The 53,848-nt window shown below is 35.5% G+C and carries 31 protein-coding genes; 23 read left to right on the plus strand and 8 right to left on the minus strand.

Annotated features, from left to right (window positions below):
• The 3 genes from J0M08_07975 to J0M08_07985 form a co-directional block, all read left to right on the plus strand.
• Window positions 1-2,075 (plus strand): hypothetical protein (locus J0M08_07975; protein MBN8702987.1); only part of this gene is annotated, 2,075 nt, incomplete at its 5' end.
• The gene (locus J0M08_07980) at window positions 2,076-2,366 is read left to right on the plus strand and encodes a hypothetical protein (GenBank protein ID MBN8702988.1); all 291 of its coding nucleotides are present in this window, start codon (window positions 2,076-2,078) and stop codon (window positions 2,364-2,366) included.
• Between the two features lie 166 nt (window positions 2,367-2,532).
• Entirely contained in the window at window positions 2,533-2,937 is a 405-nt protein-coding gene (locus J0M08_07985) for a hypothetical protein (protein MBN8702989.1), read from the plus strand.
• Window positions 2,938-3,178: 241 nt separating this feature from the next.
• Here the strand turns inward: J0M08_07985 and J0M08_07990 are convergent, their stop codons facing one another.
• Complete coding sequence (locus J0M08_07990; GenBank protein MBN8702990.1) at window positions 3,179-4,546, minus strand: hypothetical protein; 1,368 nt, start codon at window positions 4,544-4,546, stop codon at window positions 3,179-3,181.
• A 595-nt stretch (window positions 4,547-5,141) separates the two neighbouring features.
• Entirely contained in the window at window positions 5,142-5,681 is a 540-nt protein-coding gene (locus J0M08_07995; GenBank protein MBN8702991.1) for a hypothetical protein, read from the minus strand.
• A 218-nt stretch (window positions 5,682-5,899) separates the two neighbouring features.
• Here J0M08_07995 and J0M08_08000 point away from each other — a divergent pair, with 218 nt between their 5' ends.
• Both J0M08_08000 and J0M08_08005 read left to right on the plus strand, forming a co-directional pair.
• The gene (locus J0M08_08000) at window positions 5,900-7,096 is read left to right on the plus strand and encodes a hypothetical protein (GenBank protein MBN8702992.1); all 1,197 of its coding nucleotides are present in this window, start codon (window positions 5,900-5,902) and stop codon (window positions 7,094-7,096) included.
• A gap of 186 nt (window positions 7,097-7,282) precedes the next feature.
• Complete coding sequence (locus J0M08_08005) at window positions 7,283-7,912, plus strand: hypothetical protein (GenBank protein MBN8702993.1); 630 nt, start codon at window positions 7,283-7,285, stop codon at window positions 7,910-7,912.
• 77 nt (window positions 7,913-7,989) lie between these two features.
• Here J0M08_08005 and J0M08_08010 read toward each other — a convergent pair whose 3' ends face one another.
• Window positions 7,990-8,892 (minus strand): exopolyphosphatase, encoded by a 903-nt coding sequence (locus J0M08_08010; GenBank protein MBN8702994.1) that lies wholly within the window; start codon window positions 8,890-8,892, stop codon window positions 7,990-7,992.
• Complete coding sequence (ppk1, locus tag J0M08_08015; GenBank protein ID MBN8702995.1) at window positions 8,873-10,975, minus strand: polyphosphate kinase 1; 2,103 nt, start codon at window positions 10,973-10,975, stop codon at window positions 8,873-8,875. Before ppk1 ends, J0M08_08010 begins: the two co-directional genes overlap by 20 nt.
• A gap of 82 nt (window positions 10,976-11,057) precedes the next feature.
• Here ppk1 and J0M08_08020 point away from each other — a divergent pair, with 82 nt between their 5' ends.
• Complete coding sequence (locus J0M08_08020; GenBank protein MBN8702996.1) at window positions 11,058-11,642, plus strand: pseudouridine synthase; 585 nt, start codon at window positions 11,058-11,060, stop codon at window positions 11,640-11,642.
• A 36-nt stretch (window positions 11,643-11,678) separates the two neighbouring features.
• Here the strand turns inward: J0M08_08020 and J0M08_08025 are convergent, their stop codons facing one another.
• Complete coding sequence (locus J0M08_08025) at window positions 11,679-12,350, minus strand: hypothetical protein (GenBank protein MBN8702997.1); 672 nt, start codon at window positions 12,348-12,350, stop codon at window positions 11,679-11,681.
• 77 nt (window positions 12,351-12,427) lie between these two features.
• On the minus strand, window positions 12,428-12,676 hold the full coding sequence (locus tag J0M08_08030) for a hypothetical protein (protein MBN8702998.1): 249 nt from the start codon (window positions 12,674-12,676) through the stop codon (window positions 12,428-12,430).
• A 168-nt stretch (window positions 12,677-12,844) separates the two neighbouring features.
• Between J0M08_08030 and J0M08_08035 the strand changes: the two genes are divergently transcribed.
• The 13 genes from J0M08_08035 (at window position 12,845) to J0M08_08095 (ending at window position 43,708) form a co-directional block, all read left to right on the plus strand.
• A complete protein-coding gene (locus J0M08_08035; protein ID MBN8702999.1) occupies window positions 12,845-13,945 on the plus strand; it encodes a Nif3-like dinuclear metal center hexameric protein in 1,101 nt (366 codons plus the stop codon).
• 1 nt (window position 13,946) lies between these two features.
• Window positions 13,947-14,726, plus strand: a complete 780-nt coding sequence (locus tag J0M08_08040; GenBank protein MBN8703000.1) for a hypothetical protein — start codon at window positions 13,947-13,949, stop codon at window positions 14,724-14,726.
• A gap of 227 nt (window positions 14,727-14,953) precedes the next feature.
• A complete protein-coding gene (locus tag J0M08_08045; protein ID MBN8703001.1) occupies window positions 14,954-19,009 on the plus strand; it encodes a gliding motility-associated C-terminal domain-containing protein in 4,056 nt (1,351 codons plus the stop codon).
• Between the two features lie 75 nt (window positions 19,010-19,084).
• Complete coding sequence (locus tag J0M08_08050) at window positions 19,085-20,638, plus strand: glycine--tRNA ligase (GenBank protein MBN8703002.1); 1,554 nt, start codon at window positions 19,085-19,087, stop codon at window positions 20,636-20,638.
• 30 nt (window positions 20,639-20,668) lie between these two features.
• Window positions 20,669-21,865, plus strand: coding sequence for a hypothetical protein (locus J0M08_08055; GenBank protein ID MBN8703003.1), 1,197 nt, complete (start codon window positions 20,669-20,671; stop codon window positions 21,863-21,865).
• A 108-nt stretch (window positions 21,866-21,973) separates the two neighbouring features.
• Window positions 21,974-28,129: a hypothetical protein gene (locus J0M08_08060; protein MBN8703004.1), complete on the plus strand. Its 6,156-nt coding sequence runs from the start codon at window positions 21,974-21,976 to the stop codon at window positions 28,127-28,129.
• A gap of 81 nt (window positions 28,130-28,210) precedes the next feature.
• Window positions 28,211-28,594, plus strand: a complete 384-nt coding sequence (locus tag J0M08_08065; GenBank protein ID MBN8703005.1) for a hypothetical protein — start codon at window positions 28,211-28,213, stop codon at window positions 28,592-28,594.
• Between the two features lie 46 nt (window positions 28,595-28,640).
• Window positions 28,641-29,687, plus strand: a complete 1,047-nt coding sequence (locus J0M08_08070; GenBank protein MBN8703006.1) for an extracellular solute-binding protein — start codon at window positions 28,641-28,643, stop codon at window positions 29,685-29,687.
• Between the two features lie 67 nt (window positions 29,688-29,754).
• Window positions 29,755-31,371 (plus strand): iron ABC transporter permease, encoded by a 1,617-nt coding sequence (locus tag J0M08_08075; protein ID MBN8703007.1) that lies wholly within the window; start codon window positions 29,755-29,757, stop codon window positions 31,369-31,371.
• Window positions 31,368-32,396 (plus strand): ABC transporter ATP-binding protein, encoded by a 1,029-nt coding sequence (locus tag J0M08_08080; protein MBN8703008.1) that lies wholly within the window; start codon window positions 31,368-31,370, stop codon window positions 32,394-32,396. The genes J0M08_08075 and J0M08_08080 overlap by 4 nt, the downstream gene beginning before the upstream one ends.
• A 173-nt stretch (window positions 32,397-32,569) precedes the next feature.
• Window positions 32,570-40,228 carry a gliding motility-associated C-terminal domain-containing protein gene (locus J0M08_08085; GenBank protein ID MBN8703009.1) on the plus strand — a complete coding sequence of 2,553 codons (7,659 nt, stop codon included), beginning with the start codon at window positions 32,570-32,572 and terminating at the stop codon, window positions 40,226-40,228.
• Window positions 40,229-40,247: 19 nt separating this feature from the next.
• Complete coding sequence (locus J0M08_08090; GenBank protein MBN8703010.1) at window positions 40,248-41,180, plus strand: type IX secretion system membrane protein PorP/SprF; 933 nt, start codon at window positions 40,248-40,250, stop codon at window positions 41,178-41,180.
• Window positions 41,181-41,203: 23 nt separating this feature from the next.
• Window positions 41,204-43,708 (plus strand): OmpA family protein, encoded by a 2,505-nt coding sequence (locus J0M08_08095; GenBank protein MBN8703011.1) that lies wholly within the window; start codon window positions 41,204-41,206, stop codon window positions 43,706-43,708.
• A 36-nt stretch (window positions 43,709-43,744) separates the two neighbouring features.
• Here the strand turns inward: J0M08_08095 and J0M08_08100 are convergent, their stop codons facing one another.
• A complete protein-coding gene (locus J0M08_08100) occupies window positions 43,745-44,269 on the minus strand; it encodes a hypothetical protein (protein ID MBN8703012.1) in 525 nt (174 codons plus the stop codon).
• Window positions 44,270-44,357: 88 nt separating this feature from the next.
• Here J0M08_08100 and J0M08_08105 point away from each other — a divergent pair, with 88 nt between their 5' ends.
• Window positions 44,358-45,389: a dipeptide epimerase gene (locus J0M08_08105; protein MBN8703013.1), complete on the plus strand. Its 1,032-nt coding sequence runs from the start codon at window positions 44,358-44,360 to the stop codon at window positions 45,387-45,389.
• A gap of 343 nt (window positions 45,390-45,732) precedes the next feature.
• Here J0M08_08105 and J0M08_08110 read toward each other — a convergent pair whose 3' ends face one another.
• Window positions 45,733-46,941, minus strand: coding sequence for an RsmB/NOP family class I SAM-dependent RNA methyltransferase (locus J0M08_08110; GenBank protein ID MBN8703014.1), 1,209 nt, complete (start codon window positions 46,939-46,941; stop codon window positions 45,733-45,735).
• Between the two features lie 60 nt (window positions 46,942-47,001).
• Here J0M08_08110 and J0M08_08115 point away from each other — a divergent pair, with 60 nt between their 5' ends.
• The 3 genes from J0M08_08115 to J0M08_08125 all read left to right on the plus strand — a co-directional run bounded on the left by J0M08_08115 (window position 47,002) and on the right by J0M08_08125 (window position 53,595).
• On the plus strand, window positions 47,002-48,366 hold the full coding sequence (locus J0M08_08115; GenBank protein MBN8703015.1) for a sodium:solute symporter family protein: 1,365 nt from the start codon (window positions 47,002-47,004) through the stop codon (window positions 48,364-48,366).
• Window positions 48,367-48,519: 153 nt separating this feature from the next.
• Window positions 48,520-50,154, plus strand: a complete 1,635-nt coding sequence (locus J0M08_08120; GenBank protein ID MBN8703016.1) for a T9SS type A sorting domain-containing protein — start codon at window positions 48,520-48,522, stop codon at window positions 50,152-50,154.
• 147 nt (window positions 50,155-50,301) lie between these two features.
• Window positions 50,302-53,595, plus strand: coding sequence for a PKD domain-containing protein (locus tag J0M08_08125; protein MBN8703017.1), 3,294 nt, complete (start codon window positions 50,302-50,304; stop codon window positions 53,593-53,595).
• The last annotated feature ends 253 nt before the right edge of the window (window positions 53,596-53,848 follow it).

Genomic DNA, 53,848 nt, shown 5'->3' on the forward strand with positions numbered 1-53,848 from the left:
GATTTGTTTCTCAAACTGCCGATGTGAAAACTCTGGCACACGAATTAGCGCATGGAGCCTTTGGTTTGGAGCATCCGTTCCCGCAAATAACACAAGGCTCTTCGGGGTTGCTCATGGACTACGCTTCCGGAGAAGAGTTGACGAGGATGGAGTGGGATGGAGCGCATACTGCACTTCCTATGTTTATTTGGAATGATTCAGAAGAGGATGGCAGTTTGATGAGCCCAATTTGTGTACAAGATAGTTTAGTAAAATACCATGTGCTTGCCCCTAATGGTTGGGCATTTAAACTTCCAACAAAAAGTAGTATTAAAAAATATTCTACTTGCTTTCAAGGTGCAATAGAAGAGTTTGAGGTAAATGGTGTAAACTATAAAGCCGATTACGATGGTGGTTGTAATGCGTTTAACCAAAATGCAAGCGATGATTTTTATGGATATAAAAACAGCTCAGGCACACAGCTGTCTGGAATTAACTATGTTCAAGCAGCTCCAAGTGTATTTGCATTTATAAAAGAAAATAACACAAGTACCAATGTGTTTAAAATAAAGAATTACCAAGCTCCATATAATGCAAATAACAAATTGATAGATGTCAACTCTGCAACTAGTTATTTAAACTCTTATTTATCTGCTGCAAAGGTAGAGTGTAAGTTTAGCGCATCTTACAATTCTGCTTCACTTACTAACGATCCGCAGGTAAATGCAATTAAGGGTTTGTTTAATAGCCTCAATCCCAATGCAGCTGTTTATGTGTTGATTGGTAATACCATCGTAGAGCGAGATTCAGCTACTAATCAGCCTAAATATAAGAGCATATCGCAAAGCAAGGTAAATCAGCTTAAGCAAAAAATAACAAATAAAAATTTTACGCAGCCTTACGCTGTTTTCTTTGAAAAGACAACAAGCGGTTTTCAAGTTATTGTTCGATACAATGCTGCAACACCTATTAAACCTGGATATGGCACTCCGCAACAAGTACTACAGCAATCGGAGCAAATAGTAGAGCAGCGATTAAATACCTATTTACAAAACAAAAATGATCTTACTAAAAAGGAGGGGGTTTCTTCAGGGGCTTCTTTGCCCGATGGTAGTTCTATTTCTACTAGGAATGAAAGCATACTGGAAAAGGCAATTCATTTAGTTGATTTAGGAAAAGAGTTTTTGGGAGATGCTAAAATACCCGAGAAATGTTGGGATAAGAACAACGCTAATTACAGCAATTTCTTTTTACACACAGGAGCCTTGCCGAGTGGCATTGGCGATGGCATCATAGAAGAGGCAAAAGATATTCCGGTATTAGTTGCTTATGGATGCGACTTAGCGCTCAACCCACAAACTCGGCAGGAAGTAGCGAGCGCCTTTGCCAATTTTACGTTTGATACATTGCTCAACGGGCTTACCAATGCAGGAAAATCATGGGTAGGTACCTATGCCCAAGCTAATTCACAGTCATGGCACCAAGGCGGAAAAGATGCGGTTATGGTGCTTTCCATGGTTAGCGGTATGGGTGCGGTAAAACAATCTTTAGATGCCGCAGCTTCGGGTGTTTCTAAGAAAATGGATGAAGTGACTAAGGTGGTGAGGAAGAAGGCGGTTGGATTAAAAATGCTTGGGACTAAAATTGATAATTTTGTCACAGTTATTTCGAAAGATGAAACCTTACCCAATTGGATAAAAACATCATTTAAAGATGCTGAATACATGACTGTTCAAATAAATCAAAAAGTAACACTTTATAGAGATTTTGGAGGAGCTGCAAAAATGGATGGTAGTTTTTCAACAACAATAAATAATGCAACTAGAGACGAGCTTGCTCTTGATGTAAATTTTAATAATAGCATGCGCTTCAAATCGACAATTGAAGTTCCAATAGGAGTGTCTTTAAATATTGGAAAGGTAGGCCCTTATCCTCCTGGGTCTCCAAACGCATTACCCGGAGGTGCAGATCAGATATTGTTGCCAGATAATTATTCTCATTCTTGGATAAAAGAAGTATTAGATACACAGACAGGACAATTATATACAGTTGCTCAATTCAAGCAAGCATTTCCAAATCTTATTAAAAATCCGTAAATGATGAACACTCAGTTTGTTTTAAAAGAAATTGAAGAAATTATACAAACAGTAAAAGATCATGCTTCAAAAAACTTAAATCACGTTACTGATTGTGATTTTTTTTTAAACAAATATTCTTACTTCAAAAAATCGATTGCTGATAATAATTTAAAGGAAATTAACGAATTTATTTATTGGAATAAATGGTATGCTCCGCGAATAGTTTATGATGGAATTGGGAATAAGAAACTCATTGGCTTAATTGAAAAGCTTAATTCAATGTTTGATGGGAAAGAAAGGACTATCTGAAAGCTTTATTAGCTAGTAGAATTGGCAGTAAATGTAACAATAAAACTTAGCTGCCTAAGGCGGCTATACAACCACCGGAGGTGCTAAACAAACTTTCTTGCTAGACGATAGTAAATGGACAATTACTTTAGAGCCTAATTCATTAATCCCTCCAAAATAAAAACGAATGAAAATAAATGAAAGAATACGAGAAATCGAAAATATCGAAGTTGGATTTGATATTTCGTTAGCTGAGAAAAAATTGAATATGCTTGATTCGCTATTATCTGAAATTGAAAATTCATATTTTTCAGATATTTGTAAAATCTCTAGAGAAGAAATAATATCGGTACTTCAACATTGCTATGGAATATCCTATGAAATAGGAAATACAAAACAGAGTCTATTAAATTCGAATAAAGAAATTGAAATTTCTAAAAGAACTTTATCAATAGCAAGATTATTGTTTGGTAAGTCAAAAGAATTGCTGCCTTATTTATCATTAAACCTTGTCAACTCCATTTCTAATAAAGAATTGCATAATTCGATAAGTATGGAAATATCAGAAATTAAAAATCAAACTTTGAAATAAAATTCCCCGTGCGCGCTAAGCTGAAATCAAATATGTGAGTTATGGCTTTGTGTGTAACCTTATTAAAAATTGGTCTTGCATCTTTGAAACTTAGCTGACTTCCTAATTCCTGTTCTCTAACAAGATCTTCTGCATTTATTGATAAAATTTGTTGAAGTCTATTATTTATTGACTCAACAATATTTTTTTTTGCTCAGCTGTCGCCCTTTATTTAATTTAATATAGTATTTAAGTCCAAAAGCTAGTTAAGTTTTAAATCAAGTTCCCATTTATCTACACCAATTAATTGGAGGATTAAAATTCCGCTTATACGATATAATAGTTTATTTGCTTGTTCCAATTCATCATAATTAATGATTTTAGTACTACCATGTATTAATGAGTTTCTAATTCCAACTAATTTCTTTAAATCGATTGAGCAATTGGTTATATCAATTTTGTTTTTTAATAAAAATTCTTCAAGAGGTCGTTTCATCGGTCTATATTTCAAATCGTTTCTTAAAGAATTTAATTTCGCTTTAAATTCTTCTTTTTCTTCTTGAGAAACGATTTCGATAAGTATATCAATGGCTTCGTCACATTTTGTGTTTTTTATTCTTTTTGAGCTTATGAACGAAAATTTCGAATTGATTTCGTCATCCATTGCTTTTAAGTATTCAATAATGCTATAATAAATAAGAAATTTTGAGGAATCATATACATTTTTTGCATGTAAAAATCTACTAACTACAATTGTCAGTTTATTATAATTGTCCAATGAAGATCTTTGCCAATTGGAATTCATAAGTTCATGAAAATCCCCGTAGTTTTTAAACCCCCATAAATTACCATTTGGAGGTAGAAAGTCCTTTCTTGATATTTTTTTTATTTCAATTGTACCTGCCTCTAAATGGATTCTTGAAAAAGTATAATTTATAGATGAATGGAAATAAAATGAAGCAATGCTGCTAATTAAACTAGCATATTTTATAGCCTCAATTTCAGTTACTTTTTCTTTATAAATGAACTGAATTTTGGGCTCTTTAATAATCTTAGCCTCACGATTATCATCATTAAAACAAAAATTAAACTCTGGACGAAAGCTTGCTTTTTCGATATTATAATATGCTTCCATTCCATTCATTCGGCTGATAGAAAATTTATCGTCTGTGCCAAATAAAGGAGCATAATACTTCTTTACCAATTCAAATCCTGAATCATTCAGGTAAAATTCACCTGTATTTATACTCTCTTGAGAAGGAAGCCAGTAAAGCTTAACGATGTCAATTTTAATACTTATGTATTCATAATTTCCTTCAAACTGTTTTGATCCTACTTTAAAACCTATTAATGCTGAATCAGAAATGTCAATTTTTTGGAGGTTCGGATTATTTCTACTATTTACTTTTATTTCTAAAAAAGAACCAAATTTTCTCCAATTTATTCCCTCAAGCCATTTACAAAGTTTATTTCCAAAATAAGTTTTAGGTTCAAAGAGTATTCGCAATTCAATTTCATTTTCTTTTGTGTATAGATGTACATGGTGAGAAGCCTTTACTTTTTCAGAATGTTCATAAAATTTATCGAAATCGATATCAGGGAAGGAAAGTTCAAAACAAAGATAATCCATCTATTCTCCTAGTTTTTAATATTAGTACAATTTTGAAATTCTTTATAAAGAATTCCCTCATAGCCCTTATCATTAATAGAGTTATTTGTTTCACTCATTTTTCATGGGTTTGCGTTTATTAGACTTCTCCTTTGAAAAAAGATCCGTAGTATATTTTTCGTAGAGTTCAAATAAAAATTCCATTCGTTTGTCTTTGCTTAATGCTCTATCTTTTATTTCGTTCCAGCTTAATGCCATTGCAGTTTGTACTATGTTTAACAACTAAAAATAGGGAAAAGATTGTAGCTTTTTCGAGATGTTAAAATCTTTATGGGGTTTGGGAATGCTTGTAGAGAGACTAATTCCGTAAGCTAATTTAGTAGTTGTTTGTGTTTAGAAAAGATTAAGTCTAATGTTCTCCAGTATACACTATGCAGAAGTCCTGAATTTGTTTGCTACATCTTAGTGTTTAACTGTTAAGCAGAGCTTAACATAATAAAATGGGCACTAAGAAAATCTTAGTGCCTACTGGGGACAACTAATTTATTCTTATCTAAGAACAGCAGCTTAACCTAAATTTAGTGCAATGAGGAAACAGGTCACTTTTTATATTGGATTATTTAATCGTTTTTGAATGTTTTGTATTATATAAATACACTGCTTGGGTTATATTGTTTGATTGCTTATACTTTGCTAATATTTCAGGATCATCTTTTAATAGTTTTTTTAAAGTTATAGAACTAGAACCAACACCAATAAAATCTCCTACTGAAGTTAATGAAACGTATAATTTAGTATTAGGAACAAATGCTGTTATTTCAGGATATGCCTCTCCTCTGGCTCCAATTTTCGTCATAATATTACCCCAAAGACACATATCCCCAGACATCAACATTTTCAGAGGGCCGTCTTTGGGATGTATGCGAATAATCCGACCACCACCATCCCAAAAAGCATATAGCTCGTTTGTCTTAAAATTTACAGATTCACCTTTATGTTTAAAGGTAATAACGTCTTTGGCAGAAGAAAATAGTTCATACCCAGATATCAAAGAGTCTTTGATAAAAGCTTCCTTCGTAAAATAAATTCCATTTTTTTGAGCCAAACATTCTAAACTCAATAAAATTAACATATTTACATAACCCATTTTTCTCATAACACCAAATAATAAAATTTACTAAAATTAGAAAAAAAGACCCACTTTTAAAGGGAATTCAGATTTTACACAAAGAAGATAGATGTTCGAAATTTATTCCAAGCTGAACTTTGTGAAAATACAAGAGTTGTAGATTAACCTTTTTGCTATAAAACGGTAACATTCAATTGTGCGCATGGAGATATTTTTTATTTTTAGGCACATAAACCAACATAATCATGAAAAATTTATTTTTTGCGACTATAATTCTAATTATACTGAATCCTCTAAAGGCGCATTCTCAAAGCGTAAAAACCAAGCACCAAAGTTTTAGGTATGAGATTTTGCCTCCCGTGGTTTTGCCCAAAAATTATACAACTTATAAGGTGGAAACAATAAACGAATCCTCCGATGGAATTCCGTTAAACCCTAAATTTATTTATGTAAAAGAAGAGTATTTAACCGGGTTGAAAAACACCACAATGGTGGCGTTTAAAACGGGCGTTATTGCTGGAGGGAGTATTATTAGTAAAACCAATGAGCAAAAAGTAGAAGACAATACAACAGCCTCTTTGCAAATAAGTATTCTATTTAATAATTTGGAGATAGTCGATAAAAAAGATTTTTCAAATCAAGCTATAAATCCTCAAACAGCAACAACTCAAGGGTATTTTACTTATAAATTATTTTTCAAATTCCCTTATCGAATTAGAATAAAAGATGTAGATGCAAACAAATATATTTTGGACACTTTGATTAATACTCAAAAAAGCACCTTGTTTCCATGTGACTACAGATACGATGGATATGGCAACAAAACGAACTTCCCTGGCTACACCAATAAACCCGACTTAGATATAGACTATAATAAAAACGGAAAGGACTTATATGCAAATTCTAAAATGATACTTGCACAAACTTGCATGAATGAAGTTAAAGAGATATTGAAAAACAAATATGGCTATGACTGGAGATTACAAACTGTACACATAAGTCGAGTAAAATCTAAAAGCCCCAAATTTGATGTGTGCGATACAATTTCCGGAATCATGGATAAATTGTTTGATTCGATTTCTTATAATACCAAAAACGAAAAACACTTAAACTGGCACACAGTTTTCGTGAAAAATGAAATAAATAAGGTAGCTCCTATCTGGGAGAAAATGATTTCTAGTAATTATTATTTAGAAGAATTTAAAGACCCCCTGGTAAGAGATGAATTTATTTATAAAACTAAAAGAAATTTAATTGTTGCCTATTTATTTCAAGATGATTTTGAAAAAGCGCTTAAGCTTTATTATGAAGTAGAGCCATTAACTGCAGTTAAGTTTTTAGGCGGAACAACTCCTGATGAGCATATGAAAACATTGCTTGAAGTTATACTCAGAGAAAAGTCGATGTATTCGCTGCACAAAAAAGCATATAGCTATCAGTAAATAGTTTTTTGCATTTAGTATTTAGATAGCTGTGTGTATCACACCACACTAGCCGTAACTTTATTCTTGTACATTTCCTACAACTAATGAATTAAAGGGTTTGGTGGAAGTAAAAGGTCGTCATTTTTTAAAATGTTAGAATAAGTTTAGGGTAAATAGTATATTTATTTACTAAAATAAGCTAAGATGAAAAAAATACTTCCTTTACTATTTATTGTGTTCTTTACTGCGAACTCTTTTGCTCAAGATAATGCTATACAAGTAGGAGAAAAGGTGGCCGTAACGTTTTTTGATTTCGATTTTGCCTTAGGTTTTTGGGGCGAAAAATCACGCACAGTAAAAATTGGTTCTGAAGAAAAGAAAACGGTTGAAGTTATCATGCGAAATATGGAAGAAAGTTTTAACAAGCGATACAATGTAACTTTAGAGCCTGCTAAATTAAATTATAGTGGAGATGAAGGTGTATGGACGGTAAAATGTTTTCCTAAAATTAAAACCAAAAATGCCATTGAATTAGGTTATGATAAAATAATTGAAATAAATGCATATATGCACGCTTCTGCAGCTATTGGGATAGGAGTGGGTCCTGTATCCGTAAGCGAACCAAAACCTGTAATGTTCTTAAAAGTGAAAATTAAAGACAAAACCGGCAAAACAATTTGGAGTAAAACCGCAAGAATAAAAGACGATGAAAGACAAACCAGTATTGCGGTTGGTGGTTTTAATGCAAATGGCGGTTTTACAGGAGAATCAATCATCGATTTATATAATGCAACCCTAGAAAAGGTTTTTCTTAAGGTTGATAAGAAAAAGTAGCGCTGCCTACAATTTCAAAATATTCAGGAGCTTATAAAGCTACACGCGCTTTCTTCTATTATAGTAAGTTGTAACACTTACACCACACTAGCCGTAACTTTATCCTTGTGCTTTTCATATAGCTGGTGTATCAAACCGTCAGAAAGTCCTATTTGCGGCACAATCATGTTTTCTATGTTGGCGGCTTTCATAACAGCTAATACAATGCGCGTGGCAGGAACAATTACATCGGCTCGGTCGGGGTTCATTTCAAAAACCTTCATGCGCTCTTCGTAGCTGTAATTAGATAACAAATCGTACAAATATTTTACCTTGCTGTAAGGTACCGATTTACCCGGTTTACGATTGGTCATTTTAAACAACTTATTTATGTTGCCCCCCGAACCTATTGCTGTAAGAGGTTTGTAGCTTTTGGTGTTAGCTTTAATCCAGTCTTTGAAAAAATTCCAGTATTGTTTATCTACCTGGTTGTGCAGCAGCCGAATAGTGCCAATATTAAAGGATTGCGAGAGCACTACTTTGTTTTTCGAAAAAAGAGTAAGCTCCGTGCTTCCTCCGCCAATATCAATGTATAAGTACGATTGATTTTTGTCTAAATGTTCCTCCACGTGGTTGGAGTAAATAATGTTTGCCTCGGTTTTTCCATCTACAATTTCGATAGTTAGACCAATTTCTTTTTTTATATACTCTATTATTTCCGGTCCGTTGCTGGCATCGCGCATGGCCGATGTGGCGCAGGCTCGGTAGTCGACAGCACCGTGTATGTCCATTAAATTTTTAAAGGCTTGCATGGCCTTAAAAAAAAGCTCTTGCTTGCGCGGACTTATTCTGCCTAACAAAAACGAATCTTCGCCCAAACGAATAGGTACACGTATTAGGTCAGCTTTTTTAAAAGCTGGCTCGTTGTTGTTGTTTAAGTAAACGTGACACAGTAACAAACGCATTGCGTTTGAACCAATATCAATTGCGGCTAGTTTCAACTAATAAACTTTTTGCTAAGTTAATAGCAAAGTTATTCTTAAAAAATAAATATATATCATCTTGCGCTCTTATTTTGGTTTTTTGTGTAGATGATTTATACACATTGGTTTGCTTTTGATCTATGGTGCGCGCTTTGGTATTGTCTTTCCACTGAATGTCCATAAGCGATTTGATTATGGTTTGAATATGTTTGTCGTAAATTGGAATAGCCACCTCCGAGCGGTAATCTAAATTGCGGTTCATCCAATCGGCCGATGAAATATAAATTTTTTCATCGCCACCGTTACAAAAAATAAATACTCGTGCGTGTTCCAGGTATTTATCCACAATACTTATACATTCTATTTTGTCGCTCATGCCGGCAATTTGCGTTACTAAGGAACAAACACCACGTACAATTATTTTCATTTTAACCCCGGCCGCATTTGCTTCGTATAGTTTAGAAATAATTTCGGCATCAACCAAACTGTTTAATTTAATGCTTATGTAAGCTTCCTTGCCTTCTCGTGCATGATCAATTTCTGTTTGAATCATACGCATAAATTTTTTGCGCATGGTAAATGGTGCTACCAGCAAATGCTTGTAGGTTCCTACTTTTAGGTTGTCGCTGTAAAATTCAAACAGCTTTTCTACTTCGTCTGTAATTCTTTTGTCGGCTGTTAGTAAGCTAAAGTCGCTGTATATTTTTGCCGAATCTTCGTTGAAATTTCCGGTGCCAACGTGCGCATACACAACTTTTTTGTTGTTCTCTTTTCTAACAATACTGAAAAGCTTGGAATGTACTTTTAAATGCGGCACGCCAAATATTACCGTAGCGCCCTCTTCTTGCAGTTTGTTAGCCCAGTAAATGTTGTTTTCTTCATCAAACCGTGCTTGCAACTCTACTACAATTGTAACCTGTTTGCCGTTCTTTAAGGCGTTTATGAGCGCATTAATAATGTTAGAGTTTTTTGCGGCTCTGTACAGCGTAATTTTAATGCTTTCTACTTTTGGGTCGATAGATGCTTCACGTAAAAAATCGATAATATGTTGGTAGGATTGATACGGAAATGTAAGCAGTATATCTTTTTCTCGCACCGTTTTAAAAACACTTTTGTGTATGTCTAAAAACGGGTGACTTAGGGGATGCGGGATTGTGTATTTTAAATCTTTTCTGCCTAAGTCAGGAAAATTCATAAAATCTTTAAAGTTGTGGTAACGACCACCCGGTATTAAATTTTCCTCGTTTAACGGCTTTAATCTTTTGGTAAGATACGTAAGCATGTCCTTGCTAATTTCGCAATCGTACGTTAATCGTACCGGCTGACCTCTTTTTCTTTTCTTAACACTTTTCGAAATTTTTTCTACAAAACTTTTTGATACATCCTGGTCTATATCCAATTCTGCATCTCTTGTAAGCTTTATGGTGTGCGCCTCTATGGAGTCGTAGTCGAATATCGAGTAGATATCATCCAAACAAAATCGAATAACATCGTCAATTAAAATAATGTACTTTTTGTTTTTTGCAGATGGTAAAACCAAAAAACGATTTGCGCCAGTTGTTGGAATTTCTATAAGTGAATGTTTGCTTTTTTTGTCTTTGCCAAATTTGGTAAGCCGCACCAACAGATATATTGTATTGTCTTTTAAATAAGGAAAGTCCGGAGCGCTGTCCAACATAATAGGAAATAACGATGGAAGGACATTGTCCAAGAAATGCGCTTTTACAAAATTTTGGTGTTCGGTATTTAACTGTTTTTCGTTTATGATGTAAATATTATTGCGCTCTAAATCCTTTAAAATTTGAGTGTAAATTTTGTCTGATTTGTTTTGTTGGATGATGACTATTTTTTGAATTTTTTCCAACAAATCTTTTGGGTCTTGCCCTAGTTGCTCCTTAGCCTTTTTGCCGGCTTTGGTCATTCTTTTAATGGTGGCTACGCGCACCCTGAAAAACTCGTCTCTGTTATTCGAAAAAATTCCCAAAAATTTGATTCTTTCTATTAGCGGAACCGCTGTGTCTGCTGCTTCTTGCAATACACGGTCGTTGAAAGACAACCAACTAATATCTCTGTTAATTAATGTTGCTGTTTTAACACCCATATACTTTTATTGTTTGTAATAACAAAGCAAACAAGTTATACAAACAATGTTAATTTAATGTAATCTTTGTGCAAAATTTTGAATTGTGACGCACCACCACTACTTAATTTATAAACCTTATGGTTATTTGAGCCAATTTGTGTGTGAGCATAAGAATAAAAAACTATTAGGCGAGTTGTTTGATTTTCCGCTAGGAATAATGGCCATTGGTCGTTTAGACGAAGATAGCGAAGGGTTGTTGTTGCTAACTACCGATGGAAGAATAAGCGAACTGATAAGAAGCAGAAATATAGAAAAGCAGTATTATGTTCAATTGGATGGAATTGTAACAACCCACGCAATAGAAAAGCTAAGGCAAGGAGTTGATATAAGTATTCAGGGAGAAAAATATACAACACTTCCTTGTAATGCATCTATTTTAACTGAGACCCCTTTGTTTCCGGAGCGAAGCAAAAAAATACGTAGCGAAAGGCACGGCCCCACCACCTGGATTTCTATTGTTTTAACAGAAGGCAAGTACAGACAAATTCGCAAAATGACTGCTGCGGTTGGTTTTCCAACGTTACGCCTTATTCGAGTAAGAATAGGTGCTGTTTATTTAAACAATCTAAAGCCGGGAGAGGTAGTGGAGTTGAACAACTTAGCTGAGCAAGTTATTGCCTCTTAGATGTCCGCTGAGGCTGAAATTCAAACTAAAACGGGGTTATTTCTTTTTTAATTGCTGTAGTTCTAGCAATTTAGAAACCATATAAAACATTTCGGTAGCAATGGTTTTATTAAGTTCCATGTATTTTTCTTGTTCGTTTTTTTTTGCTTCGAATTCGGTGGGTGTTTTATAAGGCAGCTTTAAGTAGCTCATTTTTTGGTCAGCAAATGTTTCGCCCGATGAGCAGATGTTAATGAGAATGGTGGTTTCGCTATTTATTTTTCCTAAGGTGTTTTTTGGGGCAATTATATATTCGGGTGCATTGTTGTTTAGCGAAATTGTATATCCTTTAGGAATAGTGTTCGATTCGGCATAATAGAATCCGGATTGCTTTAGAATATCCACAACTCCGGGATAAATATCTGCAATAGAATCGCCATAAGAAAACGCAATTCTATCCACCACACCATAGTAATAAAAGGCAGTTTGTGTCCAGGTTTGCAACAGCTGTGTTCTGCGTGTATTTGTTTTACAAGCATATACAATGTGCTTTTTTTCTAATAGCTCAATGGCAATATTGTTGAGTACTGCTTTTCTTTTTTTGGAAATCTTTTTTGAGTTGGAAATAGCCGTATTACAAAAATTAGACAATTCCTTATTAAACGCAATCTGTTGTGATGCCGCAAAGTTGCTAATACATACAAAAGCAAGAATCTTAAACCAATGCATACTTACAAGATATAAAACTCTTGCAAAGCTAACACAGAAATTGCCATTTAGAAATGCTTGCTAAAAAACAAACTTGGTTATGCTGCTACAAGCGCCATAGGCTCTGCGTAACCCAAGTCTTCCAATGACACTTTGTAAATCGAATAATTGTTCCCTGTTAAATTAGAAGTGGATTTTATTTTGCTAAACGTGTTGTAGCTTGCAAAATAATACTCAGGCTCTTCGTTGTTTTTTTGTTCCCACACTACACCATACACTTCTTTCCCACTTTTAAGTTTAAACCTGCAAGGTAATTCTTTGTAGGCTTGAAATTGTGAATAGTCCATAGGTTTCTAGGTTTTTTGTTTAATTTAACGAAGAAAAATAGAAAAGGTTAGCCTGAGTTTTCAACAAAATAAAATTTATGTTAATAGCTCTTAACAGTAATCAACAATAGTTCATTACTTGGTTAATTTCAATTTTATTAAATCATAACTTTTATTATTTTAAATAGAATGAAACTTAAAATTAAAGACATCACAAATTATTTAGAGTCAATTGCCCCTCTGGCTTATCAAGAACAGTACGATAATTGTGGGTTGTTGGTAGGCGATAAAGAAACAGAGCTTACATCGGTTCTTGTTGCTCTGGATTGTATAGAAGATGTGGTAGAAGAAGCTATCCAAAAAAAGTGTAACCTTATTGTAGCCCATCACCCCATCATTTTTAGCGGACTTAAAAAAATTACCGGTAAAAATTACATCGAACGAACCATACTAAAGGCAATAAAAAACGATATTGCTATTTACGCAATGCATACCAATCTTGACAATGTGAGCAATGGCGTAAATGCAAAAATTGCAGAGAAGTTGGGCTTGATTAATTGTAAGGTTTTAGCCCCCAAGCAAAAACTCTTGAAAAAGATAATTACTTTTTGTCCTTCGGAACATGCAGATAAAGTGAGAGCTGCTTTATACGAAGCGGGTGCGGGGCATATAGGTAATTATGACCACTGTTCGTTTAATACCGATGGCTTTGGAACATTTCGGGCGTTGGAGGGTAGCCATCCTTTTGTAGGTAAACAAAATGTGCCCCACCAAGAAAAAGAACAAAAAATAGAAACGATATTTCCATCGTATTTGCAAAGCAAAGTAGTTTCGGCACTTTTTGCAAGCCATCCGTACGAAGAGGTGGCGTATGATATAATTTCTTTGGATAATAATTCCACTACCGTAGGTTCGGGAATGGTGGGAGAGTTAGAAAGCGAACTTTCTGAAAAAGACGTATTTCAATTAATTAAAGCCCAATTAAATTGTACTGTTATTCGCCACTCAAGCTTATTAGGTAAATCAATTAAAAGAATTGCAGTTTGCGGAGGCTCCGGTAGTTTTTTGTTAAACGAAGCAATATACTCTGATTGTCAGTTGTTTATAACTGCAGATGTTAAGTACCATCAGTTTTTTGATGCAGATAAAAAAATTGTGATAGCTGATATCGGACACTTTGAAAGTGAGCAATTTACCCCCGAATTAATAAAAGCGTTTATTTTAAGAAAATTTCCTACCTTTGCCGTTCACTTAACGGGTGTAAATACTAACTCAATAAATTATTTTTAAAATGGCTAAGAATAAAGCAGACGAAAAATCAGATGTATCGGTTGAAGAAAAGTTAAGAGCACTTTATCAATTACAACTGGTAGATACTAAGATTGATAAAATAAAAACAGTTAGAGGCGAGCTTCCATTAGAGGTTAGCGATTTAGAAGATGTTGTTGCCGGTTTAGAAACACGTTTTAATAACTTTACTGCGGAGATTGAGGCGTTAGAACAAAGTATTAACGACAAAAAGAATGCGATTAAAGATGCTCAATCGCAAATAAAAAAATATACTGAGCAACAAGGTAAAGTTAGAAATAACAGAGAGTACGATTCTATTACGAAAGAGATAGAATTCCAAAATTTGGAAATTCAACTTGCAGAAAAAAGAATGAAAGAAGCTAAAGCGACTATTGCCGCTAAAGCCGAGATGATAGAATCTGCAAAAACAGAGTTTAACGACAAAAAGAAGGATTTAAAGCATAAAAAAGAAGAGTTGGATGAGATTGTGGCTGAAACTCAAAAAGAGGAAGATGCTTTATTGAAAAAGTCAAAGACTGCATCTGCTTTAATAGAAGAAAGATTACTTACAGCATACAAACGTATTCGCTCTAACGCAAAAAATGGGTTGGCAGTAGTAAGCGTACAAAGAGATGCTTGCGGAGGATGTTTTAATAAAATACCACCACAAAGACAATTGGATATTAGAATGCGTAAGAAAATATTAGTTTGCGAACATTGCGGAAGAATATTGGTAGATGCAGAATTGGTGCCGGAAGTAAAAGATAAAGAGATGGCATAAATTTCAAATTTTTATAAAAAAAGGGAAGTTGTTTAAAAACAGCTTCCCTTTTTTATTGACCCTGTTTTTGGTAGAGTTTCAAAAAAAACGTATATTATATTGTTGTTTGACCTGCACAAAACACATCCTGTTTCACTATTCCTATACCACAAATTTTTTGCATGAAAACTAACAGTACATTATATTCACTCATATTTCTTTGCTTCATTTCTATAACTCTCAATTCTATGTCAGCCGGGTTTTCTGATACGGAAGGTTGGCTGAAAAACAAATTCGTTTATTTAGAACCCAATTTGGGTCAAATTAAATCTCCGGAAGGTTTTGATCAAGATATTTATTATGCCGGACATTTTGGAACGACTCGCTTTTTTGTTACAAATAAGGGACTTGTTTATTATTTAAGCAAGCCTGCAACTAATACCACATCTCGAAAAGACCGTCAACAGCTTGCCTTGAATGTGGATGTTGAAAAAACAGGCGTAGTACTTGATTCGATAGCATATTTCCGTTTTGATATGCTAATAGAGGGTGCGAACATTGATAGAAATAATATAGTAGGAGAAGAGCCATCCATAGAGAGTTATAACTATTATTTGGGACACTGTCCAAAAGGAGTTACTCAAGTAAAAAAGCATAAAAAAATTACAATACGTAACGTGTATCCCGGTATCGATTGGGTATTGTATGGCATAAATGAGAATGGTTTGAAATACGACTTTGTGGTTCATCCCGGTGCAAATGCCAATCAGATACAACTAAAATACGATGGTATTGATGAAATAAATACATTGGAGAATAATCAATCAATTCAATTTGAAACACCCTTTGGAAAAATACAAGAAGGAAAACTTTTTTGTTTCCAAAATGAAAAGAAAATAGCTGCTTCCTACCAAATACAAAATAACAATGTACACTTTAATGTTTCTAATTACGATAAACATCAGCAACTCGTAATCGACCCTCCGGTACTTATTTGGGGCACATTTTTTGGAGGTTCTAATACGGAAGATATGGCTTTTGATATTACTACTCATAATGGTTATGTTTATGTGGCAGGGGAAACAATAGAATATACGGCTGGAACAGGATTCCCTACGGTTAATCCCGGGGGAACAGCATATGTTCAGGCGTATGATGAATGGGATGACTTTATTCTAAAGTTTGATACAACAGGAGTTCTGCTTTGGGTAACCTATTATGGAGGCACATCAACAGAGCAAATCCCTCATGTAACTGTTGATAATAGCGGCAATTTATATATGACAGGGAACACATTTTCTGCTGCTGATTTCCCTACACAAAGTAAGCCGGGAGCTTACAATCAACTTGTGAGTGGTGGTTCTCGAGAAGGTTTTGTTGTAAAGTTTGATAATACTGGAACTCGACTTTGGGCAACATTTGTAGGAGGTTCTTTACAAGAATTTCCACGCGAAATTAAGACAGATAATTTGGGCAACAAATATGTAACTGGTCGTGTTAATTCTACAAACATGCCGCTCGTAAATCCCGGTGGTGGTGCTTATTTTGACGGTACACACAATGGAGGTGTTTGGGATTTTTTTATTTGGAAGTTTGATGCTGCCGATAGTTTAGTTTGGTCAACCTATTACGGAGGTACTGCTTTAGATGAAGCAATGGCAATAGATATAGATAACTCAAATAATTTGTGGTTGGTAGGCATGACTACTTCTACTAATATTCCAACACAAAATTTGACTGGTGCGTACAACCAAGTTGCCAATGCCGGTCAATACGATGCATTTGCAATAAAGTTTAACAGTAGCCATGCATTGGTTTGGGCATCGTATGTTGGAGGTTCTGCTCAATACGATATGTTTTACGATGTAGATGCAAGTGTTGCCAATGATATAGTGATGGTGGGCGCTTCAAACTCTACAAATTTCCCAACTATGAATCCCGGAGGTGGAGCTTTTTTTCAAGGAACACTTGGTACAGCATCGACAAATAATTATAGAAATTGTGTGATTGTAAAACTGGATAACAATGCCGCAATGCAGTGGTCAACCTATTATGGAGGTAGTAATCCAGTTAACTTTCCTGGGGATGAAGCTTGGGGTGTAGTGACTGACAATGCAGGAGATGTATGGGTTACGGGTAGTGCCATATCTGTCGATTTTCCAACAGATGGATGTGGGGGATATTTTAAGGGGAATGTTGCAAATGGTGAAGCAGGAGAAAGTTTTTTGTTGCAGTTTAGTAATGCAAGTGCAAGAAAGCATGCAACGTTTTGTGGATCAACTTTGGATCAAGATGCGATGTATGGAATTTCTTTTTCTGCACCCCAAACAATTTTTTTAACCGGATTTCAAAATGGTATTAATCCGGTTCCTCCACTACAGAATCCTGGAGGAGGGGCATATTACCAAGCTGTAAAAGCCGGTGGAACAGAAGTCATTATTCAGAAGTATAGGAAAATAATATATAACCCAATTGCACAGGCTACAGTAAGCGATAGTGTAATTTGTGTGGGAGATAGTATCAATTTTTCAGATTTGTCTTATAATTATTATACCCCAGTTACAAAGTGGAATTGGTCATTTCAAGGGTCAGCGGTGCCAACCTCTAGCCAAAAGAATCCGGCAAATGTTTATTATACTAATCAAGGAGTATATAGTGTAACTCTTATCGCCTCCAATTTTTGCGAAGCAGATACGATATATAAAAATCTTTACATTACGGTTAATCCATTGCCTACTGTGCAAGTATCTCCATTGTCTGTATGCAGCGGAGTTGCTGCTGATTTAACTGCAAGTGGCGCTACTTCCTATAGTTGGTCACCATCCACAGGACTTAGTGCTACTATAGGTGCTAGCGTAACATGTAGTATCACAACTGCAACTAATTATACTGTTACCGGAACGGATGCACTAGGATGTGTTTCTTCTTCTTCGCTTGCTATTTCTGTAGTCCCGCAACCTACGGTTAGTATTAGTATAAACGACACAGTGTGCAATGGTCAATCAGCAACTATTACAGCGGGTGGTGGAACAAATTATAGTTGGAGCAATGGCTCTACAACATCAGCAATTAATGTGTCGCCATCGGTAAGTACAATCTATACAGTGTCGGTTTCAAATGGATTTTGTATGGCAAAAGACTCAGCAACTATTTTTTCGGAGGCTGCAATTGCTGCTATATCAGGTACTTCATCTATTTGCTCCGGATCATCGGCTACACTTTCTGCGGCAGCTGCTACTAATTATTTGTGGAGTATAGGCGGAACGGGCACTTCCATTGTTGTTTCTCCAACTACTAATTCCTTGTATTCATTAACTGTTTTCGGTCAGTATTGTTTGGATACATCATCTATTGCAATTACAGTAGATGTTCCTCCAACGCTTAGTGTAAGCAGTAATACGACAATTTGTGCAGGCCAATTGACAACTATAAGTGCAAGTGGAGCTGCAAACTACAGTTGGAGCAATGGTTCTACAACAGCATCTGTATCTATCTCGCCAACATCAAATACTACTTATACTGTATCGGCCTCAAATGGAGTGTGTCCCCCGGTTATTGATTCTGTAACTATTCAAGTAATGTTGTCTCCAACTGCAGATGCCGGAATAGACCAGATTGTGTGTGCGTCCCAAACCGCTACAATTACAGCATCTGGAGGGGTAACATATTTGTGGAGTACAGGGCAAACAACGGCTACTGTTATTGTAACACCTGTCAATACCGCTGTGTATAATGTAACCGTAAGCAACGGGAATTGTAGTAGTGTAGATTTTGTTACTATTACCGCTTCTTCCCCTGCTGTGGATGCAGGAAATAATACTACTATTCCTTATGGGCAAAGTGTTGCATTGAATGCTACAGGAGGGGTAACATATAGTTGGTCTCCCGGAGCAATGCTTAGTTGTACAACTTGTGCAAGCCCGCTTGCAAGCCCAACGGTATCTACCATGTATTATGTAGAGGCTACAGACAATAATAATTGTACTGCAATAGATTCTGTTTATATAACAGTTGAAACTCCCTGCGACCAAGAATTATTTGTTCCTAACGCATTCTCACCAAACAATGATGGACAAAACGATAACTTAGAAATAAAAGGAGTGAATTGCGTATTGTCGTTGCATGTTACACTTTATAATCGTTGGGGACAAAAAGTTTTTGAGACTACCAACCCAAAAGAATATTGGACAGGGTATTTTCAAAATAAACCTGCCGATACTGGGGTCTATTCCTATCTTATAACCGGTAGCGATCATTTAGGCAGTTCAATATCTCTAAAAGGAAATGTTTCACTTATCCGGTAATTGTTTTATTCCCCGTTAGTATGCAATTTCCAATACTCTAAAAAATCAACTATTTTAGGGCTCTAAATTATTAGTATGGCAAACAACGAAGATTTATTCAAGAATATTATTTCTCACGCAAAAGAGTATGGATTTATTTTTCCATCAAGCGAGATTTATGATGGATTAAGTGCGGTTTACGATTACGGTCAATACGGTGCCGAACTGAAAAAAAACATTCGTGAGTATTGGTGGAAATCAATGGTGTATATGCACGATAATATTGTAGGCATTGATTCTGCCATTTTTATGCATCCTACAATTTGGAAAGCTTCCGGACATGTGGATGCCTTTAACGATCCATTGATTGATAATAAAGATTCAAAGAAAAGATACCGCGCAGACGTATTGATTGAAGAGCATGTTGCAAAGATTGAAACGAAAATTGAGAAAGAAGTTGAGAAAGCAGCTAAACGATTTGGCGAGACATTTGATGTAAAGCTTTACAAAGAGACCAATCCACGCGTAGTTGAATACCAAACAAAGATTGACGAAATAAATACTCGCTTTAAAACAGCATTAGAGAACAATGATTTGGCAGAGGTAAAGCAAATTATTGTCGATTTAGAAATTGTTTGTCCAATATCCGGAAGCCGCAATTGGACTGATGTTCGACAATTTAATTTAATGTTCTCTACGCAAATGGGTTCTGTAAGCGAAGACTCCGGAACTATTTATTTGCGCCCGGAAACTGCGCAAGGTATTTTTGTAAATTTTTTAAACGTACAAAAAACGGGACGTATGAAAATTCCGTTTGGTATTGCACAAACCGGAAAAGCCTTTAGAAACGAGATTGTAGCACGCCAATTTATTTTCCGTATGCGCGAATTCGAACAAATGGAAATGCAATTTTTTATTCGCCCCGGAACAGAAATGCAATGGTATGAATACTGGAAAACAACTAGAATAAAATGGCACGAAGCATTAGGCTTCTCTAAAGAGAATTATCGTTTTCACGATCATATTAAATTAGCGCATTACGCGAATGCTGCTTGTGATATAGAATTTAATTTCCCATTTGGATTTAAAGAACTAGAAGGAATACATTCCCGAACCGATTTCGATTTAAAGAGTCACGAAAAATTTTCAGGAAAAAAATTACAATATTTCGACCCGGAATTAAATCAAAATTATGTGCCGTATGTTGTAGAAACATCAGTGGGTCTCGATCGTATGTTCTTAGCGGTTTTGTCTGCTTCTTATAAAGAAGAGAAGTTAGAGGATGGAACTAGTCGTGTAGTATTGAGAATTCCTCCATTTTTAGCGCCAGTTAAAATTGCAATTTTGCCATTGATGGGAAAAGATGGACTGGATGACAAAGCAAAAGAAATTTACAACGAATTAAAGTATAATTTCTACTGTCATTACGAAGAAAAAGATTCTATCGGGAAACGTTATAGAAGGCACGATGCCATTGGTACTCCATTCTGTATTACGATAGATCATCAAACATTAGAAGATAATACAGTAACTATTCGCTACCGAGATACAATGCAGCAAGAGCGAATTGCAATCCAAGAACTAGTGTCTAAAGTGTCAAAATTGACTGATTTTAAAGCTATTACAAATTCTTCTCCAACTTTGGCATAGAATTGGTATTGAGTTAGTAAAACATAAACCATGAACTCTTTTCGTATCAACCAGTTGTTTACAACCATTTTAGTTGTAGCTATTTTACTTGGAACGTCTTGCCAAAAATCTACCAAGTTGCTTTATAATGGGCAATATGATTTTGCTATTACTAAGGCAATAAAACAACTAAAAAAAAATAGAAAGAAAAATTTAGATAAAGAGATTTCTGTTTTAGAACAGGCATATAGCATTGCGAATGATAAGGATAGAACACAAATTGAGTTTTTGAAAAAAGAAGGAAGGCCTGATTCGTGGGATGACATATTTAATAAATACAGTTGCTTAAAAGATAGGCAAGAGATTGTAGAACGAGCTATCCCATTCATTGAAAAAAAAGCCGGTAGAAAATTAAAAATAGATTTGGTAAACTATGACAATGAGCTAATTGTTGCGAAGCAAAAAGCTGCCGAATATTATTATGTACACGGAAGTCAGCTGCTAGAAAGAAAAACAAGAGTAGATGCTCGAAATGCATATTATGATTTTAAGCGAGTAAAAGATTATTTTTCTATTTACAAAGATGTTGATCAAAAATTGAATCAAGCTCGGTACGAAGGAACAAATCAAGTTTTGTTTGTGATGAAGAATAATACCGGTATGATTATGCCCCAAGGATTTGAGCAAGAACTGACAAAGATAAGTTTATATGAATTAAACAAAGATTGGACAAACTACAATACTACATTCGACTCCACTAAGTTTTATGATTTTGGGATACTGGTTAATCTTAAAACGATTGATGTAACTCCCGAGTTGGTTAAGGAGAACACTCACACTAATTCTATACAAGTAGAAGATGGTTGGCAATATGTGCTAGATGCAAAAGGAAATGTAAAACGAGATAGTGCCGGAAATGACATCAAAGTGCCAAAGTACACAACCATAAGTTGTATGGTAAAAGAAACTAAGCAGAGTAAAAGAGCCATGGTTTCCGGTTCATTAGATTTTATGAATTTAAAAACAGGTCAATTAATTAAAACGGCTCCAATAACAGCAGAATCTATTTTTGAACATCGGTCAGGATATATTTCCGGAGATTTACGAGCACTAAAACCGGAGCACAAAATTTTGCAAGGTTCGGCACCTATGCCATTTCCTTCCAGTCCGTCTATGATATTAGATGCCGGACAAACACTAAAGAATATGGTAAAAGATATTATTTGGAATAACAAGTATGTATTTTAGGAATGGTTGCATAGGGTACTCTTTTCTCATTCGCTTTACCTACTTCATTTTGTAGGTGTTTTATAGATTTTTGCATTAAATTACATCATATTGAATACATTATAAATTATGAGAAGAATATATTTAGTAGTACTAATTTTAATTCTAGCAATTCTAACAACAACAGCCGCTATTATGTATAAAACTTCGGATAAATCAGATGGGAAGCCGGCTGCTACATACAAGAAAGACTGGGAAAAAGTCGATTCGCTTACTAACGAAGGACTTGCGAAATCAGCATTGCAAGTGGTTGATGATATTTACAAAAAATCTATTTCCGATAAAAATTCAATACAATCTATTAAAGCAATTTTACATCAATTAAAGCTAACATCGTATGTAGATGAAAATTTCTTTAGCACAACCGTTGATAAGCTAAATAAGGAAATAGAGAAAAGTTCAGCTCCCACAAAAAACATACTTCATTCTATAACTGCTGATATATACTGGCAATACTATCAAAACAATCGTTGGAAATTTTTAGACAGAACGACTCGTGCAACCGTTACGGAATCCGATATTGAAACATGGGATTTGGCAAAAATTTCGGAGGTGGTAAATTTTCACTATGCTCAATCGCTTGCTAACAAAGATCTGTTGTGTAATACTTCTATCGCTGACTTCGAGGAAATATTGATTTCTTACGATTCAACTTCTAAAGCCTTGCGCCCCACACTGTTTGATTTTGTTGCCAATAAAGCCTTAAGCTATTATTCAACTACTGAATCGGAATTGACAAAACCTGTATATTCCTTCGAATTAAATGATGTTCGCCATTTCGATAGTGCTCCCGTTTTTGCTAAGCAACTTATTCAACACAAAGATTCCGCTTCTAATAAATTAATGGCATTGAAATTGTTTCAACAACTAATCAATTTGCACCTCACCGACAAACAGCCGGACGCGCTCTATGACATTGATCTGGCAAGAATACAGTTTGTGTATAATCACTCGGTTTTGGAAAATAAGAATCAAGCCTATTTAAATACCTTAACTTCTTTAAAAACAAAATGTACCAATCATCCTTTTTATGCAGAAGTGTGTTACGAGCTTGCAAAATACTATATTGGTACAAGTGCCGACTATAAACCTAAAGAATCTGCCGAACACAAGTGGGATAAAAAAATTGCGTTAGCACTTTGTGAAGAAGGAATAAAAAAATATCCAAATACATTAGGAGCTAATAATTGTACCGTACTTAAAAATCAAATTAACTTCAAAAACCTTTCTATTCAGGCGGATCAGGTTTTGCCTAAGGAGGAAACCGGAAAGCTACTTGTTTCTTACACCAACATCTCTAAATTATATTTTAGAATAATGCAAGTAAGAAATGATTTCAGTGAAATGCAGCACACAGAGAATTACGGCAACGAACAATACGTTAACAAATTACTTAACCTAACTCCGCTTCACACGTGGAGTGTAGATTTGCCGGTTGATTCAGACTATTACAGTCATACCGCAGAAATAAAAACGCCTAAACTTTCTTCCGGTCGATATGCTATACTATGCAGCAACAGTAGCTCGTTTGAAATGCGTAACAACGGTGTTGCATTTTTAGAGCAAACAATTTCGAATATTGGCTACGCAAAAAAAAATATAGATGATGGAGGTTCTGAAATTTTTGTATTTGATAGAACATCCGGATTGCCGATAGCTAAAACTGCTATTACATTGTGGGAAACCGAGTATAACTATTCTGCCCGCCAGTACAAGCGAAAAAAAGGAGTGACCTATGTAACCAACAAAGATGGCAGTTGTGTAATTACAGAAAAGGGGAGTTATAGAAATTACGATTTGCAATTAGTACATAAAGGCGACACGTTGTGGGCAATGAATGATTTGTATTTGTACAAACGAAACAATGAAGTGCGAAAACAAACAAGAACTTTTTTATTTACCGACCGTTCAATATACCGTCCCGGACAAACTATTTACTTCAAAGGGCTGGTATTAGAGCAAACGAATGACGAACATGCGATTAAAACGAATCATTCTTCTGTTGTTACTTTTTATGATGCCAACTATCAAAAAGTATCTTCTTTAAATCTTAAAACAAATGAATACGGAACCTTTTCCGGATCTTTTGTTGCTCCAATGGGATCTGCTACTGGAATGATGCAAATAAGTAACGAAAATGGTAACACTTCTTTTTCCGTTGAAGAATACAAGCGTCCAAAATTTGAAGTGGTATTTAACAAGGCAAATGGAAGCTATAAGTTAAATGATAATGTAGAAATAATAGGTAAAGCAAAAGCATACTCCGGAGCCTCAATTGATGGCGCTTCTGTTAAATACAGAATAGTGCGCAATGCTCGCTTTCCTTATTGGTGCTATTGGTGGAGAGGTTATGCGCCTACTTCAGCGGAAATGGAAATAGCGAATGGTGTTGTTGCAACAAATGATACTGGTGCATTTGTTATTAATTTTAATGCCATAGCTGACAAAAGTGTTTCTAAAGAATTTGACCCAACATTTAATTTTACTATTTATGCGGATGTAACAGATATAAATGGAGAAACACGTTCGTCCGAAACGGTTGTTTCTGTTGGCTATAAGGCATTGTTGCTAGAAATTGATTGCAGTGAGTATGTTTCAAAAGAGAAACTGACTAATCTTGAAATTAAGACCACTAACCTTTCCGGAGAGCCGGAACCTGCGGTTGGAGAAATAACTATCTATAAACTTGCATCTCCTTCTAAAATATATCGCAAGCGTAATTGGAGCGAACCGGAAAAACAACTTTTGTCGAAAACCGAATTTGATAAGTTGTTTCCATCTGATGAATATGCTAACGAGCGGGAATTTTCTAGTTGGGCGAAGGAAACCAAAATTGCAGCGATTGATTTTAATACAGCTAAAGAAAAAACAATTAATCTGGAATCTTTCTCCAAACAATGGAAGCAAGGTGTTTATGTAATTGAAGGTTCATCTAAAGATAAATACGGAGCAGATGTAAAGTCCATTAATTATTTTACGTTGTTTGGTAATGAGGAAAAATCACTCCCTTATTTAACTGCCGACTGGTTCGTTGCTGAAAAGATAAAAGGAGAGCCAGGAGAAAAAGCCGTTGTGAGCATTGGTTCTTCGTATCCCAACACCCGCATTATTTACGAAATTGAAAGCAACGGAAAAATAGAGAAGCGTGAAACGCTTGTTCTGTCTAACGAGAAAAAGACAATCGAAATTCCTATCGAAGAAAAACATCGAGGTAATTTTGCAATACACTTTTTCTACGCGAAAGAAAATAGGACATACATCCACAATCAAATCATTACAGTTCCATACACCAATAAGGAGTTAGATATCATTTTCGAAACATTTAGAAACAAACTGTTGCCGGGAAGTGCCGAAGAATGGACATTAAAAGTAAAAGGTAAAAAAGGAGAAAAAGTAGTTGCTGAAATGTTGGCAGGAATGTATGACGCATCTTTAGATGCATTTAAGCCTCACAACTGGTATTTTTCTATCTATCAAAATTATTATTCGCGTATTACTTGGAATGCAAGTTCAACTTTTGCCTCCTCTCAGTCGGTATTGTTAGCCAGTAATTGGAATACCTATCAAAGCCAGTTGTTTAAAAACTATCATCAACTCAATTGGTTTGGTCTTGGTTTTGGTGGAGATTATTATAATTTTAGAGGCGCCAGAGGTGGACTTCCTGCTATGATGAGCATGGAAGCAGAAGGTGCTGAAATGGACGAAATGGCTCCTAGTGGTGGAGATGGGAAATCTGTTAAGAAAAGAAGTGCCGCAATGGCAATGACAGCAGCGCCTGCAATGATGGGCAAAGCAGAGGCTACTAATAGCAAAGATGAAGCTGTTGTTGGAAATGCTCTAGAGCAAGGAAAGAAAGTGACTCCCGATTTCTCGGATGTAAAAGTCCGCAGTAATTTTAACGAAACAGCATTTTTCTTTCCGCAGCTGCAAACTAATGAGAATGGAGAAATCAGCATTAAGTTTACCATTCCGGATGCGCTTACAAAATGGAAGTTTATGTCTTTTACGCACACCAAAGATTTAAAATTTGGACTGGCACAAAATGAAGTTGTTACGCAAAAACCGCTAATGGTAGTTCCTAACGCACCTCGTTTTTTTAGACAAGGAGATAAACTATTTTTCTCTTCGAAAATTACCAATCTCTCAGATAAAGAACAGTCGGGACAAGTGCAATTGTTTTTAATAGATCCGTTCTCAGGTAAAGCGATAGATGCGGATTTTAAAAATACTAATGCATTAAAATCATTTACGGTAAAAGGCGGATTAAGTATTTCAACGGATTGGGAAGTAATAATTCCCGACAATGCAGAGGCGGTTACCTATAAAGTTGTTGCAAAAACAGCTGATTATAGTGATGGGGAGGAAATGACAATTCCTGTATTAACCAATAGAATGTTGGTTACAGAGGCACTTCCACTGCCAATTAGAGGAAAGCAGACAAAAACATATACATTCGATAAATTTATTTCGCAAAATAATAAATCGACCACGCTTCGTAATCATGCATTAACATTAGAGTTTACAAGTAATCCTGCATGGTACGCAATTCAAGCTCTTCCATATTTAATGGAGTATCCGTATGAATGTGCTGAACAAACATTTAGCCGATATTATGCAAATGCTATTGCGCATCATATAGCCAATTCTAAGCCTAAAATTAAAGCGGTGTTTGAGAGTTGGAAAACACAATCTCCGGATGCGTTGCTATCTAATCTAGAGAAAAATAAAGAGCTGAAAGCGCTTTTGTTGGAAGAAACTCCTTGGGTGTTGCAAGCAAAGAATGAAAGTGAGCGTAAGCGCAGAGTAGCCTTATTGTTTGATTTAAATAAAATGAGTTCGGAGTTGGAGTATGCAATAAAAAAACTGCAAAAGATGCAAACCTCTAATGGCGGATGGCCATGGTTTGAAGGCATGCCGGACGATGCGTACATAACTCAGCATATTGTTTGCGGACTTGGACATTTAGATCATTTAAAAATAAAATCTGTTCGTGAGAATGCAGCCGTTTGGAATATGCTTACAAAAGCGGTTCAATATGTAGATGCTCGCATGCAAGACAGATACAATGATTTGCAGAAGTACAAAATGCTTGATAAATACACGATTGATCAAATGGCAATTCATTATTTATACACACGCAGCTATTTTAAAGATATAGCAGTAGATAATTCGCACAAGACAGCATTTGATTTTTATCTAGCACAAGCATCTAAAAATTGGTTGAAAAATGGCAGATACCTACAAGGGATGGCAGCATTGGCATTGAGCAGGTACAGCGATTCTTCTACACCGAAAAAAATTCTTGCATCGCTTAAAGAAAATGCAATTGTAAGCGAAGAGATGGGAATGTATTGGAAGGAGAGCTATACGGGCTATTGGTACGAATCGCCCATCGAATCCCATGCTATGCTAATTGAAGCATTTGATGAAATAGCTAACGATACCAAAGTGGTGAATGACTTGAAAACTTGGTTGCTAAAAAACAAGCAAACGAACGATTGGAAAACAACCAAAGCGACAACCGAAGCTTGCTATGCGCTTTTATTAAGAGGTGAAGATTGGTTAGATACCGAAATAAACTCTGAAATAACCCTTGGTACAACAAAAATCGATCCTTATAAAATGGATGGGACAAAGGTGGAAGCTGGAACAGGCTATTTTAAAACAACTTGGAGAAGCAGCGATATAAAACCAGAAATGGGAAATATTACTATTGCAAAAACTAAAGAAGGTATTTCTTGGGGAGCTATGTATTGGCAGTACTTTGAACAGTTAGATAAAATTCCAAGTGCAACAAACAATCCACTAAAAGTTGCTAAAAAATTATTTGTTGAAACGGTTTCGGATAAAGGACCTGTGTTAACGGCTATTACAGATATAACAAAATTAAAACCCGGAGATAAAGTAAAAGTGCGAATAGAATTGCGTGTGGACAGAAATATGGAATATGTTCATCTAAAAGACATGCGGGCTTCGTGCTTTGAACCTACCAATGTGCTAAGTAGCTACAAATGGCAAGGAGGATTGGGTTATTACGAAAGTACACGCGATGCGGCTACTAATTTCTTTATTTCGTATTTGCCAAAAGGAACATATGTGTTTGAATATCCATTGATAGTTAGCCATTATGGAAATTTCTCTAATGGTATCACAACCATCCAATGTATGTATGCGCCTGAGTTTACAACACATTCGGAGGGAATACGGGTAAGTGTAGAGAAGTAGTTGTTTTTTATTGTATCGGATACTCATAATTTGTCATTTTTTGTATTAGAAAGTGGCATTTCTTTTCGTATCTTAAAAACAATGATTTTAAGTTGCCGTTTATTCTTACTTACTTGTTTAGTATTCTTTTCGTTTGCAATTTGTACCCAAACAACCTATACAGTAAGCACTTTGGTAGATGAATCTGACGGAAATTTTTCTGCCGGAGATTTCTCTTTGCGCGAAGCTATAGAACAATCGAATGCTGATGGTGTTGCCAGTACAATTGTATTTGCTATTACAGGAGGAGGAGCTTATACGTTTACCATTGCCAATGCACTAGGAGCGCTTCCGGCTTTAACAGAGAACAATACACTTATTGACGGTTGGACAAATATTGGAGATATGCCAACACAAAATGTTAATACGCCCATTAGTTCTTCAAGGGATAGAGATCTTTTTAATAAAAAGCTTCTAGTGAAATAGTATTCTGTTTTTTTATTGTAACTTATACCAATTAAGGATACGCAAAATGAAAAGAATTGGGAAAGCACTTCTACTTCTAACAATTTCACTACTTCTGTTTTCGTGTAACAATCAATCAGAAAATGCAGACGAACAAATAACAGCGAAGGAGGTTACAGTCTATTCTCAAAGGCATTACGAGTCTGACGATTCGTTGTATGCACTATTTACAAAACAAACCGGTATCAAAGTAAATTTAATAAAAGCAAAAGCCGATGAACTTATTAATAAATTACAATTGGAAGGGGGGAATTCTCCTGCTGATGTTTTTATTACAGTTGATGCAGAACGATTAATTAGAGCAAAGCAGAAAAATTTATTACAACCTATTTCTTCTGATGTACTTTCTGATATTACCTCGGAATTAAAAGATTCTTCCGGCTATTGGACGGCACTTACATACCGAGCGAGAGTGTTAGCATGTATAAATACCCTAGAAAAAAATAAATTACCTGCCACATACCAAGAACTTGCAAGTCTAAAATGGAAAGGAAGAATATTGGTTCGCTCCTCCGAAAGTGGCTATAACCAAGCTCTTTTATCATCCATTATTTTTAATACAAATGAAACTATTGCTAAGCAGTGGGCCGCAAGTATTGTTCAGAATTTAGCGAGAGAACCTAAAGGGAATGATAGGGATCAAATGAAGGCTGTTGCTGCAGGTGTTGGGGATGTAGCAATTGTTAATTCATATTACTACGCACTTCTTCTACAGTCAAAAGATAAAACAGAACGCGATGCTGCAAGCAAATTGAAAATTATTTTCCCGAATCAAAATGAAAGTGGGACGCATGTTAATATAAGCGGAGTTGCTCTAACAGCCAGCTCTCCTAATAAAGAGAACGCGATACAGCTAATTAAATTTTTGCTGGGTAAAGATGCTCAAGAATATTTAACAATTAGAAATTGTGAATATCCTGCGAATAGAAATGTTCAAGCAAATGAAGTGTTGAAACAATTGAGTGTTTTTAAGGCAGACTTTAATGCAGTTGCTCACTTGGAGGAAAATCATGAAAAGGCAATGATGATTTTTAACGAAGTTGGTTGGAAATAAAATTGATATTTATACTATCATATTGGGTATGTCATTCTTAATTGCAAGACACACAAATTGAAACTGGATGAGCAATCTTAGAAAATATTTTTCTCTTTCTTCCATCACAACCTATATCATATCCATCCTTATTTTACTGCCTATCCTTGTTTTGACATTTAATTTTTTGGGAGGGTCGAATAAAATTTGGGAACATTTGTACAATACTGTACTTGTAGGATATCTAGCCAATACAATGCTTCTATTGCTTGGTGTTGGTTTAATTTCATTCGTAATTGGAGTGTCTTGCGCCTGGATTGTTACTGCATATGAGTTTAAGGGGCGTGCATTTTTTGAATGGGCATTGGTGCTCCCATTGGCTATTCCACCTTATGTAGCAGCCTATTCCTATTCAGGAATTTTTGATTTTACTAGTCCTCTTTCCTTATATACAACAGAATTTACAGGATATACTAATGTGTTTGCAAACTTTATGTCGCTGCGTTCTTTGGTGCTAATACTAAGTATGATAATGTATCCATATATTTATCTTTTTGCTAAAACAGCTTTTGCAAATCAATCTGTAAAATTGCTTGGTGCTTCCAGAACATTGGGTAGCACAAGCGTGCGCACATTTTTTTGGGTTGCGTTGCCACTTGCACGCCCAATGCTTGCAGGCGCTACATCAATAGTGTTTATGGAGCTGCTAAATGACTATGGTGCCATGAAGTATTATGGTGTTGACACAATTACTACAGCCATTTGTCAAGTATGGTTTTCTTTTAATGATGTTTTGGCAGCAACCAAATTAGCTGTTTTGCTTATGCTCATAAGTATGGTAATTATCGGTGTGGAGCAACTAATGCGGTTTAGGGGCGCATACACTCAACCTGACACAAATACCATTACAGTTAGCAGAATTAAACTAAATGGATACAAATTAGTTGTTGCGCTGTTTGTTTGTTGTGTGCCTTTTATATTCGGTTTTGTTCTGCCTATTGCACAACAGATTTATTGGTTTTCTATTTACAAAACAACAATTGTTTCAGCTACACTTTTTGAATGGGCTATTAATTCTATTAAAATGTCATTGTTGGCATCTGTAATTGCTGTTGCTTTGGCATTGTTATTTTTATACACGGTAGTAGAATCAAAAAATAAGATTCAAAAACTACTAACACGATTTGTAGGTATTGGATATGTTTTTCCTGGGGCAGTGTTAGCTATAGGAATTATAATTCCATTTATTTTTGTTCATAATTACTTCGCACAGCATTATGAAGGTTACAACTTGCAAAATGGATTGATTATAGGCGGAACAATTGCCTTAGTGTTTGGGTATGTTGTTCGTTTTCTAGTTTTCCCATTAACAATTATTCACTCCGAAAACGAAAAAATTGCAACAAAGGTAATAGAGGCGGCTATACTACTTGGAAAATCAAAATGGAGTTCGTTTTTTAAAATAAATCTTCCGTTACTTAAAAAATCAATATTGGTAGGAGGGTTGTTGGTATTTATAAATGTGTTAAAAGAAATACCGCTTACTATTATTCTCCGTCCGTTTAATTTTGAAACATTGGCAACAAAGTCATTTGAACTTGCGAAGAACGAGATGGTTGGTGAAGCTGCAGGCTTATCATTAATAATAATACTTTTAAGCAGTATTCCTGTATTAGTATTATATAAATTATTTTTTAGAAAGTGAATTACTTTAGCTTACATAACATTACTAAGCGATTTAGGAATGCACACTCAGATGTGTTATCGGGCATTTCGCTTGAATTAAAAAAAGGAGAAATACTTGCCTTGCTCGGTAAAAGTGGGTGTGGAAAAACAACACTCTTGCGTGCCATTGCAGGATTAGAAGAATTAAATGACGGAGAGTTTGTTTTAAACAATACAACGCTCAATAGTTCTAAGGTGTTTATACAACCAGAAAAAAGAAGAATAGGACTTGTATTTCAAGATTATGCATTATTTCCACATTTAACAGCGTTAGAAAATATTTCATTTGGATTGGGTGCATTACCAAAAAAGGAAAGAGCTGTAAAAGCCCAACTGTATCTGGAAAAAGTAGGGTTGCAAAACATGGGAAATTATTACCCACACGAGCTTTCCGGAGGACAACAACAAAGATTGGCTTTGGCAAGAACACTCGCAACAGAGCCGTTATTGCTTTTGCTAGACGAGCCGTTCAGTAATTTAGACGATACATTGAAAAAGGAAATGAGAATGGTGGTGAGAGATATAATAGACTCTTTTGGGATAACAACTATTGTAGTTACGCATGATGCGAATGATGCGTTTGCATTAGCCGACAGGGTTGCAGTTATGCAAGATGGACAACTTATACAAGTTGGTACATCTTTAGATATTTACAAGTATCCGAAGAGTGAATATGTTGCAAGATTAACAGGTTCCGTGAATGTTTTGAATGCAGTAGCTGTAGAATCCAATCGTGTTCAAATAGAAAATTCTATAATTCAAATAGAACCTCAAAAGTTAGTTATAAACCAGCGCTATAAATTGGTTATTCGCCCGGAGAATGTTCAACTGTCTAGCAAAGGAAGTGTTGATGCAGTTGTGAAAGCGGTTTCGTTTTTAGGAGCTTATTATGAAATCCTTGTTGCTGTTGGTAATTGTAGGTTGTTGGTACATACAAAGGATAGTAGATTTTTAGTTGGAGAAAAAGTGAAGTTAGAATTTTTGGAAATTTTTATTTGCGAATAAATACAAATTAGTTGTCCCTAAAATGTGTAAATTCAACCCATAATTTCTTTTCTACTAAAGGAAAAATAAATTCTAATTTGTCTAGTATATGAAATAGCCAGCTTTCCGAAGTGTAAACACGAATAAAGCTAATATGACTATATTATATGATAATTGAAAGTAATAATACCTATATGAAAACTCGTTTTACTCTTTTTATAGTTGGCCTTTTGGCTTTATTCTTTAACTCAATCAATGCACAAACAATTATCTGGGGAAATATAACATCTTCGTCTCCTGCGGTAGTTTGTGGCGATGGAAGCCTTCTGTCGCTTTCTTTTACGGCTGGTGGTGGCGGCTTAACCAATGGAGTAGTGGAAGTACATTTGCCTGCTAATATTACGTATGGAGGAAATTTTTCTTATACCCGAAGCGGAACCGGATCGATTGTTTACGACAACACTTCTAGTTCAAGTAGCCCTCGTTTTTTGCTAGACACCGTTGTCAATGCCGAAAACATTACAATAAATTTTAGTCGTTTGGTAAGCTGTGGTGCTGCCGCAACAACACGTGATACTGTTTTTGTTTACAACGGAACAACTCAAATTGGGAATAAAAAAATCACACCGGTGTATAATATTCAAAGTGCATCATTAAGTGTGTTGGGTGTTTCTAATGTTCCTTCGCCTGCATCTATTGCATCGGTTGTTGCTCGCACTATTCGAATTACCAATCAAGATTTTGGATATGTGAAGAAGTTCAAATTTGTAGATGTTTTTGATGCAAACAGTTTGTCTGTTGATGTAAATAGTTTTACCATAGATCCTACTTCTTCTAATTATTCTGTTAACTCAAGTTATATAACCTTAGCTCCAACTAACGACAGCGTGTATATCAACTTTGACACAACACTTATAAAACAAATAGGGGATTTTGATATTTATTTTGAAAAAAACGAAACATTTGAATTAGAATATAATGTAACACCGCTTACTTGTGGCTCTGCATCGGGGTCGATAGCGTCAAATTTATATGTGTCTTGGAAGTGTGATAGTATAGCATCTGATTGCCAAGTTGGAAGCGCTAATTTTGATATTGCATTAGATGCCGGTGGAATACCTAGCTTAAGCTTTGTAAGGGATAATCCGACAAACAAAATATGTTTAGGTCTTTCCGCAAATCAAAAAAAAATACGAATAATCAATTCAGGGAATGGAGATGCAACTAATGTATTGATTGATTTGGTAAATTTATTTGCAGGTGCTGGCCGAAATTATATTGATACTGCTAGTGTTCGTTATAAGGTTGGAGCTAATGGTGCTTTGGTTAAGCCGATTCTGTCGGGAGTAGTACTAAGAAATAATGGAGGGAATACCGTTGCTAATAATTGTAATATAAATGGACTTCCCCATTCATTCAAATTATTAATCGGAACTATTCCTGCGGGAGATACGGTTTGGGTACAATATGATATGTATTTTTGTGCATACAACTATTGCCCAAATTCTGCTACAACTCAGTATGGAAACGTTTTTACAGAGTTGAGTGGAATGAAAATAAATCAAGCTACCTACCAGAGTTTGTGTGGTACTAATTACACAGCTTCTAATATACTTATTGAGGGAGGAGACGCTCCTAAATCAACTGTTAATTCTAATTTTCCGGGTGATATTAATGCTGGCGAAACAAAAGAATTTATTGTTGATGTAACAGCAGAATCGTATGGAGGCACTTCTAGGCAATATGTTCAATCCTCTGCCGCTTACTATGAAGTAGAACTGACATTGCCTTCAGGAATTGAATTTGACAATTCTGGTGGCGATGGTGTTAGATGGTATACTCCAGGTCGAACAACTTTTTGGAGTGGATTTACTATTGTTACCAATACCACCTCCTCTTTAATAGTTCGTTTCCCAGTTTCATCAAAGCCCGGAGTGAGCTTTACGAATAGTGAATTAGTGTTTAAGCTAAAAGGAGTTGATTATTCAGGTAGTGGTGGAAGTTGCGGAAATAAAACTATCGCAACTTCTTTGCGTTTTAATCCTGACGCTGCAAACACTTGTCCTACTTCTTCAGTTTTGTCATTGAACTGTTTTTCGTCCTCTGTTAATTTACATTGTCCAAATCCATCTTGTGTTGGTATGGTATTTTCTTCGTTTTCGGCCGAAAGAAATAATTTTGGTCTTGTAGATAATGATAACAATGGAGTTGTAGATGGCTCAGGTAGTATAAGTATGTCTAGTGTAAGAAAAGACAGACTTATGTTTGGAGATACTTTAAAAGTTTCGTTTGGTGGTGTTGTAAACACGGACATCTCAAATCCAACCTTTTCAAAAGGATATGCAAAGTTGATTGTTCCTACCCTCAATACTTATTTTACTTCATTAACAGCCAACGCCACCATTAAAAGAGCATCTGGAGGATCAATCCTTTCCGGAACAATTGCGGCATCAATAATTGCAGATTCTATTTTTTATGATTATTCCACTTTAGCCGGTAATGTTTTTAATGAGGATGATACAGTGCTGGTAGAGGTTACTTTGCGAATGAAACATAATACAGGTGGTAACATTGTAACAGTTCCTGTAAGTTCTGAATTTTATGTTTCCCAAGTATCTAATCCATATGGTATAAATAAATTTGGATGTGATAGCTATGCTGAAATAATAAACTTAGTTGGTTATTATTTTACTATCTATCATATTTCATCTGATGGTACTTCTCAGAACATAGACAATTTTCTTAATTTTTCTCAAGGATGCCAAGATAAGATTTATGGTATTGCTTACTATTTAAGTGTCGGACCTTGTTGTAGCAATTATAGCGGAGGAAATCTTTTTCCATTTGAGGTGAGACGATGGAGCTTTTTAGATACAGTTCAATATACCATGCCTAACGGATATCAATTAATTAGCTCTTCCGCAATTAATCAGCGCACCGGTGGCACTAATGTAACTACAAACGAAACTTCCGCTACCGTTCCATTTACAAGTAATGGAAATATATATACGTTTAATTTCAAAAATTTATACATTCAAAATGGAGGTTCTTCTTTTAATGTAAGTGATGATGGTTGGTTAATAAAGCATTATTTAACTATTCGCCCAACAGGTAATGCTCCGTATGGTGTTAACCAATCTTTTGCGTCTAAATACTCTTTTGGAAGTTCTTCTGCTATCCCATATACCGTGCAATCAAATACCAATAGTTGGATGCTAAACTATGTAGGTCCTAAACCAGATCTAACTTCTGCTGCAACTAATTTGAACGGATATTCTAATCTTGTTACGTGGGATGTAGATGTTCGTAATTTGGACGCAACAATACCGGCTGCAAATAATTGGTTGTATGTTTCCGGTTTGTCTAACGGAGTTACAATCACTACAGTTACAGATGGAACTGTTACTGTTACTCCAGATGCAAATGGGTTTTATCAGTTGGGAACACTCGCTGCATCAGGGATAAAAAACATTCAAATTACAGGAGATTATAATTTGTGTGGCAAAGATAGTATCAAAGTATATACCGGATATAGTTGTATATCTTATCCAACCTCCTTATATAATTCATCTACTTTTATTTGGGATAGTTTGAAATTATATATTCAACCTACTCCGGCTCAAATTGCAATCAGCATCACGCCACTAATAAATACACCAACAGACCCAAGCGATGGATTTTCTGCAGCTTATGGTGCAAATACTATAAATATGTGTAATGAGTTTCCTATGCAATTGCAAATTAATAGTGCGCAACCTAGCACCATTTATAATGTGTATTCTCTTATGCAGTTGCCAACAAACGGACTTGGACAATCCGGTTTAGACTTTGTAAGTGCTTCCGGATATATAGAGTATCCAATTGGTACAACACCTCGTCCTTTTTCTGTAGCTGCAAATGCAGCATTGGCAGTCTCTGGTCAAACATCTCTTACCTTTAATTTGGCACAAATAGATCCTACTTATTTTGCTCCATCTGCTACCAAAGGCTTAAAGGGCTCTATAGAAACAGATAGCAACAAGGTGATACTTCGATTTAAAATGTTGAGTAATTGCAATTTGGTTTCCGGGTCGGTGTGTCGTGCCGCAGGATATGCTAAAGCTCCGTGTGGATCGGATGCAATAGGAAATGCCGTTACCGTTTCAAGTAGCGTGTTGGGAATTACAGGTGTTAGTCCTACAAACGGCATTGATATTGATTTAGATATTTCATCACCTAATTTTTCTAGCTGCTCGGCAGTACAAACCGGTACAATAACAATAACAAAAATTGGCAATTCACCTTTAAGTCCAACCGACTCTATTTATTTATCACTTCCTTCGGTAATAAATGTAAATGCGCTCAATTGGGTAAGTGGTGTTGGTTCTCAGCCTCTGCTCAACACGGTGGTGGTAGGTACAAATCAAATAGTAAGTTGGCAATACCCACAACAATTTAATCTACTGTTAAATAATGGAAATGGATTTACTGCAACCTATACGTTTACTTTTACATTAGGTAGCATTTTGCCAACAACTCCTTCCACAGGAATGATAACAATTCAGGGAATAGAGAAAATAAATATTTTGTGTGGCATACTTCCTTGCGCTAATGCTGGTGTATTAATGGAAAATCAGTTGGATGTTCCAATTACTATTGCTTCGCCTATGGTAGGTATTGCAAAGGAAGTTTCTAATATTCAAATGTTGACAGATACAACCTACGCTGTAACGTTTAATTTGATTGCACAAAATTATAGTAATGTAGTTGTTGCAAATATTCAAATACGAGATACATTACTTAATGCATTCGCTGGAGCTGCTACTTATACAGTATCATCATATACTTCCACCGGAACCTTATATACAAAAAATGGATACAATGGTTCTTCTGTAGATTCATTGTTGAATAGTTCTATCAGTACATTGAATGTTGGAGCTGTTGATACGGTACAATTATCTGTTGTAGTAAATACACATGGTAGTGCCTATGGTCCATTTTACAATTCTGCTTATGTTTTCGGAGTTACTAGTTTAGGTTGCATTACAAAAGATAAATCAGATTGGGGGTCGAATCCGGATTCAAACGGAAATGGAAATCCATCCGATTCATTAGAGGACACACCCACTCCTATATTTTTATCTAATCCAGTGTTAGGTGTGGCAAAGACGGTAGTTTCTGCAGTATTGCAAAGCAATCATTCGTATAGTGTTACTTATTCTATAATAGTTGAAAATTTAGGCAATGTAAATCTTTCTTCTGTTCAGGTTGTAGATAGTTTGAGCAATACGTTTGGAGCACCTGCCACTTATACTGTTACATCTGTTGCTGCTACAGGCAGCTTAGTTGCAAATAGTTTGTTTAATGGTTCTACAAATGATACGTTGCTACTAGCTTCTGTAAGTTCCATCCCGGCTGGAGGACTAGATACTATCACATTAGTATTGCAAGTTAGTCCTAACGGATTTTTTGGGCCGTTTTATAATTCGGCCATTGCAAGCGGTGTTGGCGTGGGAGTAAATAATTCAGTTGTTAGTACAACGGATGTTTCTGATAATGGCACAGATCCTGATCCTAATGGAAATAACAACCCTAGAGATGTAAATGAAGATGACTCTACACCATTAATATTTGCCCCGTCTAGCGTAATTGGTGTAGCTAAAGCTGTTTCTTCGCCTACATTGCAGAGCAATGGAAATTACCTTGCTACATACAATGTTGTGGTAGTGAATTATGGAAACGACACACTTACTTCAGTTCAAGTGGTAGATAATTTAAGTACAACATTCCCTTTGCCAACAACTTTTACTGTTGTAACTCCACCAACAAGCACCGGATTCTTAACCGTAGATAATACGTTTGATGGAAGTACAAACACAAATCTATTAATCGCAGGTAGTAGTATTCTTGTTAGTGGCGCTGTAGATACTATTTCTTTTGCAATTGAAATTACAGGCAATGGGCCAGCAGGACCATTCAATAATACTGCATTTGCAAGTGGTGTGAGTGTAGTAACTTCAATTTCTGTTGCAGATACATCCACCAATGGATATAATCCGGATTTGAATGCCAACAATAATCCTCATGATGTTGGAGAAGATATTCCAACTCCATTGTGGTTGTACAATTCTGTTCTTGGGGTGGCAAAATCAGTTTCTTCTTCAACATTACAAGCAACAGGAATCTATAGTGTAACGTATAAAGTAGTTGTAACTAATTATGGAAATAACTCAATCGACTCTATTCAGGTAGCAGATAATTTAAGTGCAACATTTCCTCTGCCGACAACTTTTACAGTTACATCAGCGCCTTCAGCCGCTGTATTAACTGCTAATACAGGGTTTAATGGAGCCTCAAATACTAATTTGCTTTCTATGTTAACCAGTAGTTTATCTGCCGGACAGTCCGATACTATTTTATTTACGGTGGCTATTTCTGCTAACGGCTTTTTTGGACCATTTTACAATACAGCTTTTGTAAGTGGAGTAGGGAATGGAAACTTGACGCTAGTAAGTGACACCTCAACCAACGGAAACAATCCAGATCCGAACGGAAATGGAAATCCTTCGGATGCAAACGAAAATATTCCAACACCATTACTCTTAACACCAAATGCTGTTATTGGTATGGCAAAGGCGGTATCAGCACCATCGCTTCAACCGGATGGAACTTATTTAGTTACTTATACTGTAGTTGTTAAAAATTATGGAAACGACACCATCAAAACAATTCAGGTTGTAGATAATTTGGCAAGTACATTTCCTCCGCCATCTACATTTACTGTAACCGCACCACCAACTGGTTCTGGAACATTATTCTTTAATACATTATACAATGGTAATACAGATATAAATTTATTAAATACGAATAGCTTTTTAGCTGCCGGAGATAGTGGTAAAATTATATTTACGGTTGCTCTCTCAAATAACGGAATGTTTGGACCATTTAAAAATTCTGCAATAGGTACAGGAGTTGGTAGCGCAAGTGGAACCGTGGTTTCCGATACATCAACAGCCGGAACCAATCCGGATCCTAACGGGAATAGTAATCCGAGTGATGCAGGAGAAAGTTTAACAACAGACTTTAGTCTTACTCCAAATGCATCTATTGGAGTTGCAAAGGTTGTAACAGCGGCTGAGAAATTGAATGATGGTAGTTACAACGTTTCATATTTGATAACAGTAGTTAATTATGGAAACGAGATTCTTGCAAATATTCAGGTTACAGATAATTTAGTAAATACATTCCCTAGTCCAACAACTTTTATGTTGTCGTCAGGAGTAATAACTACAGGTGGTCTTACCGCAAATGTAAATTATAATGGAGTAGGAGACGTTGATTTGTTGAGTAGCCTTACAAGCACACTTAACATTGGAGATACGGCAACAATTTCCTTCAGTGTTCGAGTATATCCACCAGCAGGGCAAACAACATACTATAATGTTGCGTTGGCTAGTGCTGTTGGTAATTCTAGTGGCAATATTACTACAGATGCTTCTCAGAATGGAACAGCGCCTGACCTTAATGGTAATGACAATCCTTCTGATGTAGGAGAGGACACTCCAACTCCTTTAGTTTTAGACGGTCCAGATATAAAAATTCCGGACGGATTTACACCTAATGGAGATGGCGTAAATGATGCATTTGTTATTGTTGGGTTGTACGCATATCCAAACAATGTGCTTAAAATATTTAATCGTTGGGGAAATTTAATCTATGAGATAAAGGGCTACCAAAATGATTGGGATGGCTACCCTAATGTAGATACTCCAATGATTGGAAAAGATAAAGTTCCTAATGGCACTTATTTTTATGTGCTTGATTTAGGCGATGGAGGAAAAGGATATACCGGATACTTAGTAATTAAATATTAATTGTAATACCCCTATTGTTATGCAAAAATATAGAAACACATTAGCTGTATTGATTTTGTTTGTAGGTGTTGTAAAAGCCCAGTACGACCCTATGTTTACTCAATACATGTTTAACGAAGCATTTATTAATCCTGCCTATGCAGGCTCTAAGGAGGCGGTGTCGTTAACTTCGTTGTATCGCTCCCAGTGGGTAAATATTCCTGGAGCGCCTAAAACAATTAGTTTTTCTGCGCATGCTCCATTGATGAATAATAAAATGGGATTGTCGTTTTCTTTATTGAATGATAAAATTGGTGTTGCTAACAGAACAATGAGTTTTGTGGGATATGCGTATCGTTTTAAACTTTCAAAAGGGTTATTCTCTCTAGGTTTGCAAGCCGGTATGAATAGTATAGAAGAGAAATTGTCGCAGTTAAATACTACTACACAGGGAGATCAATTATTTGCAGCTAACACACCTACAGTACGTACACCTAATTTTGGATTTGGAATGTATTATTACACCGGACGTTTTTATACCGGATTGTCAATTCCTCGATTGGTAAATAATGATATTAAGTTAAATGCAAATCAACAAATTGAGAAGAAAAACAAATTTCAACCAGATAACTTTCATTACTTTTTTGTGGCAGGATACGTATTTGATGTTGCGGATGATATAAAACTAAAACCGCAAATGATGACCAAAGTTGTAAAAAATGCACCAATAGAAGTGGATATGAATGTAAATGTGTTATTGAAAGAGTTGCTTTGGCTAGGTATTTCCTATCGTACTAAAGCCGATATATCTGCATTGGTTGGATATCAAGTAACCCCACAATTACTTATAAATTATTCATACGACTATTCATTAACGGCATTGCAGCAATACAATTCCGGCTCGCATGAAATTGCGATAAATTATTTGTTTAGTTACAACAAAAGAAAAATTGCATCTCCAAGATATTTTTAATTTGACATAAAAGCGCTTTTAATATGTATAAGATAGTTTCTAAGAAAACGTTATTTCTTTTTGTTTCAGTGATTGTATTCGCTCATGTAGCAATAGCTCAATCGTATTCATTAAAAAAGGGGAATAAACTATATAGTCAAAAGGCTTATGCTGAAGCCATTGCTAGCTATGAAAAAGTTTTGATAAAGAATTCTGATAACGCAGAAGCAATTATTAAATTGGCCGACTGCTATCGACTCACCAACAATACTTCAATGGCTGCTAAAATGTATGCCAAAGTGGTAGAGCTAAAAGAATGCCAACCTATACATAAGTATTACTACGGTCAAACGTTAATGAGTATGGGTAATTACTCAGAGGCAAAACGTTGGATGGAGCAGTATGATTCGGATGCAAGAGGAACAACTTTTGCTAAATCAATAGCCAATATAAATCAGTTTTTTAAGGATAGCGATAGTTATATAATTTCGAAGCTTCCGTTTAATTCGGCTCAAAATGATTTTTCACCGACAATATATAAGCAAGGCATTGTTTTTATGTCATCAAGAGAAAAAGAAACTAATATGTTGCTTCGCACGCATGCGTGGACAAACAAACAATTTTATAGCTTGTACTATACAGATAAAAGCGGTACTAATTATTCGGAACCTAAATTTTTTACAAAAAATATAAGTTCCAAATTTAATGATGGTCCAATTTGCTTTTCTAAAAATAACAATGTTGCATATTTTACTCGCAACAATATTGAAAAAGGAAAAGTTGCTAAGAGTGCAGAGGGTGTTGTTAAGCTGAAAATATTTTCTGCAAAAATAATTGAAGATAAAGAAGGAAAAACCGTATTTGAAAACAGTATTCCTTTTGCTTACAATAGCAATGAATATAGTTGTGCTCATCCTGCCATTAGCAATGATGGAACAAAACTGTTTTTCACTTCTGATATGCCCGGAGGTTTTGGTGGAATGGATTTGTACGTATGCACGAAGGAGGGAGAAGGTTGGAGCAAGCCAACTAATTTAGGAGATAATATCAATACAAAAGGAGATGAAGTGTTCCCTTTTATTCATTCAGATGGCACGCTTTTTTTCTCCTCTAATGGGAGAGAGGGAATTGGCGGGTTAGATATTTTTTATACGATGTATCGTTTCGGAGAAATTAGCTCGGTAATTAATATGGGCGCTCCAATTAACAGTTCCGGAGATGATTTTTCTTTAACGATTAATGCAGACAATAAAACAGGTTATTTTAGCTCAAATAGGCAGAATTTAGATTTGAATGATGACATTTATTCGTTTATAAAACTAAAAGAGAAATTTAGCATTGTAGTGGTAGATGAAAAAACAACACTTAATATTAAATCGTCCATGGTAAAGATTAAAGACATGGTTACCGGAAGAATAATAGAGAAACAATTAGACAATGGTGTCCTTGAAATTGATTTATTCCCCAACAGAAAATATGAAGTAGAGGGGATTGCCGATACCTACAAAAACAATACAATCGCTATCATTACCAATCCATCTAATCCTAACATAGAAGTAAGACTAGCCAAAGCAATGGTGCTAGATTTAAATGTGTTGGTTCTGAATAATTTTAAAGAAAAATCTCCGGTTGCTAATGCGCAAGTTTCGATTATTGGTAGCGATGGAAAGTCTGTTTTGGTAGCTACAAACGAGCAGGGTAAAATTATATCGATACCACTTGTCGGAGAGAACTTGTATTCGCTTACTGCAAGCTTAAACGGGAAAACTTCGGATAAGGCAATAGTATCAACAGAAGGAGCTAAGGAAACAAAAACATACGAACAAACACTGTACTTAGAAAATATTGGAGCTGTTTGTTTGTCGGGAGCTGTACGCGATAAAATGAACGGGCTAATACCACTGGGTGGCGCAAAGTTGATTGTTACCGACCCGTTGACAAACGAAAAAGTATATGAAACAGTTTTAGATAAAGATGGGAAATATAAAACTTGTCAATTAGAAACAAATAAAGTGTATAAGGTTACGGCTATTAAATCAGGCTATTTTACTACGAGCGAAGAAGTGTCTACGTTGGATAAGAAAAAGTTGGCGCTTAAGCAGACGTTGCTTTTTGAAAAAAATGTAGATGTAGAACGCATAATAGTAGGTCGTTCTATTAAAATAGATAATATTTATTTCGACCTAGGGAAGTGGAATATTAGAAAAGATGCGGCTAAAGAACTTGATAAAATTGTTCGTTTGCTAAAAGAAAACGATGATATTGTTATCGAACTCGGTTCTCATACAGATTGCAGAAGTCCGTCAAAGTCCAATTTGGATTTATCTGATAAGCGTGCAAAATCATCTGCTCAGTATATCGTTGATCATGCTATTGAGGCAGTACGCATTACCGGAAAAGGGTATGGTGAAACACAATTAGTAAATAAGTGCGAATGCGAAGGTCCCAAGAAAGTGCCGTGTACCGAAAAGGAGCATCAGGCAAACAGAAGAACCGAGTTTAAGGTAGTTGGTTTTCTGAAAGACGGAGTTATTATCTACGAAAAGTAGATAATAGGAGAGAATAATGATTTGTTGATTGTATTTTTAAGAAGCTTTGCCAGAAGCTGATTTGGTTTTAGCAGTAATGCTTTTAGCTGATTCAAGCATAGTTCTAATTTCCTTTTCTGAAAAGGCATCGCCTTTAATATCTTCAACAACAAATGATTTTTCGCCAGTTTTAATTATAGCATATAAGTGATATTCCGATTGATTTTCGATAATTGACGATTCATACAAAATTGTAGTTGGTTCATCAATCAAATATTTTTTTAGTTTATTTACATCATTCCCAGCTACATCACTTTTAGCTAAGCTAATATCTCCGGCATCTTCAATAATAGATAATTGAAAGCCTTGCCCAATTTTTATTTCTGTTGCACCCCAAGATTGTTGTACAATTTCTGCTGTTCCGTTAGTCGAGTCTGGTATGTTAATAGTAGCGTCTAATCCGTATTTAGTTAAATCAACCTGTGTCATGCCGGCAGGTACATTTGCATTTTCTTTTGATTCGTTACCGCACGATGCTATAAATAGTACACACGCTATAAGTAATAAAAAATTTGTTCTCATGATTTTTTGTTGTGATTGATTATTCGATACAAATATATACGTATATAAATATTATATATAATATTGACGTATATTTTTTACTGCTATGATTCAACTTAAGTACTACCCAAATCAATTAGAGTTTAAGCATCCTTTTAAAATAGCGCTTAATGCAAGAACATCCACTTCTGTGGTTTTTGTAGAACTTAAAGCCGCAAGTTTTTCCGGTTATGGAGAAGCTTCGCTTCCTCCATACCTTAAAGAAAATCAAGCAAGTGTTGAGCAATATTGTAAAAAAGCGGCAGTGTTATTAGAGAACTACGAAGGAGAAATAAATTTGAATGAACTTTTAAATGTACTATGGAATTGTATGCCTGAAAATTATGCAGCTAAAGCTGCTTTAGATATGGCAGCACACGATTTAGTTGGCAAAATAAGTGGTAGGAATATAAGAGAGATATATGGGATACGTGGGCATACAAATTTCCCTACATTTTTTACTATTGGAATAACCGACAACGAAAAGGAGTTGCACCAAAAGTTAGATGAAGCAAAAGAATATTCATTATTAAAATTAAAACTGGGCTCGACCAATGATAGAATGCTTGTATCTAATGTACGTTCATATACAGATAAACCTATTGCTGTTGATGTAAATCAAGGCTGGAAAACAAAGGAGGAAGCCCTTGATATGATACAATGGTTGCAAACAAAAAACGTGTTGTTTGTAGAACAGCCGATGAATAAAAAAATGTTGGATGAACACGGTTGGTTAAAAGAGAAATCTCCACTTCCAATTATTGCAGACGAGTCTTTACAAACTTTTGATGATTTAGATGTTGTTGCAAATTGTTTTGATGGAATTAATATTAAGTTGATGAAGTGTGGTGGTATTAGAGAAGCATTTAAAATAATTACTAAAGCTCGAAACCTTAAGTTGAAGATTTTGATTGGTTGTATGTCTGAAACTTCGTGTGCAAACTCCGCAGCAGCTGTATTAGCGGGATTGGCAGATTGGGTTGATTTAGATGGCCCATTATTGATTAAAGAAGATTTTTTTTGGGGATTAAATTTTTCGAGAGGAAAAATTTATTTGAATGATGAACCAGGGTTGGGAGTAGAGAGACAAAAACTATTGTAAAAGAAAAGCCCCCGATTCCGGGGGCTTGATTCTTACTTTTTCTTTTTAGCTGCTGCTTTCTTTTTAGGAGCTGCTGCTTTTTTCTTAGGAGCTGCTGCCTTCTTTTTTGGAGCTGCTGCTTTTTTCTTAGTTGCCATGGTTTTTGGTTTTAGTTTATGCATCTAAGTAACTAAAAATGATTCTATAAAACAAACTATTGTGCATTTATTTTTTCAACAGCTTTTTGTTAACAACGTTGGATTTCGATTTTTAGTTCTTGCTCATGTTTAAATATTTTATTTTTTTAAATGAGTGTGCTCTTGTATGTGTTGTTGATAAAGGGGTGTAGGGTGTTGTGTGAAAATTATTTTTTTCTTTTCAATAAAGCCATGTAAAATCCATCTCCATTTTTTTCTTCCGGAAGAATTCTTTTTTCTTTTACAAAATCCCATTCACTTCCTTTTTTAGTTAAAAAGTTTTGAATTTGAATCTCTCCTTCGCCTTTAAATATGCTGCATGTAGCGTAAACTAAAATTCCTTCGGGTTTTACCATCAACGAATATTTTTCAAGAAGTTCTTTTTGGAGATCAATTAATCGATTATACCCATCTTTTTCCAATTTCCATTTCATGTCCGGATTTCTTCTCCAAACTCCACTTCCCGAGCAGGGAATATCAAGCAAAACTAAATCTGCAGAGTGGTGCAATCGTTTTATTGTTTTGCTCGACTCAATTGTTCTAGGTTCAATAATTGATATTCCGTTTCGTACCATTCGCTTTTTTAGTTCGTCCAATTTCCATTTGTGAATATCCAATGCAATAATTTTACCTCTATTATTCATGAGCGTTGCTAAATGCAGCGATTTCCCTCCGGCCCCTGCACATGCATCTATTACACGCATGCCCGGTGTTACGTTGCAGAAAATACTTACTTGCTGTGATGATACATCTTGAAATTCGAAGTGCCCATTTTTAAACTGAGGTGTCTCGAATAAATTTTTATAGGTAGTAACAAATAGTGCATCCTTGGTTTCCTGAAATTCTGTTGCATCAATTTTGTTCTTGGCAAATTCGGAAACTAGATTGGAGGTGGTTGTGCGAAGCGTATTTGTCCGAACGTGTATTTTAGAGTTTTTGTTTAATTCGTGCAGTATGTTTTTCCACTCATCGCCATAATCATTTTTTCCAAGTTCATTAATCCAATCAGGAACAGATTCTTCGTTTTCTGTTTTTGCAACAACGTATTTACCCAAAATGTCAGTTTGTGTGTTCTCCGACACATTGTTGTAGTAATTATTGTTTCTGCAAGTTGCCCAAGCAAAAATTACTTTTCTAATTTCTAAATTAGTACTCATGTGGTTTTCTATTCCCGCTGCAGCACACCACAATCGCCAGTAACGAATAAGGTCGTAAATGTCGTTTATAAATAACGACCTGATTTTTATATCGTCAAAAAACTTATTGTGCTTAAACGTTTGTTCTAGCTCTTTGCTAAGTGTTTTGTTTTCGAAAAGAGTATGTTTAATGATTTGTTCGAATGCCGGTATAAAATTATTTTTGTTTATCTCGTTCATAATTGTTTAGTTGGTTATATAAAAGTAATATTAACTAATTCAAAATACGCTTTAATATACGTGCTGATACTTTTTATTCTTATTTATATACTTGTTACTTTATTTATAGGCTTGTTTTCGGCAAGGTATTTAAAGTCTACTTCCGATTTTATTGTAGCCGGACATCGCTTGCCATTGTCTATGGCAACAGCTACCGTTTTTGCAACATGGTTTGGATCCGAAACTCTTTTGGGAGCATCTTCTCAATATGCAGAGTATGGATTAATTGGAGTAATTGAAGACCCATTTGGAGCATCGTTGTGTTTGTTGCTAATTGGTTTGTTTTATGCACGACCTCTTTATAGAATGAAGTTATTAACCTTTGGAGATTTTTATAAAGTTACATTTGGTCCTAAAGCAGAAATTGTAGCCGCACTTTTTTTAATTATATCTTATTTTGGTTGGATAGCAGCTCAAATGGTTGCAATGGGAATTGTAGTGAGCTTGTTAAGTGGTTGGGATTTGCATGTCTGTATTATTGCTACATCGGCTATTGTTATACTTTACACCTATGTTGGCGGAATGCTAGCCGTATCGGTCACAGATTTTATTCAAATGATTTTTATAATCATTGGATTGGTAATCGTTTTACTTTTTCTTTTGCCGGAAGTCGGAGGAATTTCAAAATTATTTTCTGAAATACCTAAAAGCCACTACTCTATATCGCTAACAACTCCCAGAGATTATATTTCTTTTTTTGCAGCACTCATTACACTCGGTTTAGGTTCTATTCCGCAGCAAGATGTTTACCAACGTGTGATGGCATCCAAGTCGGAGAAAGTAGCGGTGGTATCTTCTATTATTGGAAGTGTTTTGTATTTTACCATTGCCTTAATTCCTTTAGTTTTGGCTTTGATTGCAAAAAAAATGAATCTTGATTTTGGAGATGATATTCAAAACATGTTGCCAACACTAGTACTTACTAAAACACCTTTATTGATACAAATATTGTTTTTTGGGGCTTTGATATCTGCAATTATGAGCACAGCAAGTGGAGCTATTTTGGCCCCCGCTGTAATTTTAAGTGAAAATATTTTAAAACCTCATTTTTTTAAAAGGAAATTAAGCGATAAAAAATTATTACGTATTACACGTATTAGTGTTTTGGTTGTTTCGGCTATTGCATTAATCATGGCATTGGTGCGCAGAGATATTTATGAATTAGTAGGAGAAGCTTCTGCAATTAGTTTGGTTTCTTTATTTGTGCCACTTACGGCCGGTTTGTTCTTTAAATTGAAATCGGAGCGTGTTGCCTTGTGTTCTATGCTCGGAGGGTTTGCAACTTGGGTGATTTGTACTTTATTATTTCCAGATAGCTATCCTATTGTTGTTGGTTTGTTAGCAAGTGTACTGTTTAGTTGCTTCCCAGCAAAAAAGAGTAAGTAGTGGTTGTTTTTTTACGGACGGTATTAATTTCTTAAATAAATAAAATGTCTTATCTTTTTAAAATGAATTTTTAAACAATATCGTATATATATAGTACTAACCACAAATAATATCTAAACAAAATACCCCAACCACTATTTAAAACACAAACAAATGAAAAAAAAACTACTTTTTATTGCAGTTGTATTTATTTCGAATCTCAATGCTCAAACATGGCAGCAATTAGAAAAAATTGTGGCCTCCGATAGAAAATCGAATCAACAATTTGGAAACGCTGTAGATATTGATGGTCCCTATGCTATAGTAGGAACTTGGTTAGAGGATAGAGATGGGAATGGGCAAAACACAATGCAGATGGCAGGAGCTGCATACATATTTGAAGGGGACGGAAAAACAGGTTATACGCAGAAAGTAAAAATTTTGCCAAACGATAGAGACACAGTTGCAGAATTTGGGTACGATGTTGCAATTTCAGGCAACTACGCAATTGTAGGTTGCCCTGCTAATGATTTTGATGCCAATGGAAGTAATTATGTAGATTGGGCCGGAGCTGCATATATATTTGAAAAACAATCTTCCGGTTCTTGGATTCAAGTGCAAAAGCTTGTAGCGTCCGACAGGTTAGCTGGCTCTACCAATGGAGGCTCTTTCGGATTTAGTGTTGATATTGATAGTAATGTTGCAGTTATTGGAACATACAATCAAGATGTAATTGTAGGAAGCACACACCATGTGGCTGCTGGAGAAGTTTATGTTTTTGAACGTAATTCTTCCGGTGTTTGGAATGAGACTCAAAAATTAATTGCGTCTGATTTTAATGCAACAGATTATTTTGGAACTTCCGTTGCCATACATAAAAACAGAATAATTGTAGGCAGCCATCAAAACTATACGAATGCAACCGGGGGTAATTTTTCATTCTTTACAGGTGCTGCATATATTTTTGAAAAACAAACTTCGGGAACTTGGACTGAGATGCAAAAAATTGTTGCCAACGACAGGCGCAGTATGGCTTATTTTGGATGGTCTGTAGGAATTTGCAATGATTTTGCAATAATTGGTGCATATGGAGATAGTGCAGATGCTTCTGGGTTAAACAATATTCATAATGCAGGATCTGCTTATATTTTTGAGTATAATACTTCTAATACTTGGGTGCAAACACAAAAAATCGTTTCCTCATATAGAGATAACGATGGACGATTTGGTTGGGCTGTTGATGTTTCGGATAGTACAGCTATTATTGGCGCATTTCAAGAAGGAGACACCTCTTCTATAAATCAATTAACACAAGCTGGATCTACGCATATATATAAGCGTAATAGTTCTGGAAATTGGAATTTATTAAACAAGGCACTTTCGTCCGATTTAGCATCTGGTGATTATTATGGATACGATGTCGCAATTAAAAATGACAGAGCTATTATTGGTGCTGTGTACGAAGACGAAAATGTTTTAGGAACAGGATCTCTATTCAACTCCGGGTCTGCTTATATATTCAGGGCTACTTCGGGTAGTAGTAGTTTGTCTGTGTCAGAAAAAAATAAAAACACATTTGCACTTTATCCTAATCCAACAGCAGATTTTGTTACTATTGTGTTAGAAAATAATCTAGAAAAAGTACAGCTTGAAATAGTTGATGCTACTGGAAAGTTGTTGTTTGAGAATAGCTTTGACAACTCAGCTCCCAAAACTCTAAATCTGTCAAATTTGACAAATGGGTTATATTTAGTTCGTGTAAAAACATCCATTGGAGTATCAACAGAAAGAATAGTAATTAACAGATAATTTTTTTCTGATTTACTACACAATACTCTTTAATAGTTTTGATGATAAATATCATATCGATTTTAATTCGTAAAATCTTGTCGATTATTTTTTATTGTTCATCTAAATTTTTACTTTGTGTAAGTTAACCAATCATAAACAACAGAAATGAAAAAAAATCTACTCTCTTTACTAATTTGTTTAGTGATGCTTGGAGGCAATATGTTTGCTCAAGCTTCATTTTTTACAAGTTCTACTGCAGGCTGTGCGCCAGTTACAGTAACATTAACAAATCAATCCCATTTTATGGGAGATACTACCAAGAATAAGTTTGCTTGGTATGTAGATAATGTTAAAATTGATTCAATGTATAACACAACTCAAGTTTTTTGGGGCGGAGGACATTTTATACAATTGTTCCGTTACGACAGTACAGGAAATTTTATTGGAAGCTTTTCTAATAATATCAATATAGATGGAACTCCAGGAATGTTTTATCCGGAGAATAATTCTACTTTTTGTTCTGGGGAAATGACAAATTACTATATAAATAGTAGCTCATTTTCAAATCTTAATTGGGATTTTGGAGACGCTACCATGTCCAACAATTATGTAAACAAAGCATTTTCTTCTCTCGGGACAAAAACAGTTACGCTTTATTATAATTCGTTTAGTTGTCCTTCCGATACAATAACTCAAAATGTAATTATTACAAATACGATTATTCCTAATGCGCAAATTGGAAACAGTGCCAACAGTGCATGTCCGAACGACTTGCTTAGTTTTTGGAATAATAACGCAACTGCAAATTCTTTCTTGTGGTATTTTGGAGATGGAGACACTTCAACAATGGCTTCTCCTCAGCATTCTTACGCTGACACAGGAATGTATAAGGTAAAGCTAGTTGCAATGAATCTTTGTGGAAATGTAGATGTAGATTCTTTATATATACACATTAATAATGCAACACCGCTTAATTTATTTATAAATGCAAATCCTTTTAATCCTTGTCCTTACGAAGCAGTAAGTTTTTCTTCTTTTGGAGCAGCAGTTTATAATTGGAATTTAGGTGATGGCTCTACTTCTAATAAATCTTTTTTTAATCATCTGTATGCCGATACAGGTAGCTATACAATTACGTTGATTGGTACAAATAATTGTGGCAATAGTGATACTGCAACTTCTATGGTAAATGTTCAGTATCCTACATTTAATAATTTATTTGCGAATATTTTGTTCGAAGGAAACAATATGTGGGGTGTAGATACCTTAAATGTATGTCCTGGAGAATCTTTTGGAGTTAGAAACAACACGTTTTCTAATTCATATTTAACTTACAGATGGGAGTTTGGGGATGGCGATTCGGCATTAACAACCAATGCTACTCATAGTTATACAAACATCGGAAAATATCAAATAATGATGATTTTAACCAGCTCTTGTATGCAAAAAGATACTGCATATAAATGGGTTAAAGTTGTTAACAACATGAAGCCGATGGTTAATCTGCAAGCAGTTCCTCCGTCAATTTGTCCGGGAGAGAATGTTTATTTCTTCGACAATCAAAATGGCGATAAAATTAAATATTCATACTCGGTATGGTTTGGTGATGGCGATTCTCTTGTTAATATTAATTCGTATGCAGATAGCAGTATTCAAGTATTTGCTAAACATACCTATGCTGATACGGGGCTTTATATGTTTACATTTAAAGCTACTAATTCATGTGGTTTAGATTCTATCTATAACGGTATGGTGTATGTTGGAAATCCAAATATGGCACAATTTACGTTGGCGGAAAATAGCAGTGATAATACAGCGCAATGCGTTGGCGAACCTGTTCGTTTCTTTGCTGTAGGTGGGGTAAGTTACGAGTGGAATTTTGGAGACAATACAACAGACACAGGAATGGTTGCAATGCATGCATTTAATGCACCCGGAACGTACTCTGCGTCTGTTATTATTACAAGCGGTTGCGGAACAAAAGATACATTACAAACAACAGCTAATATTACCAATTCAAATTTTCCGAATACGTTTTTTGATATGGATAAAGCATTTGCTTGTGGTGGCGATACCGTTAAATTTAACTACCAAGGCAATGTAGATCCATCTACTGCAGCTACTTATTCGTATGTGTGGGATTTTGGCGATGGAGATACAGCATTTGTGCAAAATCCTTGGCATGTATTTAGTAGCACAGGAAGTTATATGGTAAATCTAACAGTTACAAATATGTGTGGGAACTCAAGTTCTCAGAATAGAAATGTTTCTGTTGTTACTCCAACTACAACATTCACCGGCTTAGCTGCAAGTGCATATTGTGCGAATGATAATTCCCTATATCTACTTACAGGTATCCCTGCGATGGGAACATTTACAGGAAGTGGAATTGCAGGGTCAAACTTTAATCCTTCTGTTTCCGGTGCAGGACAACATGCCATTGTATATGATTATGTAAATAGTTTAGGTTGTTCTGCTTCTAGTATGCAAACTGCAACAGTTAATGTTCCTCCTACAGCAGATGCTGGAATGAATGCTGCGGTTTGTGCCGGAGGAAATGCTCAGTTGCAAGCAAGTGGAGGTGGTAATTATTTATGGTCTCCATCTACAGGGTTAGATTTTACAAACATTTCTAATCCAAGCGCTTCTCCTTCTGCAAATACTACCTATACTGTTAGTGTATCTGATGGAATTTGTTCAAGTACTGATACTGTTTTAGTATCTATTGCCGCTGCATTAACTGCTAATGCAGGCTTGGGCGATACTATTTGTACAAACCAAACAATTCAGTTGATGGGAACAGGTGGTGGTAATTATGCGTGGAGTCCTTCTACGGGATTATCAAACGATTCAATTGCTAACCCGATTGCATCTCCTACAGTTACTACGGTTTATGTGTTAACGGTATACAGTGGAGCTTGCACTAATATGGATACAGTTGTAGTTACAGTAGGAGGAACAAATGTTACATTTGCACCTACTACAAATACAGTTTGTTTATCTGTTTCTTCACTAACATTATCCGGAGGTTTACCTACAGGAGGAATGTATATTGGCACGGGTGTTTCTAACGGAGTTTTCTCTCCTTCTGTTGCAGGAGTTGGGTTACACACAATTTGGTATAGCTATACATCTGCTTTGGGTTGTGTTGATAGTACATCTGCAACAATTACCGTTAATACTTGTAACACAAGTGTTGATGAAAATTCAATAAATGGGTTGGCTAACATTTATCCAAATCCATCCGAAGGATTAGTAAATGTTCAATTCAATACTGTTGGAGAAACTTCTGTTGCAATTTATGATAGCAGAAGCCAACTTATAGCTTCAGAGAAATATAGTGTTATTGTAACCGGAACTACTAAGCAAATTTCTTTAGATGGATTTGCTAAAGGAGTTTATTTTGTAAGAGTTGCCACCCCAAATGGCACATTAAATAAACGAGTGGTGCTTCAATAATTCAAAAGTTCGTTATATTAAAACAAAAGAGAAACGCCCCGCAAATGCGGGGCGTTTCTCTTTTGTAAATGCTGCAAGTTGAATGTCTAGGTGTTAAGTAGTAAGTTCTTTCGTGATGCGCGTGTCGTCATATCGAGCGAAGTCGAGATAGAGCGTTGCTCTGAGTATTGAAACTAATAGTTGTACCGTGATTTGCTTTACTCACAATGTGTTTATTTTTTTTTAATTGTGTTCGTGAACCTCGCGAAAAACT

It is taken from the genome of Bacteroidota bacterium (assembly GCA_017303975.1).
Lineage (GTDB): Bacteria > Bacteroidota > Bacteroidia > JAFLBG01 > JAFLBG01 > JAFLBG01.

Bases quoted from the DNA above. Each gene is read 5' to 3' on its own strand.
- J0M08_07980 (MBN8702988.1), top strand. From the start codon at position 2,076: ATGATGAACACTCAGTTTGTTTTAAAAGAAATTGAAGAAATTATACAA.
- J0M08_07985 (MBN8702989.1), top strand. From the start codon at position 2,533: ATGAAAATAAATGAAAGAATACGAGAAATCGAAAATATCGAAGTTGGA.
- J0M08_07990 (MBN8702990.1), bottom strand. From the start codon at position 4,546: ATGGATTATCTTTGTTTTGAACTTTCCTTCCCTGATATCGATTTCGAT.
- J0M08_07995 (MBN8702991.1), bottom strand. From the start codon at position 5,681: ATGAGAAAAATGGGTTATGTAAATATGTTAATTTTATTGAGTTTAGAA.
- J0M08_08000 (MBN8702992.1), top strand. From the start codon at position 5,900: ATGAAAAATTTATTTTTTGCGACTATAATTCTAATTATACTGAATCCT.
- J0M08_08005 (MBN8702993.1), top strand. From the start codon at position 7,283: ATGAAAAAAATACTTCCTTTACTATTTATTGTGTTCTTTACTGCGAAC.
- ppk1 (MBN8702995.1), bottom strand. From the start codon at position 10,975: ATGGGTGTTAAAACAGCAACATTAATTAACAGAGATATTAGTTGGTTG.
- J0M08_08025 (MBN8702997.1), bottom strand. From the start codon at position 12,350: ATGCATTGGTTTAAGATTCTTGCTTTTGTATGTATTAGCAACTTTGCG.
- J0M08_08030 (MBN8702998.1), bottom strand. From the start codon at position 12,676: ATGGACTATTCACAATTTCAAGCCTACAAAGAATTACCTTGCAGGTTT.
- J0M08_08035 (MBN8702999.1), top strand. From the start codon at position 12,845: ATGAAACTTAAAATTAAAGACATCACAAATTATTTAGAGTCAATTGCC.
- J0M08_08040 (MBN8703000.1), top strand. From the start codon at position 13,947: ATGGCTAAGAATAAAGCAGACGAAAAATCAGATGTATCGGTTGAAGAA.
- J0M08_08045 (MBN8703001.1), top strand. From the start codon at position 14,954: ATGTCAGCCGGGTTTTCTGATACGGAAGGTTGGCTGAAAAACAAATTC.
- J0M08_08050 (MBN8703002.1), top strand. From the start codon at position 19,085: ATGGCAAACAACGAAGATTTATTCAAGAATATTATTTCTCACGCAAAA.
- J0M08_08055 (MBN8703003.1), top strand. From the start codon at position 20,669: ATGAACTCTTTTCGTATCAACCAGTTGTTTACAACCATTTTAGTTGTA.
- J0M08_08060 (MBN8703004.1), top strand. From the start codon at position 21,974: ATGAGAAGAATATATTTAGTAGTACTAATTTTAATTCTAGCAATTCTA.
- J0M08_08065 (MBN8703005.1), top strand. From the start codon at position 28,211: ATGATTTTAAGTTGCCGTTTATTCTTACTTACTTGTTTAGTATTCTTT.
- J0M08_08070 (MBN8703006.1), top strand. From the start codon at position 28,641: ATGAAAAGAATTGGGAAAGCACTTCTACTTCTAACAATTTCACTACTT.
- J0M08_08075 (MBN8703007.1), top strand. From the start codon at position 29,755: ATGAGCAATCTTAGAAAATATTTTTCTCTTTCTTCCATCACAACCTAT.
- J0M08_08085 (MBN8703009.1), top strand. From the start codon at position 32,570: ATGAAAACTCGTTTTACTCTTTTTATAGTTGGCCTTTTGGCTTTATTC.
- J0M08_08090 (MBN8703010.1), top strand. From the start codon at position 40,248: ATGCAAAAATATAGAAACACATTAGCTGTATTGATTTTGTTTGTAGGT.
- J0M08_08095 (MBN8703011.1), top strand. From the start codon at position 41,204: ATGTATAAGATAGTTTCTAAGAAAACGTTATTTCTTTTTGTTTCAGTG.
- J0M08_08100 (MBN8703012.1), bottom strand. From the start codon at position 44,269: ATGAGAACAAATTTTTTATTACTTATAGCGTGTGTACTATTTATAGCA.
- J0M08_08110 (MBN8703014.1), bottom strand. From the start codon at position 46,941: ATGAACGAGATAAACAAAAATAATTTTATACCGGCATTCGAACAAATC.
- J0M08_08120 (MBN8703016.1), top strand. From the start codon at position 48,520: ATGAAAAAAAAACTACTTTTTATTGCAGTTGTATTTATTTCGAATCTC.
- J0M08_08125 (MBN8703017.1), top strand. From the start codon at position 50,302: ATGAAAAAAAATCTACTCTCTTTACTAATTTGTTTAGTGATGCTTGGA.